The 54,813-nt window shown below is 74.3% G+C and carries 55 protein-coding genes (2 of these 55 cut by a window edge); 17 read left to right on the top strand and 38 right to left on the bottom strand.

All coding sequences use genetic code 11. The annotated features are described in order from the left end of the window. Positions 1 to 132, top strand: the 3' end of a protein-coding gene (locus tag ACFU9E_RS29745) for an HNH endonuclease (RefSeq protein ID WP_380689417.1). 405 nt of this gene lie to the left of the window's left edge; the window shows 132 of its 537 coding nt (coding positions 406-537); its start codon lies beyond the left edge, outside the window; the stop codon is at positions 130 to 132. Positions 133 to 243: 111 nt separating this feature from the next. Here the strand turns inward: ACFU9E_RS29745 and ACFU9E_RS29740 are convergent, their stop codons facing one another. From ACFU9E_RS29740 to ACFU9E_RS29715, 6 genes are all read right to left on the bottom strand, one after another. Then, positions 244 to 2,001 (bottom strand): PQQ-binding-like beta-propeller repeat protein, encoded by a 1,758-nt coding sequence (locus tag ACFU9E_RS29740; RefSeq protein ID WP_380715487.1) that lies wholly within the window; start codon positions 1,999 to 2,001, stop codon positions 244 to 246. A 109-nt stretch (positions 2,002 to 2,110) separates the two neighbouring features. Further along, on the bottom strand, positions 2,111 to 2,413 hold the full coding sequence (locus ACFU9E_RS29735) for a 4a-hydroxytetrahydrobiopterin dehydratase (protein WP_380683195.1): 303 nt from the start codon (positions 2,411 to 2,413) through the stop codon (positions 2,111 to 2,113). A 106-nt stretch (positions 2,414 to 2,519) separates the two neighbouring features. Beyond that, positions 2,520 to 3,278 carry a sulfite exporter TauE/SafE family protein gene (locus ACFU9E_RS29730; protein WP_380683194.1) on the bottom strand — a complete coding sequence of 253 codons (759 nt, stop codon included), beginning with the start codon at positions 3,276 to 3,278 and terminating at the stop codon, positions 2,520 to 2,522. Positions 3,279 to 3,457: 179 nt separating this feature from the next. Continuing rightward, on the bottom strand, positions 3,458 to 4,516 hold the full coding sequence (locus tag ACFU9E_RS29725; RefSeq protein WP_380683193.1) for an SPFH domain-containing protein: 1,059 nt from the start codon (positions 4,514 to 4,516) through the stop codon (positions 3,458 to 3,460). A 10-nt stretch (positions 4,517 to 4,526) separates the two neighbouring features. Continuing rightward, positions 4,527 to 4,949, bottom strand: coding sequence for an NfeD family protein (locus ACFU9E_RS29720; protein ID WP_355374586.1), 423 nt, complete (start codon positions 4,947 to 4,949; stop codon positions 4,527 to 4,529). 208 nt (positions 4,950 to 5,157) lie between these two features. Then, complete coding sequence (locus ACFU9E_RS29715; protein ID WP_355374589.1) at positions 5,158 to 5,949, bottom strand: ABC transporter ATP-binding protein; 792 nt, start codon at positions 5,947 to 5,949, stop codon at positions 5,158 to 5,160. Positions 5,950 to 6,098: 149 nt separating this feature from the next. Between ACFU9E_RS29715 and ACFU9E_RS29710 the strand changes: the two genes are divergently transcribed. After that, positions 6,099 to 6,899 (top strand): hypothetical protein, encoded by an 801-nt coding sequence (locus tag ACFU9E_RS29710; RefSeq protein WP_380683192.1) that lies wholly within the window; start codon positions 6,099 to 6,101, stop codon positions 6,897 to 6,899. Here the strand turns inward: ACFU9E_RS29710 and ACFU9E_RS29705 are convergent. The 3 genes from ACFU9E_RS29705 to ACFU9E_RS29695 all read right to left on the bottom strand — a co-directional run bounded on the left by ACFU9E_RS29705 (position 6,896) and on the right by ACFU9E_RS29695 (position 11,529). After that, the gene (locus ACFU9E_RS29705; protein WP_380683191.1) at positions 6,896 to 7,546 is read right to left on the bottom strand and encodes a response regulator; all 651 of its coding nucleotides are present in this window, start codon (positions 7,544 to 7,546) and stop codon (positions 6,896 to 6,898) included. The two genes, ACFU9E_RS29710 and ACFU9E_RS29705, sit on opposite strands and share 4 nt — an antisense overlap. Then, positions 7,539 to 8,636, bottom strand: coding sequence for a GAF domain-containing sensor histidine kinase (locus ACFU9E_RS29700; protein ID WP_380683196.1), 1,098 nt, complete (start codon positions 8,634 to 8,636; stop codon positions 7,539 to 7,541). Before ACFU9E_RS29700 ends, ACFU9E_RS29705 begins: the two co-directional genes overlap by 8 nt. Before the next feature lie 319 nt (positions 8,637 to 8,955). Next, positions 8,956 to 11,529, bottom strand: coding sequence for an FHA domain-containing protein (locus ACFU9E_RS29695; protein WP_380683190.1), 2,574 nt, complete (start codon positions 11,527 to 11,529; stop codon positions 8,956 to 8,958). 303 nt (positions 11,530 to 11,832) lie between these two features. Between ACFU9E_RS29695 and serB the strand changes: the two genes are divergently transcribed. Next, on the top strand, positions 11,833 to 13,110 hold the full coding sequence (serB, locus tag ACFU9E_RS29690) for a phosphoserine phosphatase SerB (protein ID WP_380683189.1): 1,278 nt from the start codon (positions 11,833 to 11,835) through the stop codon (positions 13,108 to 13,110). A 76-nt stretch (positions 13,111 to 13,186) separates the two neighbouring features. Here the strand turns inward: serB and ACFU9E_RS29685 are convergent, their stop codons facing one another. From ACFU9E_RS29685 to ACFU9E_RS29675, 3 genes are all read right to left on the bottom strand, one after another. Beyond that, the gene (locus ACFU9E_RS29685) at positions 13,187 to 13,714 is read right to left on the bottom strand and encodes a histidine phosphatase family protein (protein WP_355374602.1); all 528 of its coding nucleotides are present in this window, start codon (positions 13,712 to 13,714) and stop codon (positions 13,187 to 13,189) included. A 127-nt stretch (positions 13,715 to 13,841) separates the two neighbouring features. Then, positions 13,842 to 13,964, bottom strand: a complete 123-nt coding sequence (locus tag ACFU9E_RS29680) for an SGM_5486 family transporter-associated protein (RefSeq protein ID WP_355374605.1) — start codon at positions 13,962 to 13,964, stop codon at positions 13,842 to 13,844. A 64-nt stretch (positions 13,965 to 14,028) separates the two neighbouring features. Further along, positions 14,029 to 15,330 carry a CynX/NimT family MFS transporter gene (locus tag ACFU9E_RS29675; RefSeq protein ID WP_380683188.1) on the bottom strand — a complete coding sequence of 434 codons (1,302 nt, stop codon included), beginning with the start codon at positions 15,328 to 15,330 and terminating at the stop codon, positions 14,029 to 14,031. A gap of 84 nt (positions 15,331 to 15,414) precedes the next feature. Here ACFU9E_RS29675 and ACFU9E_RS29670 point away from each other — a divergent pair, with 84 nt between their 5' ends. The 4 genes from ACFU9E_RS29670 (at position 15,415) to ACFU9E_RS29655 (ending at position 19,804) form a co-directional block, all read left to right on the top strand. Then, entirely contained in the window at positions 15,415 to 16,089 is a 675-nt protein-coding gene (locus ACFU9E_RS29670) for a FadR/GntR family transcriptional regulator (RefSeq protein WP_380683187.1), read from the top strand. 151 nt (positions 16,090 to 16,240) lie between these two features. Next, on the top strand, positions 16,241 to 16,579 hold the full coding sequence (locus ACFU9E_RS29665; RefSeq protein ID WP_380683186.1) for a WXG100 family type VII secretion target: 339 nt from the start codon (positions 16,241 to 16,243) through the stop codon (positions 16,577 to 16,579). A 4-nt stretch (positions 16,580 to 16,583) separates the two neighbouring features. Beyond that, a complete protein-coding gene (locus ACFU9E_RS29660) occupies positions 16,584 to 18,752 on the top strand; it encodes a DUF6571 family protein (RefSeq protein ID WP_380683184.1) in 2,169 nt (722 codons plus the stop codon). Next, a complete protein-coding gene (locus tag ACFU9E_RS29655; RefSeq protein WP_380683182.1) occupies positions 18,749 to 19,804 on the top strand; it encodes a hypothetical protein in 1,056 nt (351 codons plus the stop codon). The genes ACFU9E_RS29660 and ACFU9E_RS29655 overlap by 4 nt, the downstream gene beginning before the upstream one ends. A gap of 76 nt (positions 19,805 to 19,880) precedes the next feature. Here the strand turns inward: ACFU9E_RS29655 and fabI are convergent, their stop codons facing one another. Both fabI and fabG read right to left on the bottom strand, forming a co-directional pair. After that, entirely contained in the window at positions 19,881 to 20,648 is a 768-nt protein-coding gene (gene fabI / locus ACFU9E_RS29650) for an enoyl-ACP reductase FabI (protein WP_355374622.1), read from the bottom strand. Position 20,649: 1 nt separating this feature from the next. After that, positions 20,650 to 21,369 carry a 3-oxoacyl-[acyl-carrier-protein] reductase gene (gene fabG, locus ACFU9E_RS29645; protein ID WP_380686824.1) on the bottom strand — a complete coding sequence of 240 codons (720 nt, stop codon included), beginning with the start codon at positions 21,367 to 21,369 and terminating at the stop codon, positions 20,650 to 20,652. A 374-nt stretch (positions 21,370 to 21,743) separates the two neighbouring features. On the opposite strand from fabG, the gene ACFU9E_RS29640 reads away from it, so the two are divergent. The 6 genes from ACFU9E_RS29640 (at position 21,744) to ACFU9E_RS29615 (ending at position 27,591) form a co-directional block, all read left to right on the top strand. Further along, positions 21,744 to 22,889: an MBL fold metallo-hydrolase gene (locus ACFU9E_RS29640; protein ID WP_380686827.1), complete on the top strand. Its 1,146-nt coding sequence runs from the start codon at positions 21,744 to 21,746 to the stop codon at positions 22,887 to 22,889. 121 nt (positions 22,890 to 23,010) lie between these two features. Then, on the top strand, positions 23,011 to 24,618 hold the full coding sequence (locus ACFU9E_RS29635; RefSeq protein WP_380686829.1) for a TldD/PmbA family protein: 1,608 nt from the start codon (positions 23,011 to 23,013) through the stop codon (positions 24,616 to 24,618). Further along, positions 24,618 to 26,024 carry a metallopeptidase TldD-related protein gene (locus ACFU9E_RS29630; RefSeq protein ID WP_380686831.1) on the top strand — a complete coding sequence of 469 codons (1,407 nt, stop codon included), beginning with the start codon at positions 24,618 to 24,620 and terminating at the stop codon, positions 26,022 to 26,024. The genes ACFU9E_RS29635 and ACFU9E_RS29630 overlap by 1 nt, the downstream gene beginning before the upstream one ends. A 26-nt stretch (positions 26,025 to 26,050) precedes the next feature. After that, positions 26,051 to 26,599 (top strand): RNA 2'-phosphotransferase, encoded by a 549-nt coding sequence (locus tag ACFU9E_RS29625; RefSeq protein WP_380686833.1) that lies wholly within the window; start codon positions 26,051 to 26,053, stop codon positions 26,597 to 26,599. Positions 26,600 to 26,703: 104 nt separating this feature from the next. Continuing rightward, a complete protein-coding gene (locus ACFU9E_RS29620; RefSeq protein ID WP_380686835.1) occupies positions 26,704 to 27,093 on the top strand; it encodes a DUF3099 domain-containing protein in 390 nt (129 codons plus the stop codon). A gap of 258 nt (positions 27,094 to 27,351) precedes the next feature. Then, a complete protein-coding gene (locus tag ACFU9E_RS29615) occupies positions 27,352 to 27,591 on the top strand; it encodes a hypothetical protein (RefSeq protein ID WP_380686838.1) in 240 nt (79 codons plus the stop codon). Positions 27,592 to 27,652: 61 nt separating this feature from the next. Here ACFU9E_RS29615 and moaA read toward each other — a convergent pair whose 3' ends face one another. The 4 genes from moaA to ACFU9E_RS29595 form a co-directional block, all read right to left on the bottom strand. Continuing rightward, complete coding sequence (moaA, locus tag ACFU9E_RS29610) at positions 27,653 to 28,642, bottom strand: GTP 3',8-cyclase MoaA (RefSeq protein WP_380684632.1); 990 nt, start codon at positions 28,640 to 28,642, stop codon at positions 27,653 to 27,655. 90 nt (positions 28,643 to 28,732) lie between these two features. After that, positions 28,733 to 30,343, bottom strand: coding sequence for a cation acetate symporter (locus ACFU9E_RS29605; protein ID WP_380684631.1), 1,611 nt, complete (start codon positions 30,341 to 30,343; stop codon positions 28,733 to 28,735). Further along, on the bottom strand, positions 30,340 to 30,696 hold the full coding sequence (locus ACFU9E_RS29600; RefSeq protein ID WP_380684630.1) for a DUF485 domain-containing protein: 357 nt from the start codon (positions 30,694 to 30,696) through the stop codon (positions 30,340 to 30,342). The genes ACFU9E_RS29605 and ACFU9E_RS29600 overlap by 4 nt, the downstream gene beginning before the upstream one ends. Before the next feature lie 263 nt (positions 30,697 to 30,959). Further along, the gene (locus ACFU9E_RS29595; RefSeq protein WP_380684629.1) at positions 30,960 to 32,003 is read right to left on the bottom strand and encodes a zinc-dependent alcohol dehydrogenase family protein; all 1,044 of its coding nucleotides are present in this window, start codon (positions 32,001 to 32,003) and stop codon (positions 30,960 to 30,962) included. Between the two features lie 183 nt (positions 32,004 to 32,186). Here ACFU9E_RS29595 and ACFU9E_RS29590 point away from each other — a divergent pair, with 183 nt between their 5' ends. Both ACFU9E_RS29590 and ACFU9E_RS29585 read left to right on the top strand, forming a co-directional pair. Then, positions 32,187 to 33,185 carry a DEDDh family exonuclease gene (locus ACFU9E_RS29590; protein ID WP_380684628.1) on the top strand — a complete coding sequence of 333 codons (999 nt, stop codon included), beginning with the start codon at positions 32,187 to 32,189 and terminating at the stop codon, positions 33,183 to 33,185. 31 nt (positions 33,186 to 33,216) lie between these two features. Beyond that, positions 33,217 to 34,014, top strand: coding sequence for an SURF1 family protein (locus ACFU9E_RS29585; RefSeq protein ID WP_380684627.1), 798 nt, complete (start codon positions 33,217 to 33,219; stop codon positions 34,012 to 34,014). 32 nt (positions 34,015 to 34,046) lie between these two features. Here the strand turns inward: ACFU9E_RS29585 and trxA are convergent, their stop codons facing one another. Together trxA and ACFU9E_RS29575 are read right to left on the bottom strand one after the other, a co-directional pair. Further along, entirely contained in the window at positions 34,047 to 34,379 is a 333-nt protein-coding gene (trxA, locus tag ACFU9E_RS29580) for a thioredoxin (RefSeq protein WP_355374656.1), read from the bottom strand. Between the two features lie 3 nt (positions 34,380 to 34,382). Continuing rightward, entirely contained in the window at positions 34,383 to 34,826 is a 444-nt protein-coding gene (locus tag ACFU9E_RS29575; protein WP_380684626.1) for a MerR family transcriptional regulator, read from the bottom strand. Positions 34,827 to 34,980: 154 nt separating this feature from the next. Here ACFU9E_RS29575 and ACFU9E_RS29570 point away from each other — a divergent pair, with 154 nt between their 5' ends. After that, entirely contained in the window at positions 34,981 to 35,754 is a 774-nt protein-coding gene (locus ACFU9E_RS29570; RefSeq protein ID WP_380684625.1) for an SDR family oxidoreductase, read from the top strand. A 16-nt stretch (positions 35,755 to 35,770) separates the two neighbouring features. On the opposite strand, the gene ACFU9E_RS29565 is transcribed toward ACFU9E_RS29570, so the two are convergent. The 9 genes from ACFU9E_RS29565 to ACFU9E_RS29525 form a co-directional block, all read right to left on the bottom strand. Next, positions 35,771 to 36,415 carry an alkaline shock response membrane anchor protein AmaP gene (locus ACFU9E_RS29565; RefSeq protein ID WP_380684624.1) on the bottom strand — a complete coding sequence of 215 codons (645 nt, stop codon included), beginning with the start codon at positions 36,413 to 36,415 and terminating at the stop codon, positions 35,771 to 35,773. Further along, complete coding sequence (locus tag ACFU9E_RS29560) at positions 36,412 to 37,014, bottom strand: DUF6286 domain-containing protein (RefSeq protein ID WP_380684623.1); 603 nt, start codon at positions 37,012 to 37,014, stop codon at positions 36,412 to 36,414. Before ACFU9E_RS29560 ends, ACFU9E_RS29565 begins: the two co-directional genes overlap by 4 nt. Before the next feature lie 52 nt (positions 37,015 to 37,066). Then, a complete protein-coding gene (locus tag ACFU9E_RS29555; protein WP_380684622.1) occupies positions 37,067 to 37,426 on the bottom strand; it encodes a hypothetical protein in 360 nt (119 codons plus the stop codon). Next, entirely contained in the window at positions 37,426 to 37,617 is a 192-nt protein-coding gene (locus tag ACFU9E_RS29550) for a hypothetical protein (protein WP_355374673.1), read from the bottom strand. The genes ACFU9E_RS29555 and ACFU9E_RS29550 overlap by 1 nt, the downstream gene beginning before the upstream one ends. Positions 37,618 to 37,657: 40 nt before the next feature. Continuing rightward, on the bottom strand, positions 37,658 to 38,173 hold the full coding sequence (locus ACFU9E_RS29545) for an Asp23/Gls24 family envelope stress response protein (RefSeq protein WP_380684621.1): 516 nt from the start codon (positions 38,171 to 38,173) through the stop codon (positions 37,658 to 37,660). A 164-nt stretch (positions 38,174 to 38,337) separates the two neighbouring features. Further along, positions 38,338 to 39,144 carry an enoyl-CoA hydratase/isomerase family protein gene (locus tag ACFU9E_RS29540; RefSeq protein ID WP_380684620.1) on the bottom strand — a complete coding sequence of 269 codons (807 nt, stop codon included), beginning with the start codon at positions 39,142 to 39,144 and terminating at the stop codon, positions 38,338 to 38,340. A gap of 232 nt (positions 39,145 to 39,376) precedes the next feature. After that, the gene (locus tag ACFU9E_RS29535) at positions 39,377 to 39,610 is read right to left on the bottom strand and encodes a helix-turn-helix domain-containing protein (protein WP_350548483.1); all 234 of its coding nucleotides are present in this window, start codon (positions 39,608 to 39,610) and stop codon (positions 39,377 to 39,379) included. Between the two features lie 403 nt (positions 39,611 to 40,013). Further along, on the bottom strand, positions 40,014 to 41,612 hold the full coding sequence (locus ACFU9E_RS29530) for an ABC-F family ATP-binding cassette domain-containing protein (RefSeq protein WP_355373543.1): 1,599 nt from the start codon (positions 41,610 to 41,612) through the stop codon (positions 40,014 to 40,016). 206 nt (positions 41,613 to 41,818) lie between these two features. After that, positions 41,819 to 42,751, bottom strand: coding sequence for a hypothetical protein (locus ACFU9E_RS29525; RefSeq protein ID WP_380683593.1), 933 nt, complete (start codon positions 42,749 to 42,751; stop codon positions 41,819 to 41,821). Positions 42,752 to 43,127: 376 nt separating this feature from the next. Between ACFU9E_RS29525 and ACFU9E_RS29520 the strand changes: the two genes are divergently transcribed. Next, a complete protein-coding gene (locus ACFU9E_RS29520; protein ID WP_380683594.1) occupies positions 43,128 to 44,249 on the top strand; it encodes a glycoside hydrolase family 26 protein in 1,122 nt (373 codons plus the stop codon). Positions 44,250 to 44,269: 20 nt separating this feature from the next. Here the strand turns inward: ACFU9E_RS29520 and ACFU9E_RS29515 are convergent, their stop codons facing one another. The 9 genes from ACFU9E_RS29515 to ACFU9E_RS29475 form a co-directional block, all read right to left on the bottom strand. Further along, complete coding sequence (locus ACFU9E_RS29515) at positions 44,270 to 45,439, bottom strand: GNAT family N-acetyltransferase (RefSeq protein ID WP_380683595.1); 1,170 nt, start codon at positions 45,437 to 45,439, stop codon at positions 44,270 to 44,272. Next, on the bottom strand, positions 45,436 to 46,338 hold the full coding sequence (locus ACFU9E_RS29510; protein ID WP_380683596.1) for a hypothetical protein: 903 nt from the start codon (positions 46,336 to 46,338) through the stop codon (positions 45,436 to 45,438). The genes ACFU9E_RS29515 and ACFU9E_RS29510 overlap by 4 nt, the downstream gene beginning before the upstream one ends. A gap of 15 nt (positions 46,339 to 46,353) precedes the next feature. Continuing rightward, entirely contained in the window at positions 46,354 to 47,517 is a 1,164-nt protein-coding gene (locus ACFU9E_RS29505) for a glycosyltransferase (protein WP_380683597.1), read from the bottom strand. Between the two features lie 3 nt (positions 47,518 to 47,520). Continuing rightward, positions 47,521 to 48,483, bottom strand: a complete 963-nt coding sequence (locus ACFU9E_RS29500; protein WP_380683599.1) for a polysaccharide deacetylase family protein — start codon at positions 48,481 to 48,483, stop codon at positions 47,521 to 47,523. After that, positions 48,473 to 50,209: a lipid II flippase MurJ gene (locus tag ACFU9E_RS29495; RefSeq protein WP_380683601.1), complete on the bottom strand. Its 1,737-nt coding sequence runs from the start codon at positions 50,207 to 50,209 to the stop codon at positions 48,473 to 48,475. The genes ACFU9E_RS29500 and ACFU9E_RS29495 overlap by 11 nt, the downstream gene beginning before the upstream one ends. Next, positions 50,206 to 51,525, bottom strand: coding sequence for an O-antigen ligase family protein (locus ACFU9E_RS29490; RefSeq protein WP_380683602.1), 1,320 nt, complete (start codon positions 51,523 to 51,525; stop codon positions 50,206 to 50,208). The genes ACFU9E_RS29495 and ACFU9E_RS29490 overlap by 4 nt, the downstream gene beginning before the upstream one ends. An 8-nt stretch (positions 51,526 to 51,533) precedes the next feature. Next, entirely contained in the window at positions 51,534 to 53,057 is a 1,524-nt protein-coding gene (locus ACFU9E_RS29485; protein ID WP_380683603.1) for an exopolysaccharide biosynthesis polyprenyl glycosylphosphotransferase, read from the bottom strand. A gap of 335 nt (positions 53,058 to 53,392) precedes the next feature. Next, positions 53,393 to 54,550 carry a glycosyltransferase gene (locus ACFU9E_RS29480; protein WP_380683605.1) on the bottom strand — a complete coding sequence of 386 codons (1,158 nt, stop codon included), beginning with the start codon at positions 54,548 to 54,550 and terminating at the stop codon, positions 53,393 to 53,395. Positions 54,551 to 54,717: 167 nt separating this feature from the next. Then, positions 54,718 to 54,813 carry the 3' portion of an SRPBCC family protein gene (locus ACFU9E_RS29475; RefSeq protein ID WP_355373574.1) on the bottom strand. It continues 345 nt past the right edge of the window, so the window shows 96 of its 441 coding nt (coding positions 346-441); its start codon lies off the right edge, out of view — the gene reads right to left on this strand; it ends in the stop codon at positions 54,718 to 54,720.

Here is a 54,813-nt window from a genome sequence, read left to right as displayed (position 1 = left end):
CGCAAACCGTTCGTCCCGACGCCGCAGGCGACGCTGATGATGGCGCTGGGGCTGCGCGGCTCGGACGTCCGGGAGCTGGCCGACTGGCTGCCGGCCCAGGCCGTCGCCGCGGCCGCGCCGTCCGCCGCCTGAGCGGGCCGGGCGGGCCGGGTCGGCCGGGACGGACCACGAACAGGGGGGAAACACGGGGGAAAGCCGGGCCGGGGACCGACGGGGGAGGTCGGTTCCCGGCCCGGCGCGCGCTCATTCCTTCGCCCGGAAGCCCGTCGCGGTACCGAAGTTGGTCGAGTGCTCGGGGACGGCGACGATCCGGCCGCCGCCGATCAGGACGCGCCCGGAGACCAGCAGCGAGCCGGTGCCGGACGGGAAGTCGCCGCCGACCGTCTCGTGCCCGCCGTCCAGGGCGAAGCGGCTGAGGTGCGCCGGCTGCTCCCTGCGTTCGTCGACGGCGAGCACCAGCGCGCCGCCGTCCACCCCGACGGCCCGGGCGGCACCCTTCTCCCGGGCGGGGGTCCGCCAGCGCTGCTTGCCGGTGTCCAGGTCGTAGCCGACCACCGCGACCGGCCCGCCGGTGCCGTTCGCCGAGGCGGCGGTGGTGACCGTGGTGACCATCGTGCGGTCGTGGAAGAAGACCCCGGGGGTGGCCGAAAACGTGCCGTGGGCGACGTCGAGCCGGCCGTCGGCGTCGGCGACCGGGATCTCGGCGGTGGGGTCGCCGGCCTGGCCCCAGGCGAACACCCGGTCGTCCTCGGGCTTCTCGCCGGTGGTGAGGACGACGGGCGGCTCGGCGGAGAGCACGGTCGCCGTCTTCGGCCGGTTGTTCAGGCCGCGCCACCAGGAGACCTTGCCGTCGGCGGTGTTCAGCGCGACGGCCTGGTCGATGGGGGTGGAGTCGGCGCAGGAGCTGGCGACCAGGACGGTCCCGCCGGAGACGCCGCCGGAGAGGGTGCAGAACTTCCCCTGCCCGGTGTACTGCCAGAGGTCCGCGCCGTCGGCCGACTGCCAGGCGACGGCGTGGCTGTCGCCGACCGCGATCACCTTGTCGTCGGTGACGCCGACGCGCGCGCCGTAGGAGCCCTTGGTATCGGTGAGCGGCTTGGTCCAGGCCGCCCGGCCGTCCTTGGTGTCGACGGCGGTGACCAGGGCGCACGGGCTCTTCGGGTCGGCCTGCGGCCGGAACAGCACGGCTCCCAGGCCGGTCCGGTTGACGGTCGGCGACAGTCCGCACGGGACGGCGCCGGCGGCGGGCGGCTCCACCGCCCAGACCGGTCGGCCGTCCGTCAGGCCGTAGGCGCGCACGCCGGTGGCGTCGGCGCGCACCACCGCGCCGTCGAGCAGCCAGCTGCCGACGAGGGTGTCGTCGCCGCCGGGCCCGCCGGCGTCGGCCCGGGCGGCCCAGGTCCGGCTGTGGGCGGTGGTGAAGCCGGGCTCGCCGGAACTGTCGGCGGAGGCGCTGCCGCCGCCTTCGGCGCTCACCATCAGGCCGGCCGCGACCAGGACGCCGAGCGCGGCCACCCCGGCGCCGCTGCGCACCAGCAGGGCGCGCCGGCCGGGGGCGGCGGCGGCCCCGGTGGGACCGGGCCGTGCGGCACGGCGGGCCCGCCGGGAGGACGGCGGGACGGCGGCGGGCACGGGGTCCGCCGCCGCCTCCATGTCCGCGGCGGGCGAGGGCTCGGGGTCGGCCTCGGCCTCGGGCGCCGGCTGGACGTAACCGTCGGCGGTGTACTCGGCACCGGCGGGCACGTACAGCTCCTCCCCCACCGGCTGCTGCGGCACGACGACGTAGGGCGCGTACTGCTGCTGAGGGTGCTGGGAGTGCCCGTCGTGGGGGTGCGCGTCCGGGACGTAGGCGTCGGGCTGCTGCTGCCCCTGGCCGTAGGGGTGGTAGGGGTCGTACGGGAGGTACGGCGCCTCCGGTCCCCGGGGGTCCGCCTGCTGGTGGCCCGCCTGCTGGGGGTACCACGGCTGCGGGTGGCCGTCGCCGAGGGGGTCCTGCGCCATCCGTTCCGTCCCTCCCGACCGCCTGCACTGCGGCAGCCAGCATCTCACGGCCCCGGCGCGGCCCGGAGGGAACGGTTCCGGCTCTGTCAGGTGTGCCCGGGGACCGGCCCTATCGGGCGGACTCGGCGGCCAGGGCGTCGTCGATCCGGGCGGCGAGGTCGAGGTCGAGGGCGGTGAGGCCCCCGGCGCTGTGGGTGGAGAGGGCGAAGCGCAGGGTGCGCCAGCGGATGTCCACGTCGGGGTGGTGGTCCATCGCCTCGGCGGTGGCGGCGACGGAAACGACGACCCGGATCCCGGCGGGGAAGTCCGGGGCGTCGGCGGTCCGGACGATGGTGTCGCCCTCGCGCGTCCAGTGCGCCAGGGCGGCCAGCCCGGCGGTGATCTCGTCCTCGGTCAGCCGTTCGCGGCTCATCGGCCCACTCCTGTCGCCGGTCGCTGTCAGTTCGTTCGGGACGTGCCCGCACAGGACGATATAGAGGCCGGGCCCCCGGACGTCGGCGACACCTCGGAGCGCGGCCTCAGTCGGTGAGCAGCTTGACGACGGCGGCCAGGCCGACGACCACGATGACCGCGCGCAGCGCCTGCGGCGGCAGCCGGCGGCCGACCCGGGCGCCGACCAGCCCGCCGACCAGCGAGCCGACCGCGATGAGGCCTGCGGCGGCCCAGTTCACCGTCGAGGTGAAGAGGAAGAACAGCGCCGCGACGCCGTTGACGATCATCGCGAGGGCGTTCTTCACGCCGTTGATCCGCTGCAGGTCCTCCTGGAGCAGCATGCCCATCAGGGCCAGCAGCAGCACGCCCTGGGCGGCGCCGAAGTAGCCGCCGTAGACGCCGGTGAGGAAGATCCCGATGAGCAGCGGCACCCCGCCGTGCGGGTCGCCGTCGGGGCGGCGGCGGGCGGCGACGGCCCGGGCGACCCGGGGTTGCAGCACCACCAGGACGAGGGCGAGCAGGATCAGCACCGGGACGATCGCGTCGAAGGCGGCGCTGGGCAGTTCGATCAGCAGGTAGGCGCCGAGCACGCCGCCGAGCAGCGAGGCGGTGCCGAAGCGGGCGAGCCGGGCGCCCTGGCCTTCCAGCTCCCGTCGGTAGCCGATCACGCCGCTGAGCGAGCCGGGCACCAGGCCGAAGGAGTTGGAGACGTTGGCGGTGACCGGGGGAAGGCCGACGGCGAGCAGCACCGGGAAGGTGATGAGCGTGCCGGAGCCGACGATCACATTGATCATTCCGGCGCCGACACCTGCCGCCAGGACGGCGATCGCCTCCCAGACCGTCATGAGCCACCTCCCGTGGGGTCCCGTCGCGGTGATCATGCCGGACGGACCGGCGGGGGTTCCAGAGGCACCCGCGATTCGGGACGTACGACACACGGCCGCGGGCCCGTCGCGCGCGAGGGCCCGCCCCCGTGCGGAACGGGGACGGGCCCTCGCCAGGGCGTCCGGGACCTACCGGCCGGTCACTGCGGGTCGTTCTTGCGGTACTCGCGGAGCGGGTCGATCCGGGGCCGTGCGGAACCCTTGGTGTCGGTGTCCAGCGGGCGCGGGCCGGCGGCCGGGTCGATCGGGACCTGGGTGGCGGCCGGCGGCGCGGCCGGGGCGGCGCTGGGGGCGGCCACCGCGCCGCCGTTGGCACCGCCGCCGTTGCCGGTCAGGCCGTTGAAGGCGCCGCCGAGGCCCTTGAGCGCGTCTCCGACCTCGCTGGGGATGATCCAGAGCTTGTTGGCGTCGCCCTTGGCCAGCTCGGGCAGGGTCTGGAGGTACTGGTAGGCGAGCAGCTTCTGGTCGGCGTCGCCCTCGTGGATCGCCTCGAAGACGGTCCGGATGGCGGCGGCCTCACCGTCGGCGCGCAGCACCGCGGCCTGGGCCTCACCCTCGGCCTTGAGGACCTCGGCCTGCTTCTCACCCTCGGCGCGCAGGATCTGCGACTGCCGGTTGCCCTCGGCGGTGAGGATCGCGGCGCGCTTGTCCCGCTCGGCGCGCATCTGCTTCTCCATCGAGTCCTGGATGGAGGTCGGCGGCTCGATGGCCTTCAGCTCGACGCGGTTGACCCGGATGCCCCACTTGCCGGTGGCCTCGTCGAGCACCCCGCGCAGGCCGGCGTTGATGACCTCGCGCGAGGTCAGGGTGGATTCGAGGTCCATCGAGCCGATGATGTTGCGCAGCGTGGTGACGGTGAGCTGCTCGATCGCCTGGATGTAGCTGGCGACCTCGTAGGTGGCGGCCCGGGCGTCGGTGACCTGGTAGTAGATCACCGTGTCGATGTTGACGACCAGGTTGTCCTGGGTGATCACCGGCTGCGGCGGGAACGGCACGACCTGCTCGCGCAGGTCGATCCGGTTGCGGACGCGGTCGATGAACGGGACGACGATGTTCAGGCCTGCGTTGAGCGTCCGGGTGTAGCGGCCGAAGCGCTCCACGATCGCGGCGCTGGCCTGCGGGATGACCTGAATCGTCTTGATCAGCGCGATGAAGGCCACCACGACCAGGACGACCAGGACGATAAGGACGGGTTCCACGGACTCTCCCCTAGACGACCAGGGCGGTCGCGCCCTGGATTTCGACGACGTCGACCTGCTCCCCCGGCTGGTAGACCTGCTCGGGGTGGAGCGCTCGGGCCGACCAGATCTCGCCGTTGAGCTTGATCCGGCCGCCCTCCGCGTCGACCCTTTCCGCGACGACCGCGGTGGCGCCCTTGAGCGCCTCGATGCCCATTTTGATCTGCGGGCCCTTCCGCAGTGCCCGGTAGGCGACGGGACGGACGACGACCAGTTGCGCGACCGAGGCCGCGACGAAGGTCAGGACCTGCCAGACCGGGTCGGCGCCCAAGCCCGCGACGCCGGCCGCGACGAGCGCGCCGATCGCGAACATGGCGAGTTCCGGCATCGCGGTGATCACCAGCGGTATACCGAGGCCGACGGCGACCAGAAGCCACCAGATCCAGCTGTCCACGTGTCCATCCTAGGGAGGGAAGGGCCTTCGAGGCGGTCAGTTCCCGCAGGTGGAGGGGCGGAAACCGGTCGCGCGTGCGACCGGTTCCGGTTCGACCGAGTTCGATTGGGGCCCGGTGGCCCCGGCGGAGCCCCCCGAGGCCCGCGCGGAGCCCCCCGAGGCACGGGCGCGGAGCCCGTGCCGGAGCCCGCGCGGAGCCGATCCGGCGTCAGCCGAGCGGCAGGCCCTGGGCGGACCAGCGGTCGCCGTGGCGCTCCAGGGTCAGCGGCAGGCCGAAGCACTTGGAGAGGTTGCGTGCCGTCAGCTCGGTGTCGATCGGGCCGGCGGCGAGCACCTTGCCCTGGCGGATCATCAGGACGTGGGTGAAGCCGGGGGCGATCTCCTCGACGTGGTGGGTGACCATCGCCATGGCCGGCGCGAACTCGTCCTGGGCCAGGGCGCCGAGGCGGCGGACGAGGTCCTCGCGGCCGCCGAGGTCGAGGCCGGCGGCGGGCTCGTCGAGCAGCAGCAGCTCGGGGTCGGTCATCAGGGCGCGGGCGATCAGGGTGCGCTTGCGCTCGCCCTCGGAGAGGGTGCCGAAGCGGCGGTCGGTCAGGCTCGCCATGCCGAGGCGGTCGAGCAGGGCGAGCGCGCGGGACTCGTCGGACTGCTCGTAGGTCTCCTGCCAGGTGACGGTCATGCCGTACGCGGCGGTCAGCACCGTCTGCAGCACGGTCTGCTCGGCCGGCAGCTTGTCGAACATCGCGGCGCCGGCCAGGCCGATCCGCGAGCGCAGCTCGAAGACGTCCACCTCGCCGAGCTTCTCGCCGAGGACGGTGACCTTGCCGGCGGTCGGGAAGAGGTACGAGGAGGCGATCTGCAGCAGGGTGGTCTTGCCGGCGCCGTTCGGGCCGAGGATGACCCAGCGCTCACCCTCGGAGATGGACCACGAGACCTGGTCGACCAGCGCGCGCCCCTCCCGGACCACGGAAACGTCCACCAGCTCCAGCACGTCGCTCATGCCTACGCCTTCCCCAAAAACAGATATCTCGGCCGTCGGTGCGGGCGGGCAGCCTACCCCTGGTGGCCGGTGGCACGGAGTGGGTGCGCCGCACACGCATGGGCAAACCTACGCCACGCGGATGGCCGCCGATTCCGTAGGCTGGCCGGATGCTCGCCTCTCCTGCCGACAATCCGTACGAAGAGCCCCGTTCGGGGCGGCTGGCCGCCTGGGGCAACGCCCTGCTGGCCGGTCTGGTGCCGCCCGACAACGCCGCCGCGGCCGTTCTGGCGGCCGACGAGGGCCACCGGGTGACCGGTCTGCCCGGGGACGGGCCGGACGAGCGGCACGGGCTCACCTGGGCGCTGGGCCGGCTGCGGGTGCTGGGCGTGCGGGGCCTGCGGCTGGCGCTGCCGTCGGCCGGGCACCCGCTGGGTCTGACCGGGCCGGCGCCGTTCAACGAGCGGGCGATGGCGGCCGGCGAGGCGGTGCTGGCGGTCGGGGTGCCGCTGGGGCTGGTCCCCGAGGTCGAGGTGTTCGGCCCGGCCGGGGACCGGTCGGCGACCGTGCTGTGGCGCTGCTCCGAGGTGAACGACGCGCCGCCGGCGGACGTGCCGTCGCTGCACGAGGCCGAGTTCGAGCTCGCGGACGGGCTGCGCCGGGCGACCCTGCTGCTGACCCAGCTGGACGTCGCCGGGGCCGGGCCCGAGGCGCTGCGGGCGCTGGAGGCCTTTCGGCGGCGCGGCCACGACGAGCTGCTCGCGCCGGGGTACCCGCCGCGGGCGGTGCGGGTACTGGAGTCGGCGCGCCAGGTGGCGGCGCTGCTGTCGATCGCCTCGGGCAGCCACGGCGCGGCGGTGAGCGCCTCGGAGATCGCGGCCCGGCAGGCGGTGCTGGCGCCGCTGTGGCGCACGGCCCGCCGGGCCCAGGTGGCGGCGTACAACGCGCTGGTGGACGAGGAGCGGGGCTAGCGCGTCCCGCCGTGCCGGACGGCCCAGAGGGCGGCCTGGGTGCGGTCGGCGAGGTCCAGCTTCATGAGGATGTTGGAGACGTGCGTCTTCACCGTCTTCTCGGACAGGTGGAGGCTGCGGGCGATCTCTCGGTTGGAGCGGCCGTCGGAGATGTGGCCGAGCACCTCGCGCTCGCGCTCGGTGAGGGTGCCGCCGCGGCCCTGCGGGGGGCGCGGGCCGTCGTCGGCGAGCAGCGCCTCGGCGAGTTCCGGCTGGAGCAGCACGTGGCCGGCGTGGACCGAGCGGATCGCGCCGGCCAGCGCCTCCGGGTCGACGTCCTTGTAGACGTACCCGGCGGCGCCGGCCCGCAGGGCGGGGACCATGGTGCGGTGCTCGGTGAAGCTGGTGACGATCAGGATCCGGGCCCGGCTGCCCTCCTCCTTGAGCGTGCGCAGCGCCTCGATGCCGTCGACGCCGGGCATCTTGAGGTCCATCAGCACGACGTCGGGGTCCAGGGCACGGGCCCGGTCGACGCCCTCGGCGCCGTCGGCGGCCTCGCCGACCACCTCGATGTCGTCCTGCACCTCCAGGAAGGTGCGCAGGCCGCGGCGGACCACCTGGTGGTCGTCGACCAGCAGGACGCGGATCGCGGGCACGGTGTCAGGCACCGGGGACCTCCATCTCGACGACCGTGCCCCTTCCGGGGGCGGAGTCCAGGGTGAGCCGACCGCCGACCGCGGCGGCGCGGTCGCGCATCGAGGCCAGGCCGAGGTGGCGGCCGGCCCGGCGGACCGAGTCGGGGTCGAAGCCCCGGCCGTTGTCGCTGATCCGCAGCACGGCGCCGCGGGCGGGCGTGCCGGCCAGGGTGACGATGACCCGGCGGGCCCCGGAGTGGCGCAGCGCGTTGTGCAGGGCCTCCTGGGCGACCCGCAGCAGGGCGCCCTCCTGGGCCTGCGGCAGGGCGCGGACCCGGTCGGCGGCAAAGGCGATGTCGGCGGCGTGGGCGCGGTCGAGGACCTGCACCTGGGAGGCCAGGGTGGCGCTGAGGCCGTCCTCCTCCAGGGCGGCGGGGCGCAGCTCGACGACCACGGCGCGCAGTTCGTCGGCGGCCTCGGCGGCGAGCCGGGCGACCTCGGCGAGCTCCTCGCGGGCGCGGGCCGGGTCGCGGTCGACGAGCTTGGCGGCGGCCTTGGCGGTGAGGCGCAGCGAGAAGAGCTTCTGCGAGACGGCGTCGTGCAGGTCGTGGGCGATCCGGGCGCGTTCGCCGGCCAGGGTGAGTTCGCGGCTGCGCTCGTAGAGGCGGGCGTTGGAGAGCGCGAGCGCCGCGTGGGCGGCGAGTATCCGCAGGAGTTCCTCGTCGTGGTCGGTGAAGCCGCCGCCGCCCTGCTTGTTGGCGAGGTAGATCACGCCGAGGACGCCGGGCTCGTCCTCGGCGTGGTCGGGGTCGAGGATCGGCATGCCGAGGAAGGCGCCGAGTTCGGGGTGGGCGTCCGGCCAGCCGCCGAAGGCGGGGGCGCTGCGGACGTCGTCGAGCCGGACGGCGCCGGTCTCGTGGAACATCGCGGCGAGCACGCCGTGCTGGCGGGGCAGCGGGCCGATGGCCTTCCACTGCTCGTCGGTGACGCCGTCGACGACGAACTGGGCGAAGCCGCCGTGGTCGTCGGGGACGCCGAGGGCCGCGTACTCGGCGCCGAGCAGGCGGCGGGCGGAGGCGGTGATCCGGCGCAGCACCTCGCGGACCTCCAGGTGGCGGCTCATCGCGAGCAGTGCCTGGCTGACGGCCTCGATGCCGGCGAGGCAGGGTTCGCAGGCGGGCAGGGTGCCGTCGGGCGGCGGGCCGACCGGGATCCGGTCGGTGGGCAGCGATCCGGCGTGCCGGTGGTCGCGTGGCACGGTGGGCATGACGCCAACCTACCGCCGGGTGCGGGGCCCGCGCGTCCGTCCCGGGGCCGGGCCGGGCCCGGGTCTGAGGACCTAGGGCCCAGGGCCCGGGTCTCGCCGGGTGGCCCCGGGAACGCCGCGGGGGCGGCCCTCCCCCGGCGGGGCGGGCCGCCCCCGGGGGCGGTCGGCGGGCGGGTCAGCCCTTCTGCATGACCTCGGGCTCGTGACGGCGCTGCAGGCGGGTCACGACGATGCCGATGACGACCGACATCAGGATCAGGATCCCGGCGTCGAACCAGAACTGCCCGGCGTTGTGGCCCCAGATCGCGTCGTACTCGGGGTTCTGGAAGTCCTTGTTCCAGGGGCCGAGCAGGTGCGAGAGGTCGAGCGTGGTGGCGACCATGCCGGTGCCCCAGCGGGCCGGCATCAGCCAGGCGAACTGCTCCAGGCCGGGCTTGGAGAAGACCTGGAAGAGACAGCCGGTGAAGACGACCTGGATGATCGCGAACATGACCAGCAGCGGCATGGTCTTCTCGGCGGTCTTCACCAGGGCCGAGATCGCCAGGCCGAACATCATCGAGGCGAAGCTGAGCAGGATCAGGCCGAGGCTCATCTCCAGGATCGGCAGGTTCTTGATCACCAGGCCCTCGGCGGGCAGCTTGCGCGGCAGGAAGCCGACGGCGGAGATGATCGCGCCCTGGATCACGCTGAAGAAGCCCAGCACGATGATCTTGGACATCATGTACGCCGAGCGGGAGAGCCCGGTGGCCCGTTCCCGTTCGTAGATCGCCCGTTCCTTGATCAGCTCGCGGACCGAGTTGGCCGCCCCGGAGAAGCAGGCGCCGATCGCCAGGATCAGCATGATCGTCGCGGCGCCGCTGTTCAGGCCGAGCTGCGTCTTGGGGTTGCGGGCCAGGCCGGGCTCGTTGGGGATCAGCACGCTGACCGCGCCGAGCACCGCCGGCAGCAGGATCGACAGCGCCAGGAAGCCGCGGTCGGAGGCGAGCACCGAGACGTAGCGGCGGATCAGCGTCCACAGCTGCGAGCCCCAGCTCTGCGGCTTCGGCGGGCGGACGGCCTCCTGCACGATCTGCGCGGACTGCACCGGCTGCGCGGCGCCGGATTCGACGTCGGCCGAGTACTGCTGGTGGTGCACCGAGCCCCGGTAGCGGCCGGCCCAGTCGTGGTCCGGGTAGTTCTCGAAGGCCTGGAAGACATCGGCCCAGGTCTCGTAACCGAAGAAGTGCAGGGCCTCGTCCGGCGGGCCGAAGTACGCCACCGAGCCGCCCGGTGCCATCACCAGCAGCCGGTCGCACAGCGCGAGTTCGGCCACCGAGTGGGTGACGACCAGGATGGTGCGGCCGTCGTCGGCGAGGCCGCGCAGCATCTGCATGACCTCGCGGTCCATGCCCGGGTCGAGGCCCGAGGTGGGCTCGTCCAGGAAGATCAGCGAGGGCTTGGTGAGCAGCTCCAGCGCGACCGAGACGCGCTTCTGCTGGCCGCCGGAGAGCGCGGTGATCCGGTTGTCGGCGCGCTTGTCCAGACGCAGCTCGTAGAGCACCTCGTCGATCCGGGCCTCGCGCTCGCGCGGCTCGGTGTCGCCGGGGAAGCGCAGCCGGGCCGCGTACTTGAGGCCGGTGCGGACGGTCAGCTCCTTGTGCAGGATCTCCGACTGCGGCACCAGGCCGATCCGCGAGCGCAGCTCGGCGAACTGCTTGTAGAGGTTGCGGCCGTCGTAGAGGACGTCGCCGCGGTCGGCCGGACGGTAGCCGGTGAGGGCGCGCAGCAGGGTCGACTTGCCGGAGCCGGACGGGCCGATGACCGCGACCAGGGACTTCTCCGGGACGCCGAAGCTGACGTCGTTGAGCAGGATCTTCTTGGCGCCCTTGTGCTCGACCTCGACGGTCAGGTGCCGGGCGGAGAAGGAGACCGCGCCGGTGTCGACGAACTCCTGCAGCTGGTCGCCGACCAGCACGAAGCTGGAGTGGCCGACGGTCAGCCGGTCCTGTGCGCCGATCAGCTGACGCTCGACGCGCTGGCCGTTGAGGAAGATGCCGTTGTGGCTGCCGAGGTCGACGATCTCGTAGCGGCCGTCCGGCAGCTGGCGCAGCTCGGCGTGGTGGCGGGAGACCTGGAGGTCGGAGACGACGATGTCGTTGTCGAGCGCGCGGCCGATCCGGATGGTCTTCATGCCGGCGGTCAGGTTGCGGATGATCGTCGGCTGCGGGCCGCCGTCGTGGGCGGCGGGCGACGGCTGCGGGAAGCCCTGCTGTTGCTGCGGGAACGGCTGCTGGCCGTGCTGCGGCGGGACGGGCTGCCGGCCGTGCTGGACGGGCGGCTGCGCGTACTGCTGCGCCTGCTGCGGGTAGGGCTGCACGGGCTGCTGCGCTGGCGCGGCCTGCCACTGCTGCTGCGGGGCGGGGCTGCGGCTGGTGGTCGCCTCGTGCCAGGCCTGGGCCTGGGCGGCGGGCTGGGCGGCCGGCGCGGAGAAGGCGAGCCGGGGGCCGTTCTCGGCGTTGCCGAGGTTGACCACGGCGCCCGGGAACAGCTGCGCCTGCAGGGTGCGGGCGCCGCCGGTGTAGGTGCCGTTGGTGCTCCCGTGGTCGTCCAGCTGCCAACCCGCCCCGTTGAACGAGATGGTGGCGTGCTGCCAGGAGACCCGCGCGTCGTCGAACTGGAAGTCCGACTGCGGATTGCGACCGATGGTGTAGGACCGCCCGGGTTCCAGGACCCGCTGCTGTCCGTTGATCTCGATGACGAGTTGCGGCACTGCTCGTCTGCCCCGCTCTCTCGGTTCCCCCGATGGTGCGCCCCGGTCAGGTGGGGGCGAAAATGATCGTGAATCTGACGGGGGAATCATTCCAGCCCGCCGGGCACGGGTGAAAGCCGCCCCCGCGGACTGTGACCAGGCGGCAACGATTCGCGGACCACCGGCGGACCACCTCCGGCGGCCGGCTCCGCCGCTGGTCCGCGGGGCCCTCCCCCGGCCCGTCCGTGGACGGGTCCGCGGGCCCGTCCACGACCCGGACGGGTGCCGTCGCCGCGACGGGCTGCGGGTAGCGTGGGAGGCACCATGAACGCATCGCCCTTGGCCGCCGAGCCGCTCCCCGCACCGCAGCCCCGGACCGAGGACGGGCGCACCCTGCTCGTCAAGGTGTTCGGCAAGGACCGCCCCGGGATCACCACCGGGCTCTTCGCCACCCTGGCCGGGTACGGCGTCGAGGTCATCGACATCGAGCAGGTGGTGACCCGTGGCCGGATAACGCTGTGCGCCCTGGTCACCGCGCCCGACGCGGCGGGCGCCGAGGGCGGTCTGCGGGCCCTGGTGCACCGCTGGGCCGAGGACCAGAAGCTCCAGGCCGAGATCATCTCCGGCATCGGCGACAACCGGCCGCGCCGGGAGGGCCGCTCGCACGTCACCGTCCTCGGCCACCCGCTCACCGCCTCCGCCGTCGCCGCGCTCACCTCCCGGATCACCGAGGGCGGCGGAAACATCGACCGCGTCTTCCGGCTCGCCAAGTACCCGGTGACCGCCGTCGAGCTGGCCGTCTCGGGCGTGGCCACCGACCGGCTGCGGGCCGAGCTGGCGCAGGAGGCGGCCACCCAGCGGGTGGACGTCGCGGTGGTGGCGGCCGGGCTGGAGCGGCGGGCCAAGCGGCTGGTCGTCATGGACGTCGACTCGACGCTGATCCAGGACGAGGTGATCGAGCTGTTCGCCGCCCACGCGGGCTGCGAGGCGGAGGTCGCCGAGGTGACGGCGGCGGCGATGCGCGGCGAGCTGGACTTCGCCGAGTCGCTGCACGCCCGGGTGGCGCTGCTGGCCGGGCTGGACGCCGCGGTGACCGAGAAGGTGCGCGCGGAGGTCCGGTTCACCCCGGGCGCGCGCACCCTGATCCGCACGCTGCAGCGGCTGGGCTTCCAGGTGGCGGTGGTGTCCGGCGGGTTCACCCAGGTCACCGACCACCTGGTGGAGCAGCTGGGGCTGGACTTCGCGGCGGCGAACACCCTGGAGGTGGTGGACGGGAAGTTCACCGGCCGGGTGGTCGGCGAGATCGTCGACCGGGCGGGCAAGGCGCGCTGGCTGACCCGGTTCGCCGAGCAGGCCAAGGTGCCGCTGGAGCAGACGGTGGCGATCGGCGACGGCGCCAACGACCTAGACATGCTGAACGCGGCCGGGCTGGGCGTGGCGTTCAACGCGAAGCCGGTGGTGCGGCAGGCGGCGGACACCGCGGTGAACGTGCCCTTCCTGGACACCGTGCTGTACCTGCTCGGGATCACCCGCGAGGAGGTCGAGGCGGCCGACGTGCTGGACGGTCCGGCCGAGGACGGCGCCGCCGCGGCGACCGGCTGACGGGGCCCTGCGTGGCAGACACCGAGGGGCGCGCGGACACCTGGTCCGCACGCCCCTCGCCGTTTCGCCCGTGTGCCTAGTCCTGCGGCGTGAAGTACGAGACCAGCGCGGCGACGCCCGGCTCGACGTCCTTCCAGGAGCCGGAGAAGCTGAGCACCGCGATGGCGGCGGTCGGGAAGCCGCCGAGCCGCAGCCGCTCCAGCGCGTCCCGGTCGCCCTCGTCGCCGGCCAGCACCTGGGTCAGGCCGAGCACTCCCGGGTTGTGGCCGACCAGGACCAGGTCGGCGTGGTCGTCCGGGGTCTCCTGGAGGACGGCGATGATCTCCCCCGGAGTCGCCTCGTAGACCCGGTTCTCGTACACCGTGCGGCGCGAGCGCTTCGGCAGCTCGTGCGCGGCGAGCTTCCACGTCTCCCGGGTGCGCAGGGCGTCGGAGCAGAGCACGTAGTCGGGGTTGATCCCGGAGTCGGCGAGCCAGCGTCCGGCCTCCGGGGCCTGGTGGCGGCCCCGGTCGGCCAGCGGCCGCTCGTGGTCGTCGACGCCGTTCGGCCAGTCGGCCTTGGCATGGCGGAGAACGATGATCCTGCGGGGCGTGTCGGCGCTCATACCCAGCAAGCTTGGCAGAAAAGCCGGCCGGGAGCGCGATGCTGCCCGATGCCGCCACCCGACGGGGCGGGCGGTGCCATCATGCGGGGTTCACCCGGAGGTCGTCGTCCGGCCGACCGGGTTCCGGTCAGCCGAGGTTCTGGGCGACGGTCGCGACGATGATCAGCAGGACGACGATGCCGCCGATGATCGCGGCGATCTGGCCGAGCTTCTTGTGGCCGTCGGTGGGGTTCGGTTCGAGAACGGGCATGCCCGGATTCTCCCATCCCGGACACGCCCGTCCACCACCGACCCCGTCGCGCCGCCCGGGCCCGTCAGGCCGCGGCCGCGGCCTGGGCCGGGACCGCCTCGTCCTCGATGTGCCGGGCCCGGGCCGCCCGCAGGCCGAACAGCATCTGGGGCACCAGCAGCACCGCCAGGAAGCCGAGCGGCAGGTACCACTCGCCGGTCGCCTGGTAGAGCCGGCCGATCAGGATCGGACCGGGGATCGAGATCAGGTAGCCGACGCCCTGGGCGAAGGCGGACAGCTGGGCGACGCCGCCGGCCGACCGGGCGCGCAGGCCGATCAGGGTCAGCACCAGCGGGAAGGCGCAGTTGGACAGACCCACCAGGACAGCCCACAGCCACGGCGCGGCGGCCGGGGCGAACGCCAGACCGAGGTAGCCGGCGATGCCGAAGGCCGCCAGCACCACCACGAACAGCCGCTGGTCACCGCGGCGGGCGGCCAGGTTGGGCAGGATGAAGGAGACCGGCACGCCGATCACCATGGTCAGTGCCAGCAGCACGCCGGAGGTGCCCTCGGAGATGCCGGAGTCCTGGAAGATCTTCGGCAGCCAGCCCATCACCACGTAGGCGCCGGTCGCCTGGCAGCCGAAGAAGCAGGCCAGCGCCCAGGCGGTGCGGCTGCGGGTGATCGGCAGCTTCACCCCGGAGCCCTGGCCGTCCGACGGTCCGCCGCCCTGCTTGCGGCGGGTGAGCAGCACCGGGACCCAGAGCAGCAGGGCGAGGGCGCCGAGCGCGGCCCACACCCCGAGGCCGACCCGCCAGTCGCCGCCGAGCGCGCTGGTCAGCGGGACGGCGACGGCCGCGGCCAGCGCGGTGCCGCCGGACAGCGCCATCGAGTACAGGCCGATCATCGGCCCGACCTTGTCCGGGAAGTACCGCTTGATCACCACCGGGAGCAGCACGTTGGCGACCGCGACGCCGGCCAGCGCGAGCGCGGTCAGCAGCAGGAAGACGGCGGTGTTGCCGGCGAAGGAGCGGGCCAGCACGCCGGCGGTGATCGCGCCGATGCCCGCGGTGACCACGGCGACCGGGCCGAGCCGGCGGGCCAGGCCGGGCGCGGCGAAGCCGAACAGGGCGAAGCAGAGCGAGGGGACGGCGGTGAGCAGGCCCGCCACCGTCGGGCTCATCCCGAGGTCGGCGCGGACCTGGTCGAGCATCGGCCCGAGGCTGGTGACCACGGGGCGGAGGTTGAACGCGGCGGCGGCGATCGCGAGGGCGAAGAGCCAGCCGGCGGAGCTGCGGCCGGTCGGGGCGGGCCGCTCGGGCTGCGGCCGGCCCCCGGCGCGGGGGGAGGCGGTGGCGGGATCTGCGGTGTCTGCTGCGGACGACATGCGAGTCATCATAGAATGATGGGATGAATTAGTGCACCCGTGAATTGGCATGATGGCCCGACCCGTCCGACCCAAGGAGTCCTTGTGGCGCTGTCCTCGCCGAGGCGCACCCCGCTGTCCGACCAGGTGATCGCCCAGCTGCGCGCCCAGATCACCTCCGGCGAGTGGCCGGTCGGCTCGCGCATCCCGACCGAGGCCGCCCTCGTCGAACAGCTCGGTGTGGCGAGGAACACGGTCCGCGAGGCCGTCCGCGCGCTCGCCCACAACGGGCTGCTGGACATCCGCCAGGGCTCCGGCACCTACGTCCTGGCCACCAGCGAGCTCGCCGGCGTGATGCACCGCCGCTTCGCCGACGCCGAACGCGCCCAGGTCGCCGAGCTGCGCGCCACCCTGGAGACCTCCGCCGCCGGCATGGCCGCCACCCGCCGCACCGAGCGCGACCTCGTGCTCATCGACGCCGCGCTCGCCCGCCGCGAGGACGCCTGGCGCGCGGGCGACGCCGAGGACTTCGTCCAGGCCGACGCCGCCTTCCACCAGGCCGTCGTCGCCGCCGCCCACAACGACGTGCTCGCCGCCCTCTACGCGGACCTCGGCGAGGTCACCCGGGCCCATCTGCGCCACGACGTCGGCCCCGAGCTCATCGCCGAGCGCTACCTCGGCCACGACAAGATCGTCGACGCCATCCGCGCCCGCGACCCCCAGCGCGCCTCGCACGAGGCCGGCCGCGCCATCGGCCCCTGCAACGCCCCCGAGGCCTGACGCCGAGGTCCGGCCCCGGGCCCCGCCCCCGCCCGGCTCCCCCGGGGACGGCCTCGCGCCTTGCCGGAGGCCGGATTTGGCGTGCTAACGTCCCGTGAAAATTCGCGGACGGCCGTACTCCGGTCGGGTGTGCACACAACGGGGAGAACTGATGGCGGATCCGGACCTGAAACTGGGCCAGGGACCGGGCGGGGGGCCGACCAAGGTGTCGACGCCGGCCCTCGACAAGGCGGCCACCGCGCTGGACGGCATCGCCAATGACAGCACCGCGGCCGGCAAGGGCGCCGACGAGTCGACCGAGGCGGCGGCCGGGAGGCTGAGCGGCTGGGACACCGCGGCGGCGCTGCGCGGCGCGGTCAAGGAGTGGCACGAGCAGGTGTCGCAGCTCAACGGCCGGCTCAACCAGGAGGCCGGGATGATGCGGCAGACCCACACCAACTACCTGAACGTCGAGCAGGGCATCGCCACGTCGTTCACCGGGAAGGCGTGAACCGATGAGCCTGCTCGGTTACGAGGACGTCATGAAGGCCGACCCGTCCGCGATGGCCAAGGCCGCCGCCGACTGGACCGCGATGGCCGGGAAGTATCTGCAGATCCAGCACCGGCTGGAGACCGAGGTGCTCTCGGTCACCGGCAACCAGGGCCTGTGGATGGGTTCCACCGCGTTCGCCGCCAACATGCACGTGAGCGCCACCCGCCAGCAGAGCATCGACGCGCAGACCGAGGCCAAGGCCGTCGCCTCGATCATCACCGACGCCAAGAACGACTTCGAGGCGGCGCAGAAGAAGCTGAAGGAGGCCGTCGCCGGCGCCCAGGCCGACGGCATGAAGGTGACCGGCACCGGCGCCGTGATGTTCGACGTCGGCGCGCTCGACCCGGCCACCAAGCAGGAGTACCGCCACGACCGGGACTACCAGCAGGAGCGCAGCGAGGCCGCCGGGAAGTGGGCGCAGCAGATCAAGATCGCCCTGGAGGAGGCGACCGCCGCCGACCAGCGGGCCGCCCTCCAGCTGCGCCGCGCCGCCAAGGTCGGCGACCCGACCAACCAGTTCAACGGCCAGGCCGCCGGCGGCGGCGACGAGGCGGACGGCAAGCGGGCCGCCGAGCTCGCCGCCCGGATCAAGGACGGCAAGACCCTCACCCCGGAGGAGCTCGCCGAGCTCAACAACCTGATGAAGGCCAACTCCGGCAGCCCGGTCTACGGCCAGACCCTGCTCAACGCGCTCGGCCCGGAGGGCACCCTGCTGCTCGCCGACGAGCTGGAGCTGCGGCTCAACGACCGGGACGGCAAGAACAAGGGCGAGTACGGCGAGCTGCAGACCAACCTCGCCAACACCATCGCCGGCGCCACCCGGGACAGCAACAGCAAGTTCTACCAGGACTTCCGCAAGGGCTTGCAGGAAGCCGGCGTCAAGAACATCAACGAGCGCCACTTCGGCGGCGGCGCCGAGCCGATCTACGGCTACCAGACGCTGGCCACCCTGCTCCAGCACGGCAACGCCGGGTACGGCAAGGAGTTCCTGAACGACCTCGGCACCGACATCCTGAGCGCCGAGCGCGGTGACAAGAACCGCTGGGGCATGCACCAGTTCAACGGCCCGCGCCCGGACCTCGTGTACGACCCCGTGGACGGCGTGCTCAAGCTGATGGGCCAGAACCCGGACGCCGCCACGATGTTCCTGGACCCCAAGTCGCCCGGGGCCGACGACCGCCTCAAGTACCTGCTGCGCGACCGCACGTGGCCCACCACGTTCACCAACACCCTGTACGGCCCGCCGATCATGGACAAGGCCACCCACCAGGAGGGTCTGGCCGCCGCCCTGGAGGCCGCCGCCACCGGCGACGTCCCCGGCGAGGGCACCCACAAGGGAGGCCCGCACACCCCCGCCCAGGCCCGCGTCATGGAGGGCGTGATCTCGGCCCTGGACGGGGACGGCAAGGGCAGCGAGATCCACGACGACCTGAAGATGCCGCTCGCCAACGCGCTGTCGGACTACGTCGACGACACCCACAAGATCCTCAGCGACCACGTCAGCAGCGGTGGCGGCGGGGTCAAGGAGGTGAACGGGGAGGGCCACATCGACGGCGGCGCCGACAGCCTGGTCCGCGTCCTGCGCGGCGTCTCGGACGAGCCCGAGGCCTACGCGCTGCTCTACAGCGCCGAGCGGGCCAAGGCCGCCGAGGTCATCGGCGGCCTGCCGGCCGACCCGCGCGCGGACCGCGACGCGGTCGACGTCCCGGCCCAGCGCGTCGGCACGGCGCTCGGCGCCTACGACGCCATCCGCTCGGACGTCATCCTGGACAACAAGGACGACCGGATGGAGTGGGCGGACAAGACCAGCTCGCTCGCCTCCTCGATGAACGGCACCGTGACCGGGTTCATCCCGGAGGTCGGCGACATCGCGGGCACGCTCGTCGACATGGGCATCGAGAAGTGGGCGGACGACGTCAAGAAGGACGCCCAGGACACCGGCAACAAGGCGTCCTCCGACCACCACTTCGCGGCCCTGAACCAGAGCAAGGAGATGTCCCTCGGCTGGGGCCGCGCCAACGGCTACACCACGGACGCCCGGGCCGACCTCGTCTACTCCAACATCGAGAACGGCCACACCAACGGGCACGCCAACGCGATGAGCGCGCTCGGACGGAACGGTCAGCAGTGAGGCCCTCCCGGCGTACCTGGGCGGTCCTCGCCGGCGTGCTCGTCCTCGCCCTCGGCGCGGGCGGCTTCGCCGCGTGGCGGTACACCGGCCTGTTCCTCCCGGACCGGCTCTGCGACGGCGCCGTCGCGACCGGGGACGTCCGGGCGGTGCTGGGCGGCGGCCGGCTTGAGGTCGTCCGCAGCGAGCGGTCGACGGACCGTGAGCGGCCGGAGGGCAGCTGCGTGATCGAGGCCCGCGACGGCGCCGACCTCACCCTGCGCACCCACGGCGTCAAGGTCGCCGACCGGCGCAGCCAGGTCGATCCGGGGATGTCGCAGCCGGACCGGGGCCCGATCGGCGCCTTCGCCAACGACACCGGCTGGCTGGTGCTGCCGGCGGGCTGCCGCAAGCCCGCCGACGGTGCGTCGGAGGACTTCCCCGACCGGGACGCCGACGTGCTCAGCGCGGATGTGCGCCACCGCGGCGAGGGCGGGGTCCGCCGGCAGGACGACCCGGCCGGGGAGGCCCCGGACCAGCCGACCCGGGAGGCCCTCGCCCGGCTCGCCGGTGACTTCGGCTCGGCGGTCGCCGGTTCCTCCGGCTGCGGCGCCGCCGACGCGCCGGACATGCACCTCACCGCCGCCGGCCCGGCCGCCGGACCCGCCACCGACGGGCGGCTGTGCGGCCTGCCGGGCGTCGGGACCGGGAAGGACCTGCCGGAACTCGCCCAGCGGGTCAGCGATCCGGCGGCGCCGCTGCAGTCCTGCTGGGTCTACAGCGGGACCATGGCGGAGCCGGCGATCCGCTTCACCGCCACCGCCGAGACCCGCTACCCGGCCTTCGCCGCCGGGCGCGGGGAGCTGACGGCGCCGCTGCCGGCCGGCTGGCGGGGCACCGGCTCGTACAGCGCCGTGCACGCGCCGTGCGGGAAGGACGACCTGTTCCTCCGGCTGGCCGGGCGCGGCGACCTCGTCGACCCCGTGGACCCGGCCGGCTACGGCACGCCGCTGTTCACCTCCTGGGCGAACGCGGTGGCGGTACAGCGCGGCTGCGAGCCGATCGCCCCGAGGTAGCCCGGCACGAGAACGCCGCTGCCCGGCACCCCTCCTCCTCGGAAGTGGTGCCGGGCAGCGGCGTGTGCGAGGGGCGTCAGGCGCCGATGGCGTGCAGGCCGCCGTCGACGTGGACGATCTCGCCGGTGGTCTTCGGGAACCAGTCCGACAGCAGGGCGACGACGCCGCGGCCGGCCGGCTCCGGGTCGCTCAGGTCCCACTTCAGCGGGGAGCGGGTGTCCCAGGTGGCGGCCAGGTCGGGGAAGCCCGGGATGGACTTGGCGGCCATCGAGGCCAGCGGGCCGGCCGAGACCAGGTTGCAGCGGATGTCCCGCTCGCCCAGGTAGCGGGCCAGGTAGCGGTTGGTCGACTCCAGGGCGGCCTTGGCCGGGCCCATCCAGTCGTACTGCGGCCAGGCGTACTGCGCGTCGAAGGTGAGGCCGACGACCGCGCCGCCGTCCTGCATCAGCGGCAGCAGCGCCATGGTCAGCGACTTCAGCGAGAACGCCGAGACGTGCATGGCGGTGGCCACGGACTCCCACGGCGTGTTCAGGAAGTTGCCGCCCAGGGCGTCCTGCGGGGCGAAGCCGATCGAGTGGACGATGCCGTCCAGGCTCGGCAGGTGCTCACGCACCTGGTCGGCGATGCCGGCCAGCTGCTCCTCGCTGGAGACGTCCAGCTCCAGGACCTTGACCGGGTTCGGCAGCTTCTTGGCGATGCGCTCGGTCAGGCTCGGCCGCGGGAAGGCGGTCAGGATGACCTCGGCGCCCTGCTCCTGGGCCAGCTTGGCGGTGTGGAAGGCGATGGAGGACTCCATCAGCACACCGGTGATCAGGATGCGCTTGCCTTCAAGGATTCCGCTCATGTCAGTGACCCATGCCCAATCCGCCGTCGACGGGAATGACGGCTCCGGTGATGTACGCGGCCTCGTCCGAACCGAGGAACCGCACGGTGGAAGCGACCTCGGCGGGCGCCGCGTAACGGCCCAGCGGCACGTCGGCGACGATCTCCGCGCGGCGCTCGTCGCTGAGCACCGCGGTCATGTCGGTGTCCACGAAGCCGGGAGCGACCACGTTGACGGTGATGTTGCGCGGGCCCAGCTCGCGGGCCAGCGAACGGGCGAAGCCGACCAGGCCGGCCTTGGACGCGGCGTAGTTGGCCTGGCCCGGGGAGCCGGAGAGGCCGACGACCGAGGAGATCAGCACGATCCTGCCCTTACGGGCACGCATCATCAGCTTGGACGCGCGCTTCACGACCCGGAAGGTGCCCGTGAGGTTGGTGTCCAGGACGGAGGTGAAGGCCTCCTCCGACATCCGCAGCAGCAGGGTGTCGTTGGTGATCCCGGCGTTGGCGACCAGCACCTCGACGGCGCCGTGCGCGGCCTCGACCTCGGTCAGGGCCGCGTCCACCTGGGCGCTGTCGGTGATGTCGCAGCGCACCGCGAGCACGTCGAACTTGGCCAGCTGCTCGGGGACCTCACCCGACCGGCTGGTGATGGCGACCTTGTCGCCCGCCTCGGCGAAGGCCTGGGCGATCGCGAGGCCGATGCCCCGGTTGCCTCCGGTGACGAGAACCGAGCGGCTCAACGATCCACCTCTCTCCGTTGTGTGCGCACGCCGTGATGCCCGCGCACCACTTCGTGATGTCCACGTACATCGCAACGAGTACGCGGTGTGACGCTATCGGTCGTTCCGGCGCGGCGGCGAATCGGTCTCCGACAGCGCCGCAGCGACGGAACTGTCAGTACCCGACAATTCACGTCCAACCGGTTTTCACGCGATTCGCCCACCCGTCCGCACCGGATTGTCGTGTCCACTGAGCGGCCCGTCCGGGAACCCCACGACGGTGCGCGCCCGTTGTGCCCCCTGGTGCGGCACGACGCCGGGGCCGCCGCACCGGGGCCGACGGCGGCCCGCAGCCGGACAGCCGGCCCCGGTGACGAGCGGAGGCGGAACGCGGAATGAGCGAGGCACGGGTCGGGACCACCCACCGACGCGGACGACTGGCGGCCCTGGCCGCGCTGGCGGTCGGCGCCGGAGCGGTCGCCTGGGCGCTGCGCGACCTCCCGGCGGCATTCGGCCGCCGGCCGGACGGCGAGCGGGAGGAGCGGCTGCGCAACTCCCCGCAGTACCGCGACGGCGTCTTCCACAACGCGCCCTCCGAGCTGGCCCGGACGGCCGCGGCGTCCGGCATCGACCCGGAGACGGTGCGCCGGGTGCTGTTCCAGCGCGACGGCCGCACCCCGAACGGCGCGGTGCCCGTCGTCCGCCCGGCCGACGCCGCCGGTGCGGCCGCCGAGGGCGTGGCGGTCACCTGGTACGGGCACGCCTCGGCGCTGGTCGAGGTCGAGGGCTCCCGGGTGCTGCTCGACCCGATCTGGAGCGAGCGCTGCTCCCCCGCCGCGCAGGTCGGCCCGCGCCGGCTGCACCCGGTGCCGGTGGAACTGGAGGAGCTGCCGCAGGTCGACGCGGTGCTCATCTCGCACGACCACTACGACCACCTGGACATGGCGACGGTCCGGCGGCTGGTGCGCAGTCAGTCCGCGCCGTTCGCGGTGCCGCTCGGCATCGGCGCCCACCTGCGCCGCTGGGGCGTGCCCGAGCACCGGATCATCGAGCTGGACTGGGACGAGACCTGCACGCTCGGCGACCTGGCGCTCACCCTGACCGCCGCCCACCACTTCTCCGGCCGCGGCCTGACCCGCAACACCACCCTGTGGGGGTCCTGGGTCGTCGCCGGGCCGAGCCGCAAGGTCTACTACACCGGCGACTCCGGCTACTTCGAGGGCTACGCGCGGATCGGCGCCGAGCACGGCCCGTTCGACGCCGCGCTGGTCCAGGTCGGCGCCTACGACCCGGCCTGGGCGGACATCCACATGACGCCCGAGGACGCCGTCCGCGCCCACCGCGAGCTCAACGCCGAACTGCTGCTCCCGGTGCACTGGTGCACCTTCAACCTGGGCCTGCACCCGTGGGCCGAGCCCGTCGAGCGGCTGCTGGTGGCGGCCAAGGAGCAGGGCGTGCGGCTGGCCGTCCCGCGCCCCGGCGAGCGGGTCGACGTCGACAACCCGCCGGAGCTGGACGGCTGGTGGGAGGGCATCGGGTAGCCGGCCGGCCGCCGCACCGGAAATACGCTGGCCGAAAGCCCCTTGGCGGGCAATGATGCGGTTCGGGCGCCCCTGTCGGTACCGGGGCGCCGCACCGCCGTCCGCCCGACCAGGGAGCCCGATGCCTCCGCTGCCCCCGACCGCCACGCCCCCGTCCCACGGCGGCGTCCCGCGCGCCGTCGACCCGCTGTTCCTCGGCTATCCGCTGACCGCCCTCGCCGACGCGGCCCTCACCCGGGCCCGTGAACTCGGCGCCGGGCACGCGGACTTCCGCCTGGAGCGGGTCCGCAGCGCCTCCTGGCGGCTGCGCGACGCCCGCCCGGCCGGCACCTCCGACAGCGTCCAGCTCGGCTTCGCCGTGCGGGTGCTGCTGGACGGCGCCTGGGGCTTCGCCGCCGGCGTCGACCTCACCCCGGACGCGGCGGCCCGGGTGGCCGAGCAGGCCGTCGCGGTGGCCCGGCTGTCCGGTGGGATCAGCCGGGCGGCGGGCTCGACGGAGCGCGTCGAGCTGGCCGACGAGCCGGTGCACCGGGACGCCACCTGGGTCTCCGCGTACGAGGTGAACCCCTTCGAGGTGCCGGACGCCGAGAAGACCGCGCTGCTCTCCGAGTGGAGCGCCCGGCTGCTGGCCGCCGAGGGCGTCTCGCACGTCTCGGCGACCCTGCTGACCGTCCAGGAGAACAAGTTCTACGCGGACACCGCCGGCACCGTCACCACCCAGCAGCGGATCCGGCTGCACCCGGTGCTGGAGGCCAGCTCGGTGGACGGGCAGACCGGTGCCTTCGACTCGATGCGCACCCTGGCCCCGCCGGCCGGGCGCGGCTGGGAGTATCTGACGGGGGCGCGGGGGTCGTCCCCCGATGGACAGAGCCTGACCGGCACCGGCTGGGACTGGGACGCCGAGCTCGCCGAGCTGCCCGTCCACCTGGCCGAGAAGATGAAGGCGCCGAGCGTCCGGCCCGGCCGCTACGACCTGGTGATCGACCCGTCCAACCTCTGGCTGACCATCCACGAGTCGATCGGCCACGCCACCGAACTGGACCGCGCCCTCGGCTACGAGGCCGCCTACGCGGGCACCTCCTTCGCCACCTTCGACCGGCTCGGCTCACTGAAGTACGGCTCCGAGCTGATGCACGTCACCGGCGACCGCACCGCCGAGCACGGCCTGTCCACCGTCGGCTACGACGACGAGGGGGTGGCCGCGCAGTCCTGGGACCTCGTCAAGGACGGTGTGCTGGTCGGCTACCAGCTCGACCGCGCGATGGCCGGGCTCAAGGGCTTCGGGCGCTCCAACGGCTGCGCCTTCGCCGACTCCCCCGCGCACGTCCCGGTGCAGCGGATGGCCAATGTCTCGCTCCAGCCGGTCGCGGGCGGCCCGTCCACCGAGGGCCTGTTCTCGGGCGTCGAGAACGGCCTCTACATCGTCGGAGACCGTTCGTGGTCGATCGACATGCAGAGGTACAACTTCCAGTTCACCGGGCAACGGGCCTACGCCATCAAGAACGGCGAGCTCGCCGGCCAGGTCAAGGACTTCGCCTACCAGGCCACCACCACCGACTTCTGGGGCTCGATGGCGGCCGTCGGCGGCCCGCAGACCTATGTGCTCGGCGGCGCCTTCAACTGCGGCAAGGCGCAGCCCGGCCAGGTCGCCGCGGTCAGCCACGGCTGTCCCTCGGCGCTGTTCCGCAACGTCAACGTGCTCAACACCCAGCAGGAGGCGGGTCACTGATGACCGCGACGACGCAGCCCCACGAACTCGTCGAGCTGGCGCTCGGCCTCTCCCGCGCCGACGGCTGCGTGGTGATCGCCGACGAGGAGTCGAGCGCCAACCTGCGCTGGGCCGGCAACGCGCTCACCACCAACGGCGTCACCCGGGGCCGGCGGCTGACCGTGATCGCCACGGTGGCCGGTGCCGAGGGCACCGCCTCCGGCGTGGTCTCCCGCGAGGCCGTCGGACCGGAGGAGGTGGCCGAGCTGGTCCGGGCCGCCGAGGAGGCCGCCCGCGCGGCCGGCCCGGCCGAGGACGCGCAGCCGCTGGTCACCGTCGCCGAGCAGCCGAACTCGCCGCACTTCACCGAGCCGCCCGGGGAGACCTCGATCGAGGTGTTCGCGGAGTTCGGACCGGCCCTCGGCCGGGCCTTCGCCCGCGCCGCCGAGCAGGGCGAGCTGCTGTACGGCTTCGCCCGGCACGAGCTGGTCACCAGCTACCTGGGCAGCTCCACCGGCCTGCGGCTGCGCCACGACCAGCCGACCGGCACGGTCGAGCTGAACGCCAAGACCGCGGACCTGTCCGGCTCGGCCTGGACCGGCGCCGCCACCCGGGACTTCTCCGACGTGGACGTCACCGCCCTGCACGCCGAGGCGACCCGGCGGCTCGGCTGGGGCGAGCGCCGGATCGACCTGCCGGCCGGCCGCTACGAGACGCTGCTGCCGCCGTCCGCCGTCGCCGACCTCATGGTGTACCTGACCTGGTCGGCCGGCGGACGGGACGCCTTCGAGGGGCGCACCGTCTTCTCCCGCAAGGGAGGGGGCACCCGGATCGGCGACAAGCTCGCCGGGCTGCCGCTGACGCTGCGCTCCGACCCGCAGGAGCCGGGCCTGGAGTCCGCGCCGTTCGCGCTGGTGCACGCCAGCGAGGACGAGTCCTCGGTGTTCGACAACGGCCTGCCGCTGACCGCCACCGACTGGATCCGCGACGGCGAGCTGACCGCCCTGGTCAGCAGCCGCCACGCGGCGGCGCTGGGCGGGCTGCCGGTGCGCCCGGCGGTCGACAACCTCGTCCTGGAGACCGCCGACCAGGAGGCCGCGCCGACCCTGGAGGAGATGATCGCCCGTACCGAGCGCGGGCTGCTGCTCACCTGCCTCTGGTACATCCGCGAGGTGGACCCGGCGACCCTGCTGCTGACCGGTCTCACCCGGGACGGCGTCTATCTGGTGGAGAACGGCGAGGTGGTCGGCGCGGTCAACAACTTCCGCTTCAACGAGTCGCCGGTGGACCTGCTCGGCCGGATCACCGAGGTCGGCCGCACCGAGCGCTGCCTGCCGCGCGAGTGGAGCGACTGGTTCACCCGGACGGCGATGCCGCCGGTGCGGGTCCCGGGGTTCAACATGAGTTCGGTCAGCCAGGCCTCGTAGGGCCCGGTCGGGAGGGATCGAGAGGCGTGGACGAGAAGCGCACGGTCAGGACCAGCAAGATGCTGGCGCGCATCCTGCGGCACGACCCCGGCCGGGTCGGCGTCACCCTGGACCCGGCCGGATGGGTCCGGGTGGACGTGCTGCTCGGCGCGCTGGCGGCCCGGGGCACCCGGCTCACCAGGGCCGAGCTGGACCACGTGGTGGCGACCAACAACAAGCGCCGCTTCGCCTACTCGCCGGACGGCCTCTCGATCCGGGCCAGCCAGGGGCACACGGTGGCGGTCGACCTCGGTCTGGCCGCCACCGAGCCCCCGCCGGTGCTGTTCCACGGCACCGCGACCCGGAGCCTGGCGGCGATCCTCCGGGAGGGCCTGCGCCCGATGGCCCGGCAGGACGTCCACCTGTCGGCGGACGTCGAGACCGCCACCCGGGTCGGCGCCCGGCACGGCCGGCCGGTGGTGCTCCTGGTCGACGCGGCCGCGATGGCCGGGGCGGGACACGAGTTCCGGGTGAGCGCCAACGGGGTCTGGCTGACGGACGCGGTGCCTCCGCAGTACCTCTCCCAGGGCCGATAGGCGTACGCACGCGGCCCCGGTCTCGTCGTCGCCCCGCTCCCGGCGTACGGTGAGGAGGCCGCGCGACGAGGCGCGCGGGTGCGCGGACGAAGGCGGTTTGGGACATGGGCAAGAGCGCCGACGGCGGGCAGGTCTACCGGATCACGGGAGCCCGCAGCAGTCTCAGCGAGGACGTCCGCGGGCGCCAGCGCCGCTACGTGGCCTCGATGCTGCTGCGGACCGTCTGCGTGCTGCTCGCGGTGGTGCTGTGGGACGTCCAGCGGTGGCTGGCGTTCGTGGCGCTGGCGGGCGGGGTGCTGCTGCCGTACTTCGCGGTGCTGCTCGCCAACGCGGGCCGGGAGAAGGCCCCGGGCCTGCCGTCCACCTTCGACGTGCCGGCGACCACGCCGCTGATGCTGGGCCCCGGCGGCAGCGGACCTCAGGGGGCGGATGTGACGCAGGGTGCTGATGGGGCCGGGCGTATGCCCACCGATTCTTCACAGAGTCGGAACTGAGCGTCCGTTTTGCTCAGCTTTCCACCGATTGCCTGGGCGGAAAGCTCAAAAGAAGCTCAGATTAATCATGCAAGACCTCCCCATGCCCACCCCGCCCCGTGACATACTGCGTACGCGCTCCGCATCCCCCGTCGGAGCGACGGACCGACGCCGGGCGGCTCCCCCCGTGGCTGCCCGGCGTCGCCATGTGCGCGTGCCGGGGTGCGTGACAGACTGGCGGTGACGACCACCCCGCCGACCGCCCGAGGACGACCGCCGATGCTGCTCCCCGACGCCCCCCAGCCGCAGACCCCGATCTGCTCCGCGAAGGGCTGCCGCGCGGACGCCGTCTGGGAGTTGGTCTGGAACAACCCCAAGCTGCACACCCCGGACCGCCGCAAGACCTGGCTGGCCTGCGAGGAGCACCGCGAGCACCTCGCGCAGTTCCTCGGGGTGCGCGGCTTCCTCAAGGAGGTCCTGCCGTTCACCGGCCGGGGCGAGGGGACCCCCGGGGCCTGAGCCCCGGCCGACGCCGGCCCGCTCGCCGACCCGTCCCCCGGCCCGCTCGCCGGCCGGCGTCTCAGCCGCCGATGGCCGACATCGGACGACCCGGCTGGTGGAAGTCCGGCTGGTCGATGCCGGCGCCGGCCTTCTTGCCCCACATCGCCGCGCGCCACAGCGCGGCCAGTTCGGTGTCGTCCGCGCCGGAGCGCAGGGCGGTGCGCAGATCGGTCTCACCGGTGGCGAAGAGGCAGTTGCGGACCTGGCCGTCGGCGGTGAGCCGGGTGCGGTCGCAGGCGCGGCAGAACGGGCGGGTCACCGAGGCGATCACGCCGACCCGGCCGGGGCCGCCGTCCACCACCCAGCGCTCGGCGGGCGCCGCGCCGCGACGGTCCGAGGGCTCGGGGGTGAGGGTGAAGCGGGCGGACAGCCGCTCCAGGATCTCCTCGGCGGTGATCATCGCGGAGCGGTCCCAGCCGTGCTGGGCGTCCAGCGGCATCTGCTCGATGAACCGCAGTTCGTAGCCGCGCTCCAGGCACCAGCCGAGCAGGTCCGGCGCCTCGTGCTCGTTGACGCCGCGCATCAGCACCGCGTTGAGCTTCACCGGGACGAGCCCGGCGGCCTCGGCGGCGGCCAGGCCGGCCAGCACGTCGTGGTGGCGGCGGCGCCGGGTGAGGGCCTGGAAGGTGGACTCGTCCAGGGTGTCCAGCGAGACGTTGACCCGGTCCAGGCCGGCCGAGCGCAGCGCCGCCGCGGTGCGGGCGAGGCCGATGCCGTTGGTGGTGAGCGACAGCTCGGGGCGCGGGTCGAGGGCCGCGCAGGCCTCGACGATGCCGACCAGCCCGGGGCGCAGCAGCGGCTCCCCGCCGGTGAAGCGGACCTCCTGGACGCCGAGGTCGCGCACGGCGAGGGTCACCAGCCGGACGATCTCCTCGTCGGTGAGCAGCTCGGGCTTGGCCAGCCACTGCAGGCCCTCCTCGGGCATGCAGTAGGTGCAGCGCAGGTTGCACCGGTCGGTGAGGGAGACCCGCAGGTCGACGGCGCGGCGGCCGAAGGTGTCGAGCAGCACGGCGGTCCCTTCCCGAGTGAGGTGCCGCCAGGGCGGCCGGCCCGGCCTCCGTCACGGCGGGGCCGGGCCAGCTTAGTCACCGCCCGTCCGTCAGTGGGCGCCCAACCCGGTGAGCGAGCGCACCTCGAGTTCAGCGTACTTCGCCGGGTCGGCCGGGCGGCGGGAGAGCACGGTGCCGATCCAGCCGGCCAGGAAGCCGGCCGGGATGGAGACCAGGCCGGGGTTCTCCAGCGGGAACCAGTGGAAGTCGGAGTGCGGGAAGAGCGAGTTCTTGGCACCCGAGACCACCGGGGAGAAGACCACCAGCACCACCGCGGTGACCAGGCCGGTGTAGACCGAGCTGACCGCGCCGGCGGTGTTGAAGCGCTTCCAGAACAGCGAGTAGAGCAGGGTGGGCAGGTTCGCCGAGGCGGCCACCGCGAAGGCCAGGGCGACCAGGGCGGCGGTGTTGAGCTTGTCGGCGAACAGGCTGAGCACGATCGCCACCGCGCCGATCCCGGCGGCGGCCCACTTGGCGACCCGGACCTCCTCCCGCTCGGAGACCTTGCCGCGCCGGAAGACGTTGACGTAGAGGTCGTGGGCGAAGGAGGCCGAGGAGGCGAGGGTGAGTCCGGCGACGACGGCGAGGATGGTGGCGAAGGCGACCGCGGAGATCACCGCGAGCAGCACCGCGCCGCCGGTGGTGCCCGCGCCGCCGCCGAGCTGTTCGGCGAGCTGCGGGGCGGCGGTGTTGCCGGCCGCGTTGGCGGCCTTGATCGCCTTGGGGCCGACCAGCGCGGCGGCGCCGAAGCCGAGCGCGAGGGTCATCAGGTAGAAGCCGCCGATGATGCCGATGGCCCAGAGCACCGACTTCCGGGCGGCCTTGGCGGTGGGCACGGTGTAGAAGCGGACCAGGATGTGCGGCAGGCCCGCGGTGCCGAGCACCAGGGCCAGGCCGAGGCTGAGGAAGTCGAGCTTGCTGGTGCCGGTGGCGCCGTACTTCAGCCCCGGTTCGAGGAAGGCGTCGGCCTTGCCGCTGGCGTCGGCGGCGGCGCCGAGCAGGGCGGAGAGGTTGAAGTGGTACTTGGCCAGCACCAGGACGGTCATCAGCGCGGTGCCGGCGATCAGCAGCACCGCCTTGACGATCTGCACCCAGGTGGTGCCCTTCATGCCACCCATGGCGACGTAGAGGACCATCAGCGCGCCGACCGCGACGATCGTCCAGCGCTTGGCGCCGTCGCCGCTGACCCCGAGGAGCAGGGCGACCAGGCTGCCGGCGCCGACCATCTGGGCGAGCAGGTAGAAGATCGACACCACGATGGTGGAGATGCCGGCGGCGGTGCGCACCGGGCGCTGGCGCATCCGGAAGGCCAGCACGTCGGCCATGGTGTAGCGGCCGGAGTTGCGCAGCGGCTCGGCGACCAGCAGCAGTGCGACCAGCCAGGCGACCAGGAAGCCGATGGAGTAGAGGAAGCCGTCGTAGCCGAACAGCGCGATGGCGCCGGCGATGCCGAGGAAGGAGGCGGCGGACATGTAGTCGCCGGAGATGGCGAGGCCGTTCTGGAAGCCGGAGAAGGCCCGGCCGCCGGCGTAGAAGTCGGCGGCGTCCTTGGTCTGCCGTCCGGCCCAGACGGTGATGCCGAGGGTGGTGAGCACGAAGATCCCGAACAGGGTCATCGTGAGGCCGCGGTGGTCGGTGGCGGAGCTGGCGAGCAGGTTCATTCGGCGGCCTCCCGGGGCGCGTGGACGACCGCACCGCGCGCCTCGCGGATCGCGGCCGCGCCGGGGTCGATCCTCCGGTCGGCGTAGCGCGCGTACCAGGCGGCGATGGCGAAGGTCGTGGCGAACTGCAGCAGCCCGAGCACCAGGGCGACGTTGACGTGCCCGACGACCTTGGTGCCCATCAGGGCGGGGGCGTAGCCGGAGAGCAGCACGTAGAGCAGGTACCAGAGCACGAAACCGATGGTGACCGGGAACGCGAAGTTCCGGAACGAGCGCCGGAGGGTTCGGAACTCCTCGCTCTCCTCGATGAGTTGGGTTTCGCTGGGGGCGGTGTCGATCGGCGGCGATTCCACTCTGACTCCTCACTCCTTCGGCGTAGTGGTCGCACCAGTGGAAACGATCGAACGTGAGCGAAGTCACAGGTCCGATGCGCGCCGCGCAATGCTAGGAGGGCGAGGCGTCACCCGGAAGGGTTTGACCGTGTTCAGCCATTCGTTCGCTCCTTCGCAGTAGCCGATTGACCGAAAACCACCCGTCCGGGGTGGATCCGGGACATGGCGAAGGGGTGGCCCCGGTCAACCGGAGCCACCCCTGGTGGTGCGTCAACAGCGGTGCGTCAGAAAGCCACCCGTACCTTCAGCGCGGATCGGTCGTCCATCGCCCGGTAGCCGTCCGGGACGCCGTCGAGGTCCACCGTGCGGTCGAAGACCAGGCCCGGCTCGATGGCGCCGGACAGGACGTCCGGCAGCAGCTCGGGGATGTACGCGCGGGCCGGCGCGACCCCGCCGTTGAGCGACACGTTCCGGCCGAACATCTGACCGATGTCGACGCCGGCGCTGCCGCCGTGCGGCACACCCACGTAGCCGACGGCGCCGCCGTCCCGGGCGATCGACACGGCGGTGCGCATCGACTCCTCGGTGCCGACCGCCTCCAGCACGGCGTGCGCGCCCTGCCCGCCGGTCAGCTCGCGGACCGCCTCGATCGCCGCCTCGCCGCGCTCGGCGACCACGTCGGTCGCGCCGAAGCGGCGGGCCAGGTCGGTGCGCGCGGTGTGCCGGCCCAGCGCGATGATCCGCCCGGCGCCCAGCCGGTGGGCGGCCAGCACCCCGCACAGGCCCACCGCGCCGTCGCCGACCACCGCCACCGTGGCGCCCGGGCGCACCCGCGCCGAGACCGCCGCGTGGTGCCCGGTCGCCATCACGTCGGAGAGCGCCAGCAGCCCCGGCAGCAGCTTCTCGTCGCCCTGCGCCTCCTTGGGCAGCTTCACCAGGGTGCCGTCCGCGAACGGGACGCGCACCGCCTCGCCCTGCCCGCCGTCCGAGCCGACCTGGCCCCAGAAGCCGCCGTGCGGGCAGGAGGTCTGCAGCCCCTCGCGACAGAAGTCACACGTGCCGTCCGACCAGACGAACGGCGCCACCACCAGGTCGCCCGGCCGGAAGCCGCGCACCTCGGCGCCGGCCTCCTCCACCACCCCGAGGAACTCGTGCCCGATCCGCTGCCCGGCCACCCGCGCGGCGACCCCGCGGTACGCCCACAGGTCGCTGCCGCAGATGCAGGCGTTCACCACCCGCACCACCACGTCGGTCGGTTGCTGGACGACCGGGTCCGGCACCTCCTCGATCCGGATGTCGTTGGGACCGTGGATGACCGTGGCGCGCATGGGGGTTCGTCCTTACCAGAGGTGCCCGCACGGGTACCGCGGGCGACCGGAAAACAATCGACCAGATGTACGACGACTGCACCGTCCACTCTATTCCGGCCCGTCCGGGCCGACCTTCCGGACGACCCCCGTCACCGGCGAACCGCCGTCCGCGGTCACCGGCGGGCCTTATCCTGTTGGACCATGTACGCGATCCAGCCCGAGACCCCCGGCGCAGCACCCCGGACCGCCGCGGTCCCGGCCCAGCGCTCCGCCGCCCCCGCCGGCGGCTACGCGGTGGTGGACGTCGAGACCACCGGCCTCGGCCGCACGGACCGCGTCATCTCCGCCGGCGTCTACCGGCTGGACGAGGACGGCGACGTCGTCGACCACTGGTACACCCTGGTCAACCCGGAGCGCGACCCCGGCCCGGTCTGGATCCACGGCCTCACCGACGACCAGCTGGCCGGCGCGCCCACCTTCCCGCAGATCGCCGACGAGTTCGCCGAGCGGCTGCGCGGCCGGGTGATGGTCGCCCACAACGCGCTCTTCGACTGGAACATGATCTCCCGCGAGTTCTCCCGGGCCGGCCTGCACGCCCCGGTCGAGCAGCGGCTGTGCACCATGGTGCTGGCCCGCGACCTGCGGCTGCCGCTACCCAACGGCAAGCTGTCCTCGCTGGCCGCCTACTTCGGCGTCCACCAGCGGCAGGCGCACAACGCGCTGGACGACGCCCGGGTGCTCGCCGAGGCCTTCCGCCCCAGCCTCCACCTGGCCCGCTCGGGGGGCGTCCCGCTGCCGCTGCAGTCCTGCGTGGCCGTCACCGACCTCGGCGAGGACGCGCCCGCCTCCCCGGGCCGCGCCTCCTGGACCGGAGCCGCGTACCGGCAGGCCAGGAAGCGCCCGCCGTGCCCGTACCCGAACCCCGGACGCTGGGAGGACGGCAAGCCGCTGGTGCAGGGCATGCGGGTGGCGTTCACCGGCGACACCGCCACCGACCGCGAGCTGCTGGAGGACCGCGCCGTCGAGGCCGGACTGCACATCGCCACCTCGGTGAGCCGGCTCACCAGCCTGCTGGTCACCAACGAGCCGGACAGCTGGAGCGGCAAGGCCCGCAAGGCCCGCGAGGTCGGCACACCGGTGGTCGGCGAGGACGCCTTCCTCCAGCTGCTGCGCGAGGTCGCCCCGCACCCCGGTGGGTGAGCCGGTGGTGAGCAGGGCGTACGGTGCCCATGTGTACCGTTTTCTGCTCTCCCGGCGCTGGCTGATCACCCTGTTGATCGCCCTGCTGCTGATCCCCACGACCATCCGGCTGGGGTTCTGGCAGTTGCACCGCCACGAGGCGCGGGTGGACCGCAACGAGCTGATCGCCCGGTCCCTCACCGCCGAGCCCGTGCCGTTCGACACCCTGTCGGCCGCGCCCGGCTTCACCGTGCCCAAGGACCTCACCTGGCGCCCCGTGACGGCCACCGGACAGTACGACCCGGCGCACGAGTTCGTGGTCCGCAAGCGGACCGACTCCAGCGGGGACAAGATCGGCTACTTCGTGGTCACCCCGCTGGTGCTCGCCGACGGCAGGGGGAGCGTGCTGGTCAACCGCGGCTGGGTGCCCTCCGGCACCTCCGCCGCCGAGTACCCGGCCGTCCCGGCGGCACCGGCCGGCCAGGTCACCCTGACCGGCCGGCTGCGCGCCGACGAGGCCGCCTCCGGCAGCATCAAGGACCGGGCCGGCCTGCCGGACCGGCAGTTCAACCTGATCAGCAGCACCCAGCAGGCCAAGGAGAACGGCGCCGCCCTGCTCGGCGGCTACCTGGAGCTCACCGCCACCGAGCCGGCCCCGGCCGAGCAGCCCGAGCTGCTCCCCGAGCCCAACCACTCCGACATCGGCCCGCACATGGCGTACGCGATCCAGTGGTGGCTGTTCACCGCCCTGATCCCGGTCGGGTTCGCGGTGATGGCGCGCCGGGAGGCCAAGGACCGCCGCAAGGAGGCCGCCGAGGCCGAGGGCCTGGCGGTCGCCGTCCCCGCCTGATCCCTCCCCGGGGTCGGCTCCCCGGGGGACCGTCAGAGCACGTCGTCCAGGTCGCGCAGCAGCCGGGCCTTGGCCCGTGCCCCGACCACCGACTTCACCGGCTCGCCGCCGCGGAACACCATCAGCGTCGGCATCGACAGCACCCCGTACGCCGCCTGGGTCTGCGGATTGTGGTCGACGTCCAGGCTGACCACGGTCAGCCGGTGCGCCTCCTCCCGGGCCAGCTCCGCCAGCACCGGCGCCATCTGCCGGCACGGCGGGCACCAGTCCGCCGTGAAGTCCACCAGCACCGGCCCCTCGGCCGCCAGCACCTCGGCGGCGAAGGTCTCGTCCGTCACCGCCGCCACCCCTGCGATCTGCACCATGTCCTACCTCTCCCACGCGTCCCGGTCGTGGACCGCGGCTGCGGCCCACTCGCACTGCGGCGGCTCCGAGGCGGCCCCCGCGGCGAGCGCGTCGCGCTCCCGCTCGGCCCGGGCGTACTGCTCGGACACCCGGGTCCTGACCTCCTGGAGCCGGGCGATGCACTCGTCCAGCTCGGACAGCTTCCTCCGGTAGACCTCCAGCGAGGCCGGGCAGGAGTCGCCGTGCGGGTGCCCCGCCTGCAGGCACTCGACGAACGGCCTGGTCTCCTCCAGGCCGAAGCCGAAGTCCTGCAGGGTGCGGATCTGCCGCAGCAGCCGCAGGTCCGCCTCCCCGTAGGCGCGGTAGCCGTTGCCGGCCCGCCGGGCGGGCAGCAGCCCGAGCTGCTCGTAGTACCGCAGTGCCCGGGTGGTCGTCCCCGCCCGCTTCGCCAGTTCACCGATCCGCATGTCCGGACCCTGCCCTTCCGGCAGCCGTTCGAACGCCGCCGGGAACGACGGTAGACCTTGACGCGCACGTCAACGCCAGCGCCGGCGCACCGGGCCGGGCGCGCCGCGCGGGGCCCGCTGCCCAGCGCCCGGGCCGAAGCGGCAGGATGGCTCCATGGATCTTGGACTGCAGAACAAGGTGTACGTGGTCACCGGCGCGACCCGGGGCCTGGGCCTGGCCACCGCCCGTGAACTCGCCGCCGACGGTGCCCGGGTGCTGGTCACCGGCCGCAAGCCGGAGGCCGTGGAGGCGGCCGTCGCCGAACTCGCCGCCCTCGGCGGCGGAGCGGAGGCGGTGCACGGGCTGGTGGCCGACAACGCCGACCCGGCGACCGCCGAGCGGCTGGTCGCGACGGCCGTCGAGCGGTTCGGCCGGCTGGACGGCGTGCTGATCAGCGTCGGCGGACCGCAGGCCGGCCCGGTCGCCACCGCCCCCGAGGAGGCCTGGCGGGACGCCTTCGAGTCGGTCTTCCTGGGCGCCCTGCGGATCGCCCGCGCCGCCGCCGCGGCGCTCGGCGACGGCGGTGTGATCGGCTTCGTGCTCTCCGGCTCGGTCCGCCAGCCCATCGCGGGCCTCGGCATCTCCAACGGTCTGCGCCCGGGCCTGGCGATGGCCGCCAAGTCGCTCGCCGACGAACTCGGCCCGCGCGGCATCCGGGTGGTCGGCCTGCTGCCGGCCCGGATCGACACCGACCGGGTGCGCGAGCTTGACGCCCTCGGCGGCGACGTCGAGGCCGCCCGCGCCCGGCACAGCGCCGACATCCCGCTCGGCCGCTACGGCACCCCCGAGGAGTTCGGCAAGGTCGCCGCCTTCCTGCTCTCCCCCGCCGCCTCCTACCTCACCGGGGTGATGATCCCGGTGGACGGCGGCGCGCTGCGCGGCCTCTGAGCGGCGCCGGGCGGCGTCAGACCACCCGCGGCGGCCGGCCGCGGCGACGGTGGCGCCGCCCGGTGACCTCCGGGCGGGCCGCGATCACCCGGATCCGCAGGTCGGCGGGCAGGTCCGGCAGCCCCAGGCTGGTCAGCGCCCCGGCGCGCGGGCCGGTCTCGAAGTGCTCGGCGAGCGCGGCCGGATCACCGCCCGGGGTCATCCGGACGGCCGCCCGCAGCCGCGGGTGCCGCGCCCCGCGCACCAACCGGACGCCCACCCGCTCGACCTCGGGCAGCTCGACGGCGCCGCTCTCCACCGCCTCCTCCAGCGCCCTGGTACGCAGCCGCAGCCGCAGGCCCGGTGCCCCCGGTGTCGGCAGCACCACGGTCGTCGGACCGCTGCGGCGCAGCTGGGCCACCAGCCACCAGGCGGTGCCCGTGACCACCACGGCCAGCCCGGTGATCACCACCGGCCACCACCACGCCGAGCCGGCCCACCGGGTGCGCGAGCTGGCGCTCAGCACCGGCTGGTCGGGCGAGGTGAGCGGCCACCAGGACGGCGGGTCGACGCCGAGGTGCCCGTAGAGGTCGAGCCCGCCGGCCAGCACCAGCGCACCGGCCGCCAGCATCGCCAGCCCGACCACGCCCAGCAGCAGCCGGTTGACCGTTCCCCGGTTCACCCGGTGCCCCCGTCCGCCGCGGTGTCCGCCGTCGGCTTCGCCCGTCCTCGGCGGCCGGCCGTCCGCACCTCCAGCCGCAGCGGCCGGGCCAGGGTGACCGCCGCCAGCTCCTCGCGCAGCCGGCGCTGCACCGAGGCGGCATCGGCGGGACCGACGAGCCTGACCCGCACCCGGCGCCGGCCGACCCGCACCCGCAGGTGCTCGACGCCCGGCAGCCCGGCGGCCCGGTCGGCCAGCAGGGCGGCCACCCCGGAGCGGTCGATCGCCGCCGCGGTGTCCCCGTGCGGGCGCAGCGGCAGCCAGCGGCCCAGGCCGGGCGCGAGGGCGAGCCACAGCAGCCAACCGCCGAGCAGCACGCCCGCGCCGGCGCCGAGCAGCACGGCCGGGTCGTCCAGGTGCCGGGTGGCCAGCTCGTCGGCCAGCTCCGCCCGCCACTGCCGGGCCCGGTGCCCGGTCCGGACGGCGATCACGTCGTACAGCAGCGCCCCGGCCAGCACCAGCAGCACGGTGGCCACCACGGCGGCCGCCGTGGTCCGCAGCGCCCGTGGCCGCCGCGCCTTCCCCACCCCCGCCTCGGAGCCGCCCTCCCCCGCGCTCACCACACCCCCTCCGCCACCCACGCGACCCGCACCCCCGCACCCACCCGCGCCCTCACCGGGCGGCCTCCGCCACCAACCGCTCGACCACCACCACAACCTCCCCCACCCGGGCGCCGGTCATGGTGCGGATGTCGGCGGCGACGCGGTCACGGACGGCGCGGGCGAGGGCGGCGAGGTCGGCCGGGAAGGGGAGGTCGACCGAGACCCGGACGGTGACGGGGCTGCTCGGGGTGGCGGGGCCGGTGACCGAGACCTTCGGCGGGCCGCCGCGCACGGTCCGGTCGTGCCAGGCGTCGGCGAGCGCCTCGCGGGCGGCGCGGGCGGCGATCCGGGCGTGGACGCGGTCGGCGATCCGCAGCCGGCCACGGGCGCCGGGCTCCCGGTGGGCGGACGCCGGGACGAGGGCCGCCATCAGCGGCGCCGGTCGCGGCCGCGCAGCAGGTCGCCGAGCTCGCCGGGTTCGATGTCGCCCTCCAGTAGCCGGCCGACCACGAATCCGACCACCCCGAGCGCCGCCACCAGCAGAAACGCCGCGAAGCCGCCGAAGTACCCCGCGAACCCGAGGGCCATGCCCACCACCAGGCCGACGATGGCCAGGCTCATCCGTTCCACCTCGTCTTCCACCGCCGACCGTTCTTCCCGGCTACTTCAGCTTGGGCCGCTGCCCGGAGGAGGGCTCCTCCTCTTCCTCCTCCTCGACGTCGGGCTCGTCGGGCAGGTGGACGTCGTTGACGGCGATGTTGACCTCGACGACTTCCAGCCCGGTCATCCGCTCGACCGCGTCGATGATGTTCTCCCGCACCTGGCGGGCGAGTTCGGGGATGACGACGCCGTACTCGACGACCAGCGCGATGTCGATGGCGGTCTGCTTCTCCCCCACCTCGGCCTTGATGCCGCGCCCGACGCTGCCGCGCCCGCCGGGCACCCGGTCCCGCATCGCGCCGAAGGTGCGGGCGAGGCCGGAGCCGAGGGCGTGGATGCCGCTGATCTCGCGCGCGGCCATCCCGGCGATCTTCTCGACCACGCCGACCGCCAGGGCGGTGCGACCGCGCTCGCCGACCGCGTGCCCGGCCTCCGAGCTCGCCGGGGAGGCGGGGGCGGCGGCGTGGGCGTGCGGGGCGTTCTTGTGCAGGGTGGCGGGCGTCGGAGTGTCAGGCATGGCTCATCTCCCGTCGTGCGGCTCCAGCTATATCCCAAATCGCTCCAACTCTGGCATTTCGCCACGAATCCCGCCCCCGGAGCAGCCGGAAGCGCGAACGCCGGGAGGCCCGGCCCGATGGGTGTTCCCCATGGGACCGGGCCTCCCGGCGCGGCGGCGGGCGGTCAGTCGCCGAGGCCGGCGAGGTCGCGCAGCCGGCGGGCCTGCGCCGCCCGTTCGGCCGAACGCTGCTCGTCGTAGGAGCGGCCGGCGGCGCCCTGCAGCAGCGCCTTGGTCTCGATGACCGCGTTGCGCGGGGCGGCGAGCAGGGCGGCGGCGAGGTCGCGGGCGGCGGCGTCCAGCTCGGCGGCCGGGACGGCGAGGTTGGCCAGGCCGATCGCGGTGGCCTCCTCGGCGCCGACCCAGCGACCGGTGGCACAGATCTCCAGCGCCCTGGCGTAGCCGACGAGTTCGGTCAGCGGCTTGGTGCCGGCGAGGTCGGGGACGAGGCCGAGCGAGGTCTCCTTCATGGAGAACTGGACGTCCTCGGCGACCACCCGCAGGTCGCAGCCGAGGGCGAGCTGGAAGCCGGCGCCGACGGCGTGCCCCTGGACGGCGGCGACGGTGAGCACGTCGGGGCGGCGCCACCAGGTGAAGGCCTCCTGGTAGCCGGCGATGGTCTCGTCGAGCTCCTTGTCACCGGCGGCGGCCAGCTGCAGGAAGCTGGGCTCGCCGGGGATGCCCTCGGGGGTGAACATCGCGCGGTCGAGGCCGGCGGAGAAGGAGACGCCCTCGGCGCGGAGCAGCACCACCCGGACGGTTCCGGGCAGCTCGCGGCCGATGGCGGCGAGGGCGCGCCACAGGGCGGGCGACTGGGCGTTGCGCCGCTTGGGCTGACAGAGGGTGACGACGGCGAGTTCGCCGTCGATCTCCAGGCGGACGCCGTCCTGCTCCCGGTGCGGGGTCTGCGGATCGGTGGCGGGAGCGGTCATGCGGGAACCTCCGGTGGCGAGGGTGCGTGGCTACCGGAGAGTAACAAAACTGGCGGCGCGACGGCAGGGGGTGGCCGCCAGGCACCTCGCGGCGACGGGCGGCCGGGTCTGCGCTCGGTCGCGGCATGACGATCGGCGGCCGGTTCGCCCGGGCCGGGGGCGGACGATCAACGGTCGTCCCCCCGGTCGGCGCCCTGCCGCCGAGTCATCCGTCCGATTGATTGACGGAGCGTCAGGAACCAGCTCCAGCAGGAGCTTTGTTCTTGCCCCGCGTGGCACCGCCGCGGCCCCGGAGAATCACCCCGGACTCGCTCAGCATGCGGTGCACGAAGCCGTAGGAACGACCGGTCTCCTCCGCGAGGGCGCGAATGCTCGCCCCGGAGTCGTACTTCCTCTTGAGATCGGCCGCGAGCTTCTCACGCGCGGCACCGGTCACCCGGCTGCCCTTTTTCAGAGTCTCGGCCACCCGTGCCTCCTCGTAGCGTTGCTCGGTCAGATTCCCATGATCACCCATCCACCGCGTCCTGGCCACCCATTCGACAAGGTCCATGTCCGCAACGGGCGGTCCTGCGGTGGTGATCCGAGCGCACAAGGGCGCTCACGCTGAGTGCACGCCCCCGGGGGCGCACCGCCGTTCGACGCGAAAGGGCTGATCAGCAGCGTGAGTCCGGCCACGATCGGGTGGTGGGCCGACGGAAGCTCCTCAAACGGAATGCGGGACCTCTTCATTCCCAGACACGCCGAAAGGACTAGTTTTTCTGGCCCAAAAAACGGAGGGCACGTCTACGGCCGGCCGGGCGGGAAGCCGGAGGCCCGGTCGTCCGTACGGACGACCGGGCCCCGGGAGAGCGCGATCAGGCCAGGCGGGCTCAGGCCAGCGTGACCAGGTCGGCGTAGGCCGGGCTCCAGAGGTCCTCGACACCGTCCGGGAGCAGGATGATCCGCTCCGGCTGGAGCGCGTCGACCGCGCCCTCGTCGTGGGTGACCAGCACGACCGCGCCGGAGAACTCGTGCAGCGCGCCGAGGATCTCCTCGCGGCTGGCCGGGTCCAGGTTGTTGGTCGGCTCGTCCAGCAGCAGCACATTGGCGCTGGAGACCACCAGGGTGGCCAGCGCGAGCCGGGTCTTCTCGCCGCCGGAGAGCACCCCGGCCGGCTTGTCGACGTCGTCCCCGGAGAACAGGAAGGAACCGAGGATCTTGCGGACCTGGACGAGGTCCATGTCCGGCGCCGCCGAACGCATGTTCTCCAGGACCGTGCGCTCCGCGTCCAGGGTCTCGTGCTCCTGGGCGTAGTAGCCGATCTTCAGGCCGTGGCCCGGGATCACCTCGCCGGTGTCCGGCTTCTCGACCCCGGCCAGCATCCGCAGCAGGGTGGTCTTGCCCGCGCCGTTGAGGCCCAGCACGACGACCCGCGAACCGCGGTCGATCGCCAGGTCCACACCGGCGAAGATCTCCAGCGAGCCGTAGGACTTGGACAGGTCGCTGGCGGTCAGCGGGGTCTTGCCGCACGGCGCCGGGTCCGGGAAGCGCAGCTTGGCGACCTTGTCGTTGGCCCGCACCGTCTCCAGACCGGACAGCAGCTTCTCCGCCCGGCGGGCCATGTTCTGCGCGGCCACCGTCTTGGTCGCCTTGGCGCGCATCTTGTCCGCCTGCGCGTTCAGCGTGGCGGCCTTCTTCTCGGCGTTGGCCCGCTCGCGCTTGCGGCGCTTCTCGTCGTCCTCGCGCTGCTGCTGGTACTGCTTCCAGCCCATGTTGTAGACGTCGATGGCGGAGCGGTTGGCGTCCAGGTAGAAGACCTTGTTGACGACCGTCTCGACCAGGTCGACGTCGTGCGAGATGACGATGAAGCCGCCCTTGTAGGTCTTCAGGAAGTCCCGCAGCCAGGCGATCGAGTCGGCGTCGAGGTGGTTGGTCGGCTCGTCGAGCAGCAGCACGTCGGAGTCCGAGAACAGGATCCGGGCCAGCTCGACGCGGCGGCGCTGACCACCGGAGAGGGTGTGCAGCTGCTGGTTGAGGATGCGGTCCGGCAGGCCCAGCGCGGCGGCGATGGTGGCGGCCTCGGCCTCGGCGGCGTACCCGCCCTTGGTGAGGAACTCGGTCTCCAGGCGCGCGTACTTCTTCATCGCGTTGTCGCGGGTGGCGCCCTTGCCGTTCGCCATCCGCTCCTCGTTCTCGCGCATCTTGCGCAGCACGCTGTCCAGGCCGCGGGCGGAGAGGATGCGGTCCTTGGCGAGCACGTCGAGGTCGCCGGTGCGCGGGTCCTGCGGCAGGTAGCCGACCTCGCCCGAGCGGGTCACCGTGCCCGCCGCCGGGATGCCCTCGCCGGCCAGCACCTTGGTGAGCGTGGTCTTCCCGGCGCCGTTGCGCCCGACCAGGCCGATCCGGTCACCGGGGGCGACCTTGAAGCTCGCGGACTCGATCAGGATCCGGGCGCCGGCACGCAGTTCGAGGCCGTTGGCGGAAATCATGGCTGGGTACTACTCCTGGGACGTGGGCGGGCGACCGGACGGGTCCGGACCCGGGACGGGAAGGGGGTCGTCGACGGGGCTCTGCGGGAACCGCGCGGGGGGCGGCGCCGCTCGCCCGTCATGCCCCGGAGAAATCAGCCATGACGGCAAGTCTAGCGGGCCGCGCGAGCGACCCCGGAGAATCACCCGACCGGGGTACCCCGCGACTACTGCTCCCGGGCCTCCCGCGCCGTGTCCCCGGCGCAGCCGGTGACCGGACGGACGGCCGCGAACGGCTCGGCCGCGCTGCCGCAGGCCGCCTCGGGCGCCGCCGCCCAGGTGTCGAAGACCTTGGGCGTGACGATCGGCCCGTCCGAGATCAGCACCCGGCGGCCGTCCAACGCCTTCATCGACGCCCCCGGACCTGCGTTGAGCTGCCAGCCGGTGCTGTCCAGCCGGTAGCCGGAGATCCCCCCGGAGACCGGCTGCCCGCTGCCGTTGACGCAGTTGCGCGGCACCAGCACCGCGTAGTCGGTGGCCACCGTGCCCACCGGGTCGTAGACGCAGCTGCCGGGCGGCTTGGAGTTGTAGCGAAGGTCACCGTCGGCGTCCCGGAAACCCATCGTCAGCTCCGGTGTGACCACCGCCACCCAGGGCGTGGACTCCCGGACGGTGCGCAGCGAGGCCGCGGCCCGCTCGGTGGCCAGCTGCTTGCGCTGCTCCTCGGTGCGCTTGTCGGCGCCGGGCTCGCCCGCGCCGCGCAGCCAGTCGGCCAGCCCGGGCACCGCGCGGTGCCAGCGCACCTGCTGGTCGCCCGGTCGCACCGAGGTGACCAGGCCGTCGTCCCAGACCACCACGGCGTTCTCCCCGGCCATCGAGAGGTAGAGCGCGGTGGCGCCCTCCCGGTGGTAGGACCAGGCGTGCTCGCCGGTGTCCCGGTGGTACGCCTCCAGGCCCGGGCCCACCCGCAGGTCCAGGGCGGCCGCGTCCAGGGAGGCGGTGGGGTCCGCGCTCGCGTCCGCGGTGCCCTTGGCGGCCACCCGGTCGCCGAACGGGACCGGCTTGTTGGCGTGCGCGGCGGCGCCCGCCACAAGGACCACCAGCACCGCCAGGGCAGGGAGGATCGATCGGGGGCTGAGGGCGCGCGACTTCCAGGACACGGGCGGAGCGTACCTTTCGCCGCCCGCGCGAGTCAGCCGGACTTTCCCGTAGGGCCGAACGGCCGAACCCCGTCCGCCGGTTCCCCGCGCCCCGCGCGCGACCGCCCGGCGACCTGCGCCGTCGGGCCCCCTCCGGCCGCCGCGGGCCCGGGAGAAAGGCTCCGCGGTAGGGCTCCCAGGGCCGCGAGGACCGTTACGGAGGTGATACACGGCACACGGCGAGGACGTTCGAATATCGCCCACTTTAGGGTGACATCCGGCATTTCCTCGCCCGGGCGGCCTACTGTCGGCGACGAGGCCGGCACCGTGCGTGCCCCTCCCCGCCCTGCTCCGCCCAGCCCGTGGCACCGTCCGGGGCGCCGCCCGAGGAGACACCATGCGATTCGGCCGCCTGGCGCTCGCCGCCGCCACCCTGCTGCTGCTCACCACCGCCAGCGTCCCGGCCGGGACACCACTGGGCCAGACCGAGCGGCACGCCCTCTCCTCCGACGCCATCGCGCCGCGCGGCGCGGCACCCCGCCCGCCGGTCCAGCGTCCGGCGCACGAGCCGCCGTTCGGGGCCTTCGTCGGTTCCTGGGACAGCTACATCCCGCAGATCGGCCGGTACGCGCAGTGGCTGGGCGACGCCAACCTCCAGGTCGGCCACACCTATCTGGCGGGCAACGGCTGGGCGGACATCGAGGGCGAGCCGGCGGTGCTCGCCATGTGGTCGCAGTGGCGGCAGACCGACCCGTCCCGGATGCTCGTGCTCGGCGTGCCGATGCTGGTGCCGAACGAGGCCGAGGTGCCGGACGGCGAGGTGGCCCGGCTGCTCGGCCAGGGCGCCCGCGGCGACTACGACCGGCACTTCCTCACCCTCGCCCGGCGGCTGGTCGCCCTCGGCGGCGCGGACACCGTGATCACCCTCGGCTGGGAGATGAACGGCGTCACCTACACCCACCGCTGCAAGCCCGACCCGACCGCCTGGAAGACCTACTGGCGGCGGATCGTCACGGTGATGCGCTCGGTGCCCGGGCAGCGCTTCCGCTTCGACTTCGCGCCCAACCGCGGGCTGGACGCGATCCCGTGGACCAAGTGCTACCCGGGTGACGACATGGTCGACATCATCGGCATGGACAACTACGACCAGCCGGCCGGCGGCACCTTCGACGACTACGTGCGCGAGCCGTACGGGCTGCAGGACCAGGTCGAGTTCGCGGCCAAGCGCGGCAAGCCGGTCTCGTACCCGGAGTGGGGGCTGTTCCGCAACGGGGACAACCCGGAGTTCGTACAGCGGATGGTGGAGTGGATCCGCACCCACGACACCGCGTACCAGACCGTCACCGACTACTGTCCGCACGGCTTCTGGCAGTGCGACCGCAACCCGCGCTCCAGCGCCCGTTTCCGGCAGCTGATGACGGGCTCGCAGGGCGCCCCGGAGCCGGCCCTGCCGACGGCTCCCACCGCCCCCACCGCGCCGGCCGCCCCCGCCGCGCCGGTGTTGCCCGGGCGGCGGTAGCGGGGGCGGGGCGGACGGCGTCAGCCGCGGCGACGGGCGGCGAGCGCCTCCTTGAGCCGCGGCGCCCGGGTGGCGAGCAGCCGCACCGCCACCCGCCGGGCGCGCACCGCCCCGCTGCGGGCCGCGGCCGCCGGGGCCGCGCCGCGCGGGCCGAACAGCAGCCGCTGGTTGGGCAGCTGGTCCGGACGCCAGCGCTGCTTGTACGGCTCCTGACCGCGCAGCAGGCTTATCACCGGGATCCCGGCGCCGAGCGTCTCGTCCAGCGCGGCACCGAACAGCAGGCCCGCGATGTCCAGCCGCTCCCGCAGCCCCGGGTGCGCGCCGTAGAGGTAGAGGCCGCTGAAGGACGGGCAGAGCAGCACCAGGTCGACGGCGACCAGTTCGCCGTCCAGCCAGAACCGGTGGACGGCCGCGCGGCCGGTGGCGACCAGCCCGGTGGTGGACTCGGCCAGGTGGCGGCGGAACCGCTCGGTGCGGTGCTCCGGGGTGACGCCGCGTTCCTGCCACTGCAGGAAGTGCAGCCGCAGCAGCGCGTCCAGCGCCTCCGGCACCTCCTCCGGGCCCGTCGCCCGCACCTCGACGCCCGCCTCGGCGATCTTGCGCAGCTTGACCCGGCTGCGCTGGGCGGTCTTGCCCGGGACCCGCTTGAGCAGCTGGTCCATCGGGGCGGCCGGCAGGTACTGGCAGAGCGAGTCGGTGAACCGGCTGCGCCGGCCGCGCCACTGCTCGAAGACCCGCTGGACGGCGGCCTCCGGGCGCACCTCGCGCAGCTCCAGGCTGTGCCACGGCCGGTTGAGCGGGAGGGCCGCGGCGAACTCGGCCGCGGCGCGCTCGGCGCAGTCGTCGTCGAGCAGGACGTCGGTGAAGTCGATCAGCCCGGCGCCCAGGCCGGTCAGACCGCCGAACGGGCCGCCGCGCCGGCGGAAGGCGCCCGCGCCGACCAGCCGGCCGTCCCGGCGCACCAGCACCACCAGCAGGGCGCCGGGGCTGCCGTACTGGCGCCACCAGGAGCACTGCCAGACGGCGGACTGGAAGAAGGTGGCCGTTGCGCAGCGGGCGACCAGGTCGTCCCACTCCTCGGCCAGGGAGTCGAGGGCGTCGTCCTCGCGGCGCAGCTCGATGGTCCAGCGGGCGGCGGCGCGGGGCTGGGCGGGGAGGCCGGTGGCGGAGGTGACGGCCCCGGTGCTCATCGCCCGCTCCGGGCGGGCGCCTTGGCCTTGGCGGGCTCCGGGGCGGCGGGCTCGGGCACCGCAGGATCGGACGCCGCGGCGGGCTCGGACACCGCGGGCGCGGACTTGGCCGACGCGGACTTGGCGGGCTCGGGCACCGCGGGCGCGGACTTCACGGCCCTGGGCTTCGCCTGCTCGGGCTCGGGAGCGGCCACGGGGGCCGGCTCGGCGGCGCGCGGACGCGGGGCGGTCGCGGCGGGCTCGGACGGCTCGACGGGCGCGGCCGTCGCGACCGGCGTGGCGGACTCGGCGGACTCGGCGGGCGCGACGGACTCGCCGGGCGCTTCCCCGTCGGCGGACGCGGTGTTCCGGCGGCGGGTCATCATCACCAGCGCCCCGATCAGCACCCCGGCCGCGCCGCCGACCGCGACGTCCAGCCTGCCCGAGGGCGTGGTCGGCTTGGCGGGCTCCGCGGCGGCGGCCAGCGGGACCAGCCGCACGCCGCTCTCCCGGCTGCTGTTGTTGGCGAAGGCGACCAGCGAGCGGGCCACCGCGTCCGCCGCCCGGACGGCCTCCTCCGGCCGGGGTCCGGTCCCGGTGATCTCGATCATCGGGGCGTCCGGCGAGGTGGTGCCGTGCACCAGGGACTGCAGCTTGCCCAGCCCGTGCCCGGTCTCGGCGGCGGCCGCCGCGAGCACCTGCGGCTGGCCGGCCAGCCGACCGTACGCCTGTGCGAAGCTCACCGCGGTGGTGCCCTCGCCCTGGGTCTCGGGCACCACGATCACATAGGAGTTGGCGGCGTACGAGGGGTGGGCGACGAGGGCGTACCCGGCGCCGGCGACGGCGCCCAGTGGCACCGCGAGGGCCACCGGCCACCAGCGGCCGACCAGCCGGCGGGCACTTCTGATCGCTTCGGTCATGGGGGGACTCCTTGACTATGAGGGCCGACCGGCCGGCGGCCCGGCGTCTGCGGGGGTGCGGCCGGCCCGGCCCCGGGCCAGCCGGTCGTAGAGGGCGCCGAGCTCGGCGGCCACCCGGACGATGTCGTAGTGGCCGACCGCGGCCGGGCGGGCCAGCGGGTCGCACAGGTCACGGTGGTCGCGCAGCTCCCGCAGCGCGGCCGTGTACGCGGCGGCCTCGGAGGGGATCCGGCGGGCCTGCGGGGCGGCGCCGGGCGGAAGTTCGTCCAGCGCCGGACAGGCGCTGTGCCGCACCGGAAGGCCGGCCGCGAGCCCCTCCAGCACCCCGAGGCCGAAGGTCTCCTCGGTGGAGGGGGCGGCGAGCACGTCCAGGGCGGTGAGCAGATCGGGCACGTCGTCGCGCTCGCCGGTGAGCACCAGGCGGTCGCGGACGCCGAGGCCGGCGGCCCGCCGCTCCAGGGCGGACCGCTCGGGGCCTTCGCCGACCAGCACCAGGCGGGCCGCGCCGTCCAGCCCGGCCAGCGCCTCCAGCAGGACGTGGAAGCGCTTGCCCGGGACCAGCCGGCCGATCCCGCCGATCACCCGGCTCCCCTGCGGCAGGCCGAGTTCGGCGCGCACCCGGGCCCGGGTGGCGGCCCGGTCGGCGGGCGGACACCGGAAGCGGGCGGCGTCGATGCCGTTCGGGATCAGCTCGACCCTGGCCGGCGGGACGCCCCAGGCGTGCAGGGTCTGGGCCACCTGCCGGGAGACCGCGACGGTGGTGGTGCCGAGGCGTTCGCCGGCCAGGTAGAGGCCCTTGACGCCGCGGGTGACCGGCCGGCCCTCGATCACCCCGGGGTGCAGCGAGTGCTCGGTGGCGACCACCGCCCGCACCCCGGCCAGCCGGGCGGCGAGCCGGCCGTACAGCCCGGCCCGGTAGAGGTGGGTGTGCACCAGGTCGTAGCGCCCGGCCCGGACCCGGCGGGCCAGCCGGGGCAGCGCGCCGACGTCCCGGTTGCCGCGCATGCCGAGGTGGTGGACGGTGACGCCCTCGGCGCGCAGCGCGGCGGCCACCGCGCCGGGGTTGGTCAGCGCCAGCACCTCGCAGTGCTGGTGGGGCGGCAGATGGCGGAGCAGCAGCTGGAGCTGGCGCTCCGCCCCACCGGACGCCAGCCCGGTGACGATGTGCAGGATGCGCACCCGTCACCTGGCCCCGGGCCGGTGCTCGGGTTCGGCGAGGCGCTGGCGGAGTTCGGCGACGGTGTCGCGCAGGCGGTGGCGGCCGCGCTTGGCGCGCAGGCGCCAGGCGCCGTCGCGGTCGCCGACGTAGCAGCGCGGCAGGGCGTACCGGCCGGTGAGCGGGGAGTGCGCGATCGCGCAGGCGTAGTCGTAGCCCGCGTCCCGGACGGCCTGGGCGGCGGCCTGGTCGACGGCGCCGTACGGGTAGCAGAAGCCGGTGACCGGGCCGTCGACCACCTCCTCCAGGACCCGCCGGCTCTCCCGGGTCTGGGCGGCGAGCACATCGGCGGGCAGTCCGGCCAGCGCCTGGTGGCCGAGGCCGTGCGAGCCGATCTCCCACCCGGCGGCGGCGAGGTCGGTGACCTCCTGGACGGTGAGCAGGGTCTTCCGGGGGCCCTCGGTGTCCCAGTCGTTGGCGCGGCCGAGCAGGTCGGCGACCACGTACGCGGTGGCGGCGAAGCCGTACGCCTGGAGGATCGGCACGGCGTGGCGGGCGAAGTCGGCGTAGCCGTCGTCGAAGGTGAGGCCGACCAGTCTGTCGGCCCGCCCGGCCGCCCTGGCCCGCATCAGCTCCCGGACCGAGACGCCGCGCCATCCGCGCCGGTGCAGCCAGGCGATCTGCTCGGCGAACCGTTCGGGGCTGACGGTCAGCTGGTACGGGTCCTCCTTCTCGACGGCCACCGAGTGGTACATCAGGATCCACGGCGAGGTGGTGTCGGTGACCGGCGTCTCGGGCAGCGGGCGCCGGCTTCTGGGCAGTTGGGTCGGCGGTCTGCGGCTGCCGGAGCGCGGCGTGCCGGTCCGTGGCGGGTCGGCACGTGGTGGTTCGGTGCGCGGTGGTTCGGTGCGCCGGCCGCCGGCCGCCGGCGCGGCGGGGCGGCGTGTGCCCGACGGGAACAACCGGACTGATCCCCGTTCAGCATCCATGGGGAGGCTTCCCTTCATCGGCGACAGGTGACGGGCCGGGGACCGGCCCCAGGACCCGGAGGGCGGCACGGACCGGACCGCGCACCTCGTGGGCACCGAGGCCGGTGCCCAGGGCGGCGAAGGCCAGCGCGACGGTGAGGCCGCCGAGCGCGGTGGACAGCAGGGGGTCGGCGGCGAGGCGGGCGGCGGGCGTGCCGAGCGCGGCGGCGCCGGCGGCGGTGGCCAGCAGGCGGGCGTGGCCGCCGAGGACCCGTCGCAGCCGCAGCGGGATGCCGCGCAGGACCAGGCCGTGCAGCAGCAGCGCCGCGGTGCCGGTGATGCCGGCCGCGTTGCCGGCGGCCAGGCCGAGGGCGCCGAACCGGGGGGTGGCGAGCACCCCGACGACGACGGTGACGACCAGACCGAGCGCCATGGCGGCGGCCGGGTACCAGTCGAGCAGCCGGCGGCCGCCGTCCTCGGGACGGGGGTCGCCGGCCCGCCGGACCACCGGGCGCAGCGAGAAGTAGGGGCGGATCATCACCCCGATCAGCGTCTGGGCGAGCAGCCCGAAGCTGTAGACCCGGATGACGGCGGCGGTGGCGGCGGTGTCCCGGGGGCCGAAGGCGCCGCGCTCGAAGAGCAGCGCCACCACCGAGGGGGCGCAGGCCATCAGGAAGGCGGTGCCGAGCAGGACGACGGCCGCCGCCTGGCCGAGGTCCTTCTCCACCCGGTCGCGGGCGCCGGTGAGGTCCCCGGCGGCGAGCGCCCGGGCGACCAGCGGGAAGGTCACGGTGCAGATCAGGATCCCGGCGGTCATGGCCAGTTGGGAGACCTTGGCGGCGTAGTTGAGGTGCGAGATGGTGCCGGGCGGCAGCGCCGAGCCGAGGAACCGCTCGATGAAGACCTGGGCCTGGCGGGTCAGGGTGAACACGCCGACCGGCAGCAGGGCGAGCGGGATCAGCACCAGGGCGTTGCGGGAGCGGCGGGCGGCGCGGCCGGGTCGCCCGGTGCCGGCCCGCAGCCGGCGCAGGAACGGTCCGACCAGCAGTCCGGCCATCAGCAGGCTGCCGAAGGCCACACCGACCGCGGCGGCGCGCACGCCCCACAGCGCGTGGCAGGTGAGCAGCACACCGAGGATGCCGAGGTTGTAGGCGACGTAGATGCCGGCCGGCGCGGTGAACCGGTGGTGGGCGCGCAACCCGGCGGCGAGGTAGCCGGCCACGCCGAACGGCAACACGGTGATCGCGGTGATCCGGGTGCAGGTGACGGCGAGCCCGGGGTCGGCGAGGCCGGGGGCGAGCAGGTCGACGAGCCGTGGGGCGCCGAGCGCGGCGGTCAGCGAGAGGGTGGAGAGGGCGAGCAGCAGCCAGGGCAGGGTCGCGCGGACCAGCTGGCGGACCGGGTCGGGGCCGTCGGGGCGCTCCTCGCGGAGCACCAGGGCGAGTGCGAAGGCGGGCACCATGAGGAAGGACATGGCGTCCTCGATGAGCAGCGGCGCCGCGGTCTCGGGCACGGTCCAGGCGACGAGGAAGGCGTCGGTGCCCTGGTTGGCGCCGAAGTAGCGGGCGAGCAGGAGGTCGCGGAGCAGACCGAGGGCGGAGCCGGCGGCGCTGAGCACAGCGGTGACACCGAAGGCCTTGGCGAGGAAGCCGCGGCGCGGCCCGGTGGTGGGCGCGGCGGCGGCCGGTGCCGGCCGGGGGGCGGGCAGCGGGGCGGGGCTGAGCGCGGTGGGCCGGTCCGTGGTCATGCCGCGGCCCCGCGGGGGCGGGCCGCGTGGGCGGCGAGGCCGAGGACGATCGAGGTCAGCACGGTGGTGGTGCCGCCGATGTCGGAGTAGAGGAAGTCGACCAGGACCCAGGTGAGCAGGGCGAGGGCGGCGAGGCCGGCGCCGCGGGCGGTGCGCAGGCAGCCGAGGAACAGGCCGAGGAAGAGCAGGCCGTAGGCGGCGATGCCGAGGAGTCCCTGCTCGCTGAGCACCAGGAAGTACATGTTGTGCGGGGAGAGCAGCGGTTCGCGCTGGAAGCCGATGGTGGCGTCGGCGGCGTCGCTGCCGGAGGAGAGCCGCAGCGGGGCGTGGCTGTCGCGCAGTCGCTGGAAGGCCTTGGGGCCGGCGCCGGAGACGGGGTGGTCCTGCCAGATCCGCCCGGCGGTGGCCCACAGGTCGTAGCGGTCGGAGACCGACTGGTCGGGGGCCTCGGAGACGGAGCCGATCGAGGTGAGCCGGGCGGTGACGCCGGAGCCGCCGAGGCCGAACCCGCCGACCAGGACGACGGCGGCGGCCGTGCCGAGGACGGCGGAGCGGACGGCGAGCCGGGCGTCGGCGCGCAGCAGCAGGACGGTGGCGGCCGCGGCGGTGGCGATCCAGCTGCCGCGGCTGAAGGAGACGGCGAGCGGGAAGGTGAGGAAGGCGGCGGCGGCGAACAGCGCCCGCCGCAGCCGGGCGTCGCCCCCGGCCCCGCGTTCGGCGAGGGCGAGGGCCAGGGCGGCGAGCAGTCCGTAGCTGACGACGGTGGACATCGCCATGATGTCGAGGGCGCCGAAGGTGCCGACGGCGCGGATCGGGCGGCCGGTGTAGGAGGCGCCGGTGCCGGTGAGGAACTGGTGGGCGCCGACCAGGCCCTGGATCAGCGCGGCGATCACGAAGGAGCCGAGCACGAGCCGCTGGTCGGTGCGGTCGCGCAGGGCGCACAGCACGGCGGCCGGGACGAGCACGAAGACCTGGGTGAGCCGGACGAAGCCGGTGAGGCTGGTCGCCGGGTCGATCGAGCCGACGGTCGCGACGGCGGCGGCCAGCACGATCGCGCCGAAGCGGACGGCGTCGGCCCGCCCGATCGCGGGGGCGCGCCCGCGCAGCAGGTTCACGGCGGTGAGCGCGACCAGGGCGAGCGAGGCGAGGTCGGCGGCGGTGACGTGGACGGCGGCGGCGACGTCCTTCTCCCCCGTGGGCACGCAGACCAGCAGCACGGTGGCGGCGGCCAGCAGGCTGGGGCGTCGGTGGACGACGCCCCCCGCGCGCCGTAACAGCCTGGCGGGGCGCGGGGGTGCGGCGAGGGTCAGGGCCACGGAGTTGATCAGCTCCCGTCCGGGTGGAGCATGAGGACCGCGGTGCGGCACAGGATCTTGACGTCCTGCCAGAGGCTCCAGCTCTCGATGTAGCGGTTGTCGAAGCGGGCCCGGTCCTCGATCGAGGTGTCCCCGCGCAGGCCGTTGACCTGGGCGAGGCCGGTGAGGCCGACCGGGACGCGGTGGCGGTCCGCGTACTCGGGGTAGGCCTGGCTGAACCGCATGACGAAGTAGGGGCGTTCGGGGCGGGGGCCGACCAGGCTCATGTCGCCGCGCAGCACGTTCCACAGCTGCGGGAGCTCGTCGAGGGAGCTGCGGCGCATGAGCCGGCCGACGGCGCCCATCCGGTGGTCCTGGGAGATGTTCCAGCGGGTGGCGGACTCGTGCTCGTTGCTGGGCCGCAGGGTGCGGAACTTGAGGAGGGTGAAGACCCGGCCGTCGAGCCCGGTGCGCTGCTGGCGGAAGAGGACGCCGGGGCCGGTGTCGAAGCGGACGGCGAGCGCGCACAGGGCGAGGACCGGCGCGAGCAGCAGCAGGCCGATCGCGGCGGCGGTCACGTCCAGGGTCCGCTTCGCGGCCCAGCCGGGGCGGCGCATCGCGGCGCGGCCCACCCGCAGGCAGGGGAAGCCCCAGAGCTGGTCGGCGCCGGCCAGCCGCCCGGCGGCGAGCGAGCCGTACTCGCGCAGCGCCGGGACCAGCCAGACCTGGCAGCCGAGCCGGGCGGCGTCGCGCAGGGTGGCGGCGGTCTCCGCCTCGTCGGCGGCGCCGGCGGTGGCGACCACGTGCTGGACGCGGTGGCGGCGGACCTCGCGCTCCAGGGCCTCCCGGCCGCCGAGCACGGGCACGTCGGTGTCGCCGGCGAGCAGCGGCGGGTCGGCGTCGAGGAAGCCGACCGGGCGCATCCCGTACTCGCCGCGCTCGCTGAGGGCGGCGGCGACCCGGCGGCCGAGCCGGCCGGCGCCGAGCACCAGGACGGCGCTGGGGCGGCTGCGGCGGACCCGGCGCACCAGGTGGTAGAGGACGGCGCGGCCGCAGACGGAGAGCACCAGTTGGGTGCCGAGCAGGACGGTGAGCCGGGACGGGGTGGCCGGGCCGTAGTCGGGCCAGCGGCCCTCCAGGCAGCCGGCCAGGCTGATCGCGAAGGCGGCGGCGACCAGCGCCCGCGCGGCGAGGGCGGGCAGTTCGTCGAGCACCGAGAGGGTCAGGCGGGTGCGGTAGAGGCCGCCGGCCAGGTTGAGCAGGACCAGCAGCGGCAGGAGCGCGGCGACGCCGAGCAGCGGCGCGACCCGGACGGCCGGGTCGAGGACGCGGTTGGCGGTGCCGGTGGCGGTGCACAGGGCGAGCGCGTCGACGGCGACCAGGGCGGCGGGCAGCGCGAGCCGGGCGCGGACCGGGCGGCGGGGCCGGTGGACCGGTGGGGCGCTGCGGATCCGGTCGGCGTGCGTCGGACGGTCGAGCAGCCCGGTGGCGGGGCGGCGCGGGCCGGACAGGGTCCGGCCGGGCCGTGGCACGCTGTCGTGATCAATGGTCATCGGCGGACGAACTCCCCTGCTGTGTGCCCGGGGTGACGGCGGTCCGGTACCCGATGGCCCGGGGTGGCCGTCCAGGCCCGGTGAGCGCGGTCCTGACAGCACCTGCTACCGCTGGCGACTTTCGGTTTTCTCGCGAATTCCCGGCGTGAAATCGAAACGAAGCAGGCATAATCAGACGTTACCGAAAACCGGCTTGAATGCTGGAAGTTGACTTGCCGTTTCATTCCAGCCGCCCATTAATAGGTATTTCCGATTTGGCCCTCTCGCCCACAACCGGCGGAGGGTGCGAATACGGCAGCGCCGGAGCGGCGGGGCATTCACGGCATGTGAAACGATCAGATCCGCTGCGGGACACGGGCGCGGCGCCGCCCGGGCACCCGCCCGGCGCCCAGCAGGTCCCGGTAGAGCGCGTCGACCTGTTCGACGACCGATCGAACGTCATGACGGGCCGCGGCGTGCTCGCGCAGCCGGGTGCCGCGCCGCTCGCATTCGATCGGATCGGACAGCGCTTCGGCCATTCGGGTGATGAGCGCGGACACGTCCTCGGACGGCACCAGGGCGGACGCGCGTTCGGACGGCGGCAGGCACTCACGCGCCCCCGGCACGTCGGTCAGCAGCACCGGCCGGGCGCAGGCCATCGCCTCCAGCGGGGCCAGCGCCATGCCCTCCCAGCGCGAGGGCAGCACCACCAGGTCGGCCGCGGCCAGCCAGGGCCTCGGGTCGGCGACGTCGCCGACCAGCCGGACCCGCGACGGCCCGGCGCCCTCCCGGGCCATGGCGGCCAGCCGGGCCTCCTCCGGGCCGCCGCCGACCAGCGCCAGCCGGGCGCCCGGCACCCGGCGCCACACCTCGGGCCAGGCGGTGAGCAGCACGTCCTGCCCCTTCTGGCGACAGAGCCGGCCCACACAGACCGCGAGCGGTCCGGCCGGCTCCAGACCGAGCGCGATCCGGGCGGCCCGGCGGTCGGCGGGCGCGTAGTGGCGCACGTCCACGCCGTTGGGCACCACCGCCCAGTCGGCGTGCAGGCCGGCCGCGACGCCGTCGGCCCGCTCCTGGACGGAGACGCAGAGCAGCCGGTGCGCCCAGCGGGTCGCGTACCGCTCCCAGCGCAGGGTGGCCGCGGCGAGCGGGCCGTCGACGGCGGCGAAGGACCAGGCGTGCGGCTGGAAGACGGTCGGCACCGCGCCGCGCACGGCCAGCCGGCCGGCCAGTCCGGCCTTGGCGCTGTGCAGGTGGACCAGGTCGGGTCCGGCGGCCCGGACGATCCGGCGCAGCCGCCAGGCCTCGGCGGCGATGGCGGCGGGGCCGGGCGAGCGCCGGGCCGGCCAGTCGCGGACCAGCGCGCCGGCCGCGGCGGCCTCCTCGGCGAGCCGGCCGCCGGCGGGGCAGGCGACCAGCACCCGGTGGCCGGCCGCGCGCTGGCCGCGGACCAGGTCGACCACGACGCGGGCCACTCCGCCGTCGACCGGCTGGGAAATGTGAAGGATCGTCATATGCACGGCGGCGAGCCTAGGGTGGCCGCACCGCGGCCGGGCACCGTCGTCACCCGCAGGTGGCGGGGCGTCCACCCGTACGGCGCGCCGCTCGCACGGGTGGACGAACTCGTCGAATCCCTGGACGAGTTGAGGGTGGGATCCGGAAGGCCGGAACCCGCCGCGACTCAGCGCACCACGGCGGCCAGGTTGGTGAGCACCTCGTCGTGGATCCGGTTCAGGCCCTTGGGCGCGAAGGTGCGCTCGAAGAAGCCGCCGATGCC

Source organism: Kitasatospora sp. NPDC057595, from assembly GCF_042800875.1.
Classification (GTDB): domain Bacteria; phylum Actinomycetota; class Actinomycetes; order Streptomycetales; family Streptomycetaceae; genus Kitasatospora.
Note: the sequence above shows the minus strand (reverse complement) of the source record. Positions and strands in the feature narration are given on the sequence as shown.

Excerpts from the sequence above, each read along its gene's own strand:
- ACFU9E_RS29740 (WP_380715487.1), bottom strand. The coding sequence starts at position 2,001 with ATGGCGCAGGACCCCCTCGGCGACGGCCACCCGCAGCCGTGGTACCCC.
- ACFU9E_RS29735 (WP_380683195.1), bottom strand. The coding sequence starts at position 2,413 with ATGAGCCGCGAACGGCTGACCGAGGACGAGATCACCGCCGGGCTGGCC.
- ACFU9E_RS29730 (WP_380683194.1), bottom strand. The coding sequence starts at position 3,278 with ATGACGGTCTGGGAGGCGATCGCCGTCCTGGCGGCAGGTGTCGGCGCC.
- ACFU9E_RS29715 (WP_355374589.1), bottom strand. The coding sequence starts at position 5,949 with ATGAGCGACGTGCTGGAGCTGGTGGACGTTTCCGTGGTCCGGGAGGGG.
- ACFU9E_RS29710 (WP_380683192.1), top strand. The coding sequence starts at position 6,099 with ATGCTCGCCTCTCCTGCCGACAATCCGTACGAAGAGCCCCGTTCGGGG.
- ACFU9E_RS29700 (WP_380683196.1), bottom strand. The coding sequence starts at position 8,636 with ATGAGCCGCCACCTGGAGGTCCGCGAGGTGCTGCGCCGGATCACCGCC.
- serB (WP_380683189.1), top strand. The coding sequence starts at position 11,833 with ATGAACGCATCGCCCTTGGCCGCCGAGCCGCTCCCCGCACCGCAGCCC.
- ACFU9E_RS29685 (WP_355374602.1), bottom strand. The coding sequence starts at position 13,714 with ATGAGCGCCGACACGCCCCGCAGGATCATCGTTCTCCGCCATGCCAAG.
- ACFU9E_RS29680 (WP_355374605.1), bottom strand. The coding sequence starts at position 13,964 with ATGCCCGTTCTCGAACCGAACCCCACCGACGGCCACAAGAAGCTCGGC.
- ACFU9E_RS29675 (WP_380683188.1), bottom strand. The coding sequence starts at position 15,330 with ATGTCGTCCGCAGCAGACACCGCAGATCCCGCCACCGCCTCCCCCCGC.
- ACFU9E_RS29665 (WP_380683186.1), top strand. The coding sequence starts at position 16,241 with ATGGCGGATCCGGACCTGAAACTGGGCCAGGGACCGGGCGGGGGGCCG.
- ACFU9E_RS29660 (WP_380683184.1), top strand. The coding sequence starts at position 16,584 with ATGAGCCTGCTCGGTTACGAGGACGTCATGAAGGCCGACCCGTCCGCG.
- fabI (WP_355374622.1), bottom strand. The coding sequence starts at position 20,648 with ATGAGCGGAATCCTTGAAGGCAAGCGCATCCTGATCACCGGTGTGCTG.
- ACFU9E_RS29640 (WP_380686827.1), top strand. The coding sequence starts at position 21,744 with ATGAGCGAGGCACGGGTCGGGACCACCCACCGACGCGGACGACTGGCG.
- ACFU9E_RS29635 (WP_380686829.1), top strand. The coding sequence starts at position 23,011 with ATGCCTCCGCTGCCCCCGACCGCCACGCCCCCGTCCCACGGCGGCGTC.
- ACFU9E_RS29630 (WP_380686831.1), top strand. The coding sequence starts at position 24,618 with ATGACCGCGACGACGCAGCCCCACGAACTCGTCGAGCTGGCGCTCGGC.
- ACFU9E_RS29620 (WP_380686835.1), top strand. The coding sequence starts at position 26,704 with ATGGGCAAGAGCGCCGACGGCGGGCAGGTCTACCGGATCACGGGAGCC.
- ACFU9E_RS29615 (WP_380686838.1), top strand. The coding sequence starts at position 27,352 with ATGCTGCTCCCCGACGCCCCCCAGCCGCAGACCCCGATCTGCTCCGCG.
- ACFU9E_RS29605 (WP_380684631.1), bottom strand. The coding sequence starts at position 30,343 with ATGAACCTGCTCGCCAGCTCCGCCACCGACCACCGCGGCCTCACGATG.
- ACFU9E_RS29595 (WP_380684629.1), bottom strand. The coding sequence starts at position 32,003 with ATGCGCGCCACGGTCATCCACGGTCCCAACGACATCCGGATCGAGGAG.
- ACFU9E_RS29590 (WP_380684628.1), top strand. The coding sequence starts at position 32,187 with ATGTACGCGATCCAGCCCGAGACCCCCGGCGCAGCACCCCGGACCGCC.
- trxA (WP_355374656.1), bottom strand. The coding sequence starts at position 34,379 with ATGGTGCAGATCGCAGGGGTGGCGGCGGTGACGGACGAGACCTTCGCC.
- ACFU9E_RS29575 (WP_380684626.1), bottom strand. The coding sequence starts at position 34,826 with ATGCGGATCGGTGAACTGGCGAAGCGGGCGGGGACGACCACCCGGGCA.
- ACFU9E_RS29570 (WP_380684625.1), top strand. The coding sequence starts at position 34,981 with ATGGATCTTGGACTGCAGAACAAGGTGTACGTGGTCACCGGCGCGACC.
- ACFU9E_RS29555 (WP_380684622.1), bottom strand. The coding sequence starts at position 37,426 with ATGGCGGCCCTCGTCCCGGCGTCCGCCCACCGGGAGCCCGGCGCCCGT.
- ACFU9E_RS29550 (WP_355374673.1), bottom strand. The coding sequence starts at position 37,617 with ATGAGCCTGGCCATCGTCGGCCTGGTGGTGGGCATGGCCCTCGGGTTC.
- ACFU9E_RS29545 (WP_380684621.1), bottom strand. The coding sequence starts at position 38,173 with ATGCCTGACACTCCGACGCCCGCCACCCTGCACAAGAACGCCCCGCAC.
- ACFU9E_RS29540 (WP_380684620.1), bottom strand. The coding sequence starts at position 39,144 with ATGACCGCTCCCGCCACCGATCCGCAGACCCCGCACCGGGAGCAGGAC.
- ACFU9E_RS29530 (WP_355373543.1), bottom strand. The coding sequence starts at position 41,612 with ATGATTTCCGCCAACGGCCTCGAACTGCGTGCCGGCGCCCGGATCCTG.
- ACFU9E_RS29520 (WP_380683594.1), top strand. The coding sequence starts at position 43,128 with ATGCGATTCGGCCGCCTGGCGCTCGCCGCCGCCACCCTGCTGCTGCTC.
- ACFU9E_RS29515 (WP_380683595.1), bottom strand. The coding sequence starts at position 45,439 with ATGAGCACCGGGGCCGTCACCTCCGCCACCGGCCTCCCCGCCCAGCCC.
- ACFU9E_RS29510 (WP_380683596.1), bottom strand. The coding sequence starts at position 46,338 with ATGACCGAAGCGATCAGAAGTGCCCGCCGGCTGGTCGGCCGCTGGTGG.
- ACFU9E_RS29500 (WP_380683599.1), bottom strand. The coding sequence starts at position 48,483 with ATGGATGCTGAACGGGGATCAGTCCGGTTGTTCCCGTCGGGCACACGC.
- ACFU9E_RS29495 (WP_380683601.1), bottom strand. The coding sequence starts at position 50,209 with ATGACCACGGACCGGCCCACCGCGCTCAGCCCCGCCCCGCTGCCCGCC.
- ACFU9E_RS29485 (WP_380683603.1), bottom strand. The coding sequence starts at position 53,057 with ATGACCATTGATCACGACAGCGTGCCACGGCCCGGCCGGACCCTGTCC.
- ACFU9E_RS29480 (WP_380683605.1), bottom strand. The coding sequence starts at position 54,550 with ATGACGATCCTTCACATTTCCCAGCCGGTCGACGGCGGAGTGGCCCGC.